The organism is Sphingomonas echinoides (genome assembly GCF_029623395.1).
Classification (GTDB): Bacteria; Pseudomonadota; Alphaproteobacteria; order Sphingomonadales; family Sphingomonadaceae; genus Sphingomonas; species Sphingomonas echinoides_A.
On sequence record NZ_JAPYKK010000003.1, the window covers coordinates 55216 to 109801 of the forward strand.

The window sequence follows — 54586 nt, forward strand, 5'->3', positions numbered from 1 at the left end:
CTTTCCCAAACCGATGGGGCATCGTGATGGATTACGGCAGCAAGTCAACGGGGAACGCTGTATCGCGGCACTCGCGGTAGGCGTGGCGCCGTCGTTATTGATCAAGGGGTAATTGGTTTCCCGAGCGGGTCGTCCCAACGCCGCAAAATCTCCTTCTCGACCCGATCGGCAGTCACAGTCGTCAGCTCAGCAAACCCTCCGACCGCGTAGTGGCCGTCCTCGTACGGCTCGGCGCGCTCAGCCTCGAGGAGCGTCAGCCCGTCTCGACGCACGTCAAAGTCTGCGGGATCCGCTTGGTTGACCGGGCGACCGAAGATCACGGTCTGCTGCTGTGGTCCAAGGGCGCCATACTGCTCCACTCGAATCAACGTATATGGAGTGTACACCGGACCGAAGATTTGCGTGCAGCTGTGGATCGCCCACAGTTGTGGTTCGTCTGCGGCGGCGTCCCATAGCGCGACCAAGAGATACAGTGGCGGCGTTGGCACACCATCACGCACGCCGACGGCTACGTTTGCTGTTGCCATTCGCTGGACGATTCCGGGCAAGGCGGACAAGATCTCGCGCTGCGTCGAGCCTGCGGCAGCTACACCCGCCTCGAGATCGTGGATCATCGCGTATCCAGACCAGGCAATCGCCATGTTTTGCCCAGGCAACTCGACAACCTTGCTGCCGATCTGACGGACGTTATGGTCAGCGTCGAAGCTGGCCCCGTCAGTGAGCAGGAACGCGCCGTGAGGCTGCACGAGACCAATCAACGCCGTCATGCAACTTTCCAGTAGTAATACGACCGCGGTGCTCCGTAGCCAGACATTCGGACAGGCGTCGGAGACTTTATGGCAGTCTCTGTGCCTTCAGGACGCGGTGGGCCGGGAGTGAAGAGATTTGTGAGGCCAGACGCGGCGAGCGACAGGCCAATCGATATGCCTGTAACCGTCCCGATGCCAGGAACGAATTGCAGGCCGATCGCGGCGCCTATCTCGAGAATTCCCACAAGGGTTTTCGACATGCTGCACTCCCTATTGTGATGGTGCCGACGCGCCCGCACCTCGCCCGGAAGAACAACGAGAGGCTAGCGCGTCGACCGTTGGGTGAACGACTCCCAACGTCTGAGAAACGAACCGACCAGTATCAGAGGCGGGAAGGGCGCAAGGGGTCGGTTCGTAAAGCATGGTTGGGACTGAAGCGCACAGGCCCGGCCTAAACTACCTCCATCAGTGCAGATGGACACCGAACCAAATATCAGGAACAAGCTGGCGCGGGGTAAATTTACAGCGGTGTTCCTGATCCAATGTCTCGAGGCTATCGGTTCATCGTCCGTGCAACTCTTGGATTGCTGAGCTGCCTACTGGCACAGCATGAGGCCTTGGCAGAAAAGCCCGCTACCGATCAAAATCAGGCCGCTAAGAGTTCGTCATCGAGTACGATAGGGAGGCTGCCAGGCACAAAGAAATACCAGCCCCGTTGTGATAGCCCCCAAGAACGTGACGAATCTGAACTCTGTGCTCAATGGGCGAGCGTGGCGGCTGCCCGTAACGCCAATGCGATCGGGATAGAGGCCAACAACGCCGCTCGGGATGCAAATGCCGTCAGTACAAGCACCCTCTTTTGGACCAGGGCTGGCTTTGCCGCCATCATTGCCACTTTGTTCGCCACTGCTTGGGCAGCTTGGGCGGCCGCCGAGGCCGCTAGAGCCGCTAAAAAGAGCCTCGATCTCTTTCAGCAGGCCGAGAAAGGTTACCTCGTCCCGGTAGTCGACTTGTTAAGTAGAGGAACGTCTGCTCAAGTGTCTTTGGTGAACAGAGGCAGAACACCAGTGATGATCTATCATGCGGACTTGGGTTTGCTCGCGAAAGCGCCCGTTAAGGCCGCACCGATCGAGGCTTTCTTCACACTAGGAAAATTTAAGAAAGACGTGCTCATCGCCGGTGAAGAGCGTTATGAATTTGGTGAATTGGAACTGAGAAGCGATACTAAGATCGTTTACCTTGTCGGAGGGGCGATATACCGCGATTTCTTTGGCCGTAGCCACGTGGCTCGTATCTCGGTTTGCATAGATCTCGCCACTGGAAGAACGTCCGTGCACCATGCTACTAATTTTGACGAGTGGGACAGGATGGCCGGACACACGAACGGCAAAAAACGCGGCTGGTGGCGGCGCAGTTAGAATTTTGGCGACACTCACCCGCACCTTTTGCTTGAAGGGCTGTGTCGAATTTTTGCAAATGGTGACGATTTCGCCTCGCGCCAACAGCACCGCAAAGGAATAGACGCGCTTTAAACCTTGATGATATCTGCTGCGGACTACCAACCGTAACGCGACAGAAGCGGGTGGTTGTGGTGACCAAATCCACCACCTGACAACGGCGGCATAGGGGCATCTCCGACCAATGCCGCCATATCGTACTCATACGGTTGGTCGACCATCAGCTCTGTCAGCGCCCATACCAACGCGTCGGCGCGATCGGGTGAGCCTTTCCCGATGTATCCCGCCGCGGTGAAGCTCGACATCTGGTCTTCTAGATCCGCCAAGCTGCCAACGTGACTGACCTTCCCCTGTTCGTAGAGCGCTGCCACCGGCTCCGCACGCGCGACCTTGCCGCGCGATGCCGTCACCTCCTTGTAAGGCGCGTTCTTGTCCGCGGTTCGAATGACCGCCTCGACCATCGCGCCACCGAAGTTGCGCTCAGCGACGATGCGATCCGCCTTGAAGGTCGCCACCGCTTCGATTGCACGACGAGCCCAGCCGTCAGGCGGCAACTGGCACGTCAGATCGGCGAGGACATAGCCACGGCCATCCTTGCCCCTGCCAGCAACCACCATGCCGATGTCGTCGCCTTTGCCGTCGCCCTTTGTCCCGCTCGGGTCGACCGCGACCACGATCCGCTCGAGGTCAACGGGCGCACCGTTGAAGATTGGTCGACAAGGATCATCGCCAGCGCTTGCCCGGCATCCGTCAAGCATCTCGAGTGTCCACAGAGCGCCAGGCGTGTCGAGCAACAGTTCTGCGTGCAATTCCTGCCGACCGAGGCGCGTGCCTTCATAGCGATCGCGCAGCCCCGCCAGCGCGGACGCGGAAAGATTGGCCGAATTGTCGAACGTGGATCCTCGGGTGATGATCGTTCCGGCGCGCTTGACCAGCGCCTTGACCAGCGGCGTTGCCTTTGGCGTGGTTGTGATGATCGCCTGCGGGTTCTCGCCCAAGCGAAGCCCGAACAGGACTTGATCCCACGTCTCGGGCCTTCCCCAGGCGGCGATCTCATCACACCAGGCGCGATGGTGCTGGGGACCGCGCAGACGCTCGGGTTCTTCCGCGCCGAACAGCTTGAACCGAGTGCCGTTCGTCAGGATCAACTCGCCAAGCGAGCGATTCCAAGTCTGGATGCAGATTTCGGGAATGACGGAAAGCAGGCCGCTTTCGCCCTCGACGCAGGTATCGCGCGCATCCGCGATCGTCGGCGCGACCACCGCTATGCGGGACTTGGCGAAGCGCTGGCCGTACCACCCGACATCTTCGGCGCCGACGCGAGTCTTTCCCCAGCCGCGGCCCGCCAATAGCAGCCAGGTCGTCCAGTCGCCCTCAGGTGCTACCTGATCCGGCCTCGCTTTCGTCAACCACTCGGTACGTGCTGCCAGCGCCGCTTGCGACTGTGGCGGCAGCGCGGTCCATGAATTCTGCAAGGCGTCCAAAGGGATTGCTGGCATCGACGTTCACCTGAATATTGGTTTGAGAATCGACCTTGGCCGGACGCTCGGCGAACGCGTTGGAAAGCTTGCCGAGATACCAGCGCTCGGCGTCGAAGGCTAAGCGACCTAGTTGAGGGTCGGTGGCGGCTTTCGCGGCTTCCACCGCGCGCTCTGCCCGATCGAAGAAACCAGCCTCGCGCGCTTCATAGATGCGTTCGGCCAGTTCTTGATCTCGCCCCTCCCATCGCCGCACCGTCTCACGGTCGGGGATGCCGTCGGTCTTGCAGATCGCGTTGAGGCTCTCGCCTTCACCAAGCCTGCGAAGGATCTCAGGGATTGCGTCGGTCATCGCGTCCGACATGGGTTTGGTTGTCCCCGCGTCCGAACGGGGACGGCGGGCCGGGGGCTTAGCCATCGCTGGCGGCGGGCCGCTCGGAGCGTGCCAATGTCAAGCCTGGCCACCGCCAGCCACCCGTGCCGTCCGCGTCCCAAGCCATATGGCCGGAAGTTGGCATGCCGACTTTCATGTCCCCGATGCGGTGCAACGTGCAGGTGCCACCGACATAGAAGTTCGTTGGAACGCCGCGACCGATTGCCTCAGCGGACTCGGTGATAGAATTGAGCCGGCAAAGCTCGTCGTTTTCGGCAATGCGTTTGGCCAGCGACGTCAGCGCGAATACGATCCTAGGGTATTCCTCCGCGATTTCGGAGGCCAGAGCGTCACGTTCCGCAATTGCTGCGATGCGGGCTGCGTCGCGAGCGGCGGACCGTTCCTCGCCTTCGAGCTCCGATACGCGGGCGCTGAGCGCCGATACCGAGGCTTCCATCCGATCTGCGTCGAACCGGCGATCCTCCGCTTCCCGGCGAAGCGTGCGGGCTTCGGTCGACGTGGCGAGCGGGCTCAGGCTGGCGACATCGGCGGCATCGGCCTGCTTCGTCAGATCGGTCAGCAGACGTTCTGCATCCTCGAGCACGGCAGCGGCGGCGGCAGACGTGCAAGCGCTGGTGAGGGCTGCAACGATCTGTTCGTCGAGGGGAATGGGCTTGGACATGGTGCGGTTTCTCCGGGTCAAATACAAACGAGTGGCAGAGTGGCGACGATGGTTCCCGCCAGAGGTGGCGGTGGTTTCAAGGACAAGAACGTGGCCGTAGCTCCACCGCCGGCGCCGGAGGTTGCCCGCACCGAGATGCTGTAGGTCGTGCCCGCGACAGGAGCCGCCGCGCCCGCGATGATGGCCGTCGCGGCGCCGGGGATGACGCCCGGCCCGACGAGCGCCAACTGTGGGGGCACTGTTCCAACCGTTGACCAAGACGTCGGCGCGTCAAGGTTCTCGAACGTTCCGAGAAAGGGATCTCCGAAGGTTGCAATCACTTGGCCCGGTTTAATCCGCGACGAGAAGTCCCAGCTGTCAGGCATCAACTGGAAAGCCAGCCCCGAGACCGCGATGCGCGTCTCACGCACGCCGACACCGCTAAGACTTTCGCGCAGGGCGACGTTGTTTGCCGGTCTGGACAGTTTCCCAAAGCTGACGCGACCGTTCACAACGTCGAGGCCAGGCGTGCAATCCGGCAGCACTTCAAGCGTCGAACCGGCGGTAAGCCCCACGATGCCAGCCGAAAAAGGGCGACCGATGGTGCCGAGGGTCCCGGTGAGCGACAATGCGTTGAGTGGCATCCCTACCTCCCCTTCCATGCGCTGCGCATCTTGTCCTTGCGAACGATCGTGGTGGCAGCGTGGACGGCTCGGGCGACCTCGAGCTGTGCAGCGCTGGAAGCAGCCGACGCGTCGGCCATCACACGAGCGCGGGCGTTTGCGGTCGTCAGGTTTCGGACAGCGTTCGCCTGCATCGCATCGTTCCACTGGCGGGCGTTCACACCTTTGTGAGCCTCGCGGGTTTCGTGCAAACGCCGGGCTGCGGCGATGTCGCGCAGACCCTCGGGACTGCCGGCGAATGCGCGTTCGTGATCGGTGAGGGTGATTGGCATAGTGTTCCCTTTCATTAGTTGGCGGGCGCGTAACGCAGGACGTCAGTGACGTAGGCGTCGACGCTCAGGCCGGCTTTTGACGCCGCTGTTTCGATTGCGTTGATGTGATCCGGGGTGAGCTTCATTTGCGAGCCGGAGGCAGCGTCGACCAGCGTGACCGGTGCACCGACGGCATCGCGCAGCACGTGCGATCTAGCGGGCGAGGCAGCGCTATCCATGAACGCCATGCTGAAAGACGACCGCTCGCCATCCTGTAGCACCGACGTTGCGGTGTAGCCGGCGCGCAGGCCGCCGAAGTCGTTAAGCGCCGTCTCGGCTGGAACGATGGCATGATCGCTTACGCGAGTGTAAATCTTCCTTGGCATGGTCTGACAGTGGCGGAAGGCGATGTGCAAAAACTACCGCCATCGGACTCGACATCGGCACAATATTCAGCCCATCCCGTGGTCATGACATGGTGGCAGCAACTCTTGGTAACGCTAGTTGGCTCCGGCGTAGGCGGCGCGATTGCGGCGTGGCTTACGATGAGGCTATCGCTTCACCGCTTCTACCGCGAACGCTGGTGGCAGCGTCGTTTCGACGGCTGTGCGATTGTCATCGAAGCTCTTCATGACCGTAAGCGACTACTGGATATGCAGCTGTATGATGAAGAGTCCGACGATAAATACGCTGATTATTTTATGGATGCTGCGAAAGACCGGGGTCGGGAGGCCATGGTAAAGTTACGACGGTACGCTGATCTTGATGTATTGGCACTCCCAGCCGAGGTGTCCGAGATTATCCAAAACTTCTTGAACGCGTCCGACGAAGCGAGTGAGCAGGACACCCTGCTTGAATACATCACCGCCCAACTTGCGTGTACTAATCAGGCGTTATCGGTTGCATCCCCTGCAGCGCTTAAGGGGCTAGGATTGCCGTCAGGCTCTATGAAATAGGGGGCTGCGGGTTCCTGGTGGGTTTACCGTTCTCTTTTGTGGCCGTATCGGTTCGAAGAGTCTCGAGAATCGGCCATTCGTGAAGACCTACCCTCTAATTGATGATTAGCGGGTTGCCTCATTCGCCCTGTCCGGCGATCGGATTGAGCGTCCGACCAAGCACGTAACGCTTGCGACGCGCGCGCCCGGCAACTGCCCGCTGCGCATCGAGATACCGCTTACGCGCCAGGATCATCTCGCTCCGGCCACATTCATCAAGCCAGCGCGAGATGGTGCGAGCGTGTGCGTTCCACTCCGCCTCAGCCCCAGTCACCTTACCCCAGCCAACCTGAGGCCACCTTTCCACGAAATCACGAGGCACGCCCCTGTATGGGCGGCGGACGGGCTCGGCTGAGGGTGCCTCTGCGGCAAAGTCCGACGCTGCCCCAAGCGCGCGCGTAGTTGCCGCGTCGATAGTGCTAATGCGAAAATCTTGGTCCTTCATTGTCCGTTTCCTTGTTCGTGTTTCAAAACAGGTTGCGGGTAGTGGCGGGTAAATGCGGGTACGTTTCCGGCCGCTTCCCCAGATTTAGCAAAGGATAAGACTGCGAAAATTCCACATGTGGCAGAGAAGTTACCCGCTTATACCCGCTTATACCCGCAAGCTGACCCGTCATGCCCGGACCACTCGCCAGTTCTTCTGCTTGGCGTGCGCGTCGTCGCCAGCCATCACTTTCAGCCCGTCAACGATGCGGCCTTGATAGCGTGACAGAAACCGGCCCAACCGTTTGGGGTCGATGCCTCCGCGTTTGTCGTCCGCCACCTCGGTCAGAGCTTCACGCAAAGCGCCGTTGATGCTTCCGTTGAAAGAGTCCCGCAGCTCTGCCGCCTCTCTGATCTCGCCGGTCGTTCGTGGCGACGGACCGACGGCGGCGTGCCATGAAGTGAGCACACCGCTGAGCGTGGCGATCACGGGATCTTCGGCGCGAGCCTTATCCATAGTCTCGACCGGATCCGCGCGACCAAGCCACACCAGCGGGGAGCGAACGAACCGGCTCCAGTCCTCGAATGAGGCAAGCGCAGGCAAAAGCCCGGGATACCCGGCCGCAACGTAAGCTCTCGCGATCGTCAGTGCCGCCGCAACGTATTTCCCGCGGTCGGCGAGCACGAGGTCGAAGGGGCTGGCGTGAAACGTCCGAAGCTCCGGTCGCTCCATGTTCGGATCTAGCGAGCAAAGGAGCGTGCGCCGCGTCATGTCCCCGACAAGTTGGATATTGTTGCCGGTGGCGAATGTCGTGGCGCGGCTCTCGACCTTGACCAGTTTGGAGACGCCAAGCGGGCGGACGGAAACGACGGGGCGCTCGATCATCTGGCACAGCGCATCGCCGCCGAGCTCGCCGTTCACGTTGTCGATCGAGACGATTGCCTGACCGTTGAGTAGGGCGGCGCCTAAGCGCTTCTCCGTTTCCTCCTCGGTCCGGCCCGCCGCAATTACAGGTGCGCGCTCCCCGGTGCTGATCGCGCTGGCGAGATCGATGATGTAGCTTTTACCGGATCCCGCTACCGGGGCGGTCGTTGCGTGAAGCGGCGCCACCGCCATCGCGCCCCGCACCACGGGTGTGATGAGTCCAGAGAGCGCTGCGGAACGGCTCGCGTCGTCGACGAAAGGAAACTCGTCCAGCAACGCGTCAAGGAACGCGAGCGCTGACAGAGCTTGTTTGCGGGATGGCTTGTCGCTGATTGGAGGCATGGGGGGCGGGTTCAGCAACAGCAGTTGCGTTGCCTCGTCATAGCCGGGGTGCGACAGGATTGTGCCATCTGGTCGAAGCGTCGGCGTCGTGATCACACCCGCCAGGCGAGGGAAACGCCATTCGCCGTCACGCGACAATATGACCGCGGCGACGTCGCGCGGGGGATCGGTCGCAACAAGCCCTTTTTTGCGCTCGTTCCACTTCGTCCAATCGGCTGCGCGAGACAAGTGATCGACAAGCATACTGCTATCGACTTGGCAAAGCCGAGCGACTTTCGTGCGACGCCCGTGAGCGGCGGGCATATCGTCGACCGCAGGCCGAACGATGCCCCCACGCACATAGAGCGGCGCTCCTGCGGCTATCAGCGCGGTTTCTGCCTCGGTGGCAATATTGTGCAACTCGCCTGCACGGACCTGGATCATCGGGCGCCGCTCGACATATTCCCACGGTCCGCTCGGTTTGACGTCGCCCTCAAGAGCCGGCGCTTCAAGGTCAGCAAAAGGATCACCAGTTGATCGTGGGGGGATCTCGCTGGTTGGGCGAAATAGGAACGGGGCCGCGTTCATCGGTGGGGACCTTCGCCTTCAACCAGACGGCGCATCATCTCAGCCGCGAGGTGGATCGCGACATCGCGCCGCGCCTTGATGCCGTTCGGAGTTGGGTCTTCCATCTCAGCTATCAGCAGCGGCAATTCAGCTGCCGCGAACGCGAGCAAGTCATACGTTCGCCACAGTGGCAGTTCGTCGAGATCCGCGAGTTCGGTTGCTGCCCGAATTTGGCTATGAAGACGCTGCACGTTCGGAGAGTTATGCGTCATCATGCCGCACCCCCGAACGCCAAGGACGCAAGCGTCCCCGCCAAGCTAGGTGCAATACCGTAGCGCTGCCGCAGATATTGAACCTGGCAGTTGTTGATGCTATCTGCAGTGTTGTCGTGGTTGACGAAGATTCTGGGAGGCCGCCCCGCCACAGGGCGGCCTTTCTGCTTATTGGCTACTGCCGATGTTAGCGGCATAGCTCACGCAGCGCTCTGCTGAGAAGTGCTGGATACTACTCGAGCGGCCATCCACTCATCGAGATCAATGGCGCGATATCGAACTGCCCGACCAAGTTTCATAAACTTTGGGCCGGTACCTGCCAGGCGAAGCTTTTTCATGGTTGAGTAGGCAAGCCCAATGCGAGCTGCCGCATCATCGGTGGTGAGGGCGTGCGACATAATACTTTCCTTCAATTCGGCCACCAAGGGGGACGGTGGGCGAACGAAGGTTTCTCAGGTTCCGCAGAGCGTTCTTACGGAAACGGAAATTTGGAATTATGTGAAGCGATTTCCATCATTTAACCGGTCGTTAGTCAGTAAATAGTGATATTCGGCTTGGAGGAACTGGCGATATCGCTCATCGGTCAATTCCTGCAGTATACCCGGCCTGTCGGGGTAGTGCTGAGAGACCCATTGTCTGAACTTGGTGCCTTTACCCAAGGCCTTGTCGCACGTCGCTTCACTCTCGTGAAACCTCGACGCCGCCTCCTCGAGGGCGCGTTCCCGTGTTGTTCGCGCAGGGCCGGTCATGCGTTCGGTTATGAAGCGGACAATCTCCATGTCACGATGAAATTTATGGCGGGACTCAGCTGATCCTCCGAGCGGTCCGGCGGTTTTCTCTACTACCTTCAAGGTGACGCGGTCTTTCGCGTTCTTACCTTCGATTGCATCCGCTAAGGCGTCTCGAACTATTCGATGAATAGGCACCTCGGACCGAAGTAACTCGGCCAAACGTCGTTCCGCATGTGCGTTGATACGGCTCATTGCTAGGTAAGCACGTAAGTTAAGTGCTTCTTCGTCGTCGCTCATGGCGCAACTCGCCGTTTGATCTGAGTGACGTTGGACTGATCTGCGACGACGATTAGGCCACTAACATGCCTGCCCCAGACGTCGAGCGCAGTCCGCTTTTCCTCTTTCCAGTCGTGCCGCTGGTACACTCCCGCAACGCCACTGCGTGCACCACTGATGTGGTTTAGTACCGCTTCTGTGACCTCGAAACGCACACCAAGACGCTGAAAGCCGGTTGCGGCGGTCCGCCGAAAATCATGAATCCGCCAATCCGGCATAGGGTGGTACTCGGTACTATCATGCTCGGCTTCTGCCTTAAGCAGCAAAGCGACGTCGCGATCAAGCCGCGACTTGCCCCGCGAATGGCCTGATACCGAGGTCTTACCGGTGGTCGTAAATACCAATCCGCGCTGCGGCCATGCAACTTCGCCGCCATCGTTTGCGGTTGCCGGAGCCAAGAGTACTGCCAAGCTATCAAGCTCGGCAATGGCCAAAGCGTTGAGGGGCACAATATGCGCCTTCCCATTTTTTGCGCGAGCGGCAGGAAGGGTCCAAGTCTCCGAATCTCGGTTCAGCTCGCGCCAGTCCAGCCCGGCAATCTCTTCCCTGCGCTGCCCGGTCACGATCAACAGGCGGTACATCGGGCCGAACGGGTATCCCATGCCAAGGGATGCACGCCAGATGGTTGCAAGCTCACTGTCTTCTAGCACCCGGTCGCGTGCTGCCGGCCCGGTCGGCGCATCCATTTCCTCGATAGGAGAGCGTTCGAGGTCGCCGCGACTGACGGCCCACTTAAGCATTTTGCGCAGCGTGGCGTGCATCAGCTTAGCAACTGCCGGCCGATCGGTCAGGCGGTCTAGGACGGCCACCACGTCGGACCGCTTAATAAGGGGCAGGGGCGTCCGCAGAAGGACGGGCACCGCCTCACGCTCCAACAGGCTCTTGCCTTGCTGCCAGTCCTTCCAATGACTTTTAAGATAGCCGTCCACGAACAACCCAACATAAGACGCGAACGCCAGGTCGACCGCTTGTCGTCGCCGCTCCTTATCCACACCCGCGGGGTCGATACCTTGGCCTACTAGCAAGGCCAGACGCTTGGCCTCCGCGCGTGCCAGGTCAGGCGTCCAGGGCGAGCCGTGCTTCCCGATCGTATAGCGCTTCTTAACCGCCTCGCGCCCGCCCATGCGGTATTGATAAACGTAAGATTTGGCGTTGTTGGACGTCATTCGCAGACCGAAGCCGGACAGTTCGTCGTCCCACAGGAACTCAGTCCGTTCACTTTTTGCCATAGCGTCGACGGAACGCTTCGTAATTTTCCCCGTTGCCATTTCGCAAATCCCTGCACCCACTGTGTACCCACAATAGATCAACCCTGAGATACCACAAGGTCCAAAGTTAGGAGGCCGCGTGGCGTGAAACGGGCTATTTGAATGATCTTGGGTACCCACGGACCCCACCAGAACCCAGTTTGTCTCTAACTACGAATCTGAGGGTCGGGCGTTCGAATCGCTCTGGGTGCACCATCTATTTCCGCGGGAGCGGGCAGGGGCCGGAACAGCAATGTTCCGGCCCTTTTTGCGTACAGGCGTAAGGGTTTGCCGTGTTCCTGCGCAGGCAGGAACTCAGAGTGGCGTATGTCATCCAAGCGTTGTTCGGCTGGACCCTGGGCTCCTGCCTTCGCAGAAGCACTGCAACGCTCAACAGCGCCGGAGACGGCCGCTTAGACGCTAGCCTTGGCAACCTCGGCCAGCACGCGCTCGGCATATTCGGGGCGGCAGATCAGCACGTCGGGCAACAGCGGATCGCGGCAGTTATAGACCAGGTCGCTGCCGTCGATGCGCGACGTGTGCAGCCCGGCGGCACGGGCGACCGCGACGGGGGCGCAATTGTCCCATTCATATTGTCCGCCCGCGTGGAGGTAGATTTCGGCGCGACCCTCGACCACCGCCATCGCTTTTGCGCCGGCGGACCCCATCGGGATCAGCTCGGCGCCGATGGCGGCGGCGACCGCGTTGACGATCGGATGTGCGCGGCTACGGCTGACGACCATCCGCGGGCGTGACGGGGCGGCGTTCCATTGCGGCGGTACGTCGTCCGACACGAAGACGCGTTCCGCCGCGGGCAAGGCGACCGCCCCGACGGCAGGAACGCTGTCGATCGACAGCCCGATATGCACCGCCCAATCGTCGCGCCGTTCGCGAAACTCGCGCGTGCCGTCGAGCGGATCGACGACCCATACGCGGCGTTGTGCGCAGCGCAGCCCGTCATCGGCGGATTCTTCGGACAGGATGAAGTCGTCGGGGCGCGCCGCGCGCAACAGATCGAGGATCAGCACATTCGCCTCGGCATCCCCGCGCGGCCCCAGATCCGCGTCCGCGCATGCGCCCGCCTTGCACAGGTCGCGCAACAACACCGCCGCGGCGAGCGCGACGCTGCGCGCAACCTGCGCGTCGGTTTGATCGGTCGGGTTCAAAGATCGGGGCTCCACACACCAAGGATATGTTCGACGATTCGCTCGGCCGCGGCTTCTGGGCTCTCGCGGGTCGTGTCGATCCGGATATTGGGATGCTCCGGCGATTCATACGGGCTGCTGATTCCCGTGAAGTTGGCGATCTCGCCGCTGCGCGCCTTGGCGTACAACCCCTTCACGTCGCGCGCTTCGGCTTCCGCAAGCGGCGTATCGACGAAGATCTCGACGAACTCGCCTGGAAGCATCGCCCGCACCATGTCGCGCTCGGCGCGGAACGGCGAGATGAACGCGGTCAGCACGATCAGCCCGGCGTCGGTCATCAACCGCGCAACCTCGCCGATCCGCCGGATATTCTCGACCCGGTCGGCATCGGTGAAGCCCAGATCCTTGTTGAGCCCGTGGCGTACATTGTCGCCGTCGAGCAGGAAGCTGTGGCGTCCGAGCGCGAACAGTTTCTTCTCGACCAGATTGGCGATCGTCGACTTGCCCGACCCCGACAGGCCGGTGAACCACAGCAGGCGAGGGGTCTGGCCTTTCTGTTGCGCGTGTGCCTCGCGCGTGATGTCGATCGCCTGCCAGTGAACGTTCTGCGCGCGGCGCAGTGAGAAGCTCAGTAGCCCGGCAGCGACGGTCGCGTTGGTGGTGCGGTCGATCAGGATGAACCCGCCGAGGTCCGCGCCCTCCTCGAACGGTTCGAACACCAGCGGGCGATCGGTATAGACTTCGGCGACGCCGATATCGTTGAGGCCGAGCGTCTTGACCGAGAGTTCGGCCATCGTGTTGACGTCGATCGCGTGGCGCGGTTCCTGCACGGTCGCGCCGACGGTCTGCGTGCCGAGCTTGAGCCAGTAGCTGCGCCCGGGCAGCAGCGCGGTTTCGTCGAGCCATACGAGCGTCGCCTGGAACTGGTCGGCGACCTGCGGCGGCGCGTCGGCGGTGGCGAGAACGTCGCCGCGCGAACAATCGACCTCGTCCGCGAGCGTCAGCGTGACCGACTGGCCTGCGACCGCTTCGGGCAGATCCCCCCCCATCGTGACGATCCGTGCGACGCGCGAGGTGCGCCCGCTCGGCAGGACCCGCACCGGATCGCCGGGGCGGACGGTGCCACTGGCGATCAGCCCGGAGAAGCCGCGAAAGTCGAGGCTCGGGCGGTTGACCCATTGCACCGGCAAGCGGAACGCGCGCTGCTGCGCGGCATCGGTGCCGACGTCGACGGTTTCGAGATGGTCGATCAGCGTGGGGCCATCGTACCATGGCATCGCGGTCGATCCGGCCGCGATATTGTCGCCGCCGAGACCCGAGATCGGGATGGCAGTAAAATCCGCGATCCCGATCGAACCGGCGAACGCGCGATAGTCGGCGACGATCTGGTCGAACACCGCCTGATCGTAGCCGACCAGATCCATCTTGTTCACCGCGAGCACGACGTGGCGCAGCTTGAGCAGGTGGACGAGGAAGCTGTGCCGGCGCGTCTGGGTCAGCACGCCCTTGCGCGCGTCGATCAGGATGACGGCGGCGTCGGCGGTCGAGGCCCCCGTGACCATGTTGCGGGTATATTGTTCGTGGCCGGGGGTGTCGGCGACGATGAACTTGCGCCGCGCGGTCGAGAAGAAGCGGTACGCGACATCGATCGTGATGCCCTGCTCGCGCTCGGCGGCGAGGCCGTCGACCAGCAGCGCGAAATCGATGTTCTGCCCCTGCGTACCGACGCGCTTGCTATCCGCTTCGAGCGCGGTGAGTTGATCCGCGAAGATTGCGCGGGTGTCATAGAGCAGGCGTCCGATCAGCGTCGACTTGCCGTCGTCGACCGACCCGCAGGTGATGAAGCGCAGCAGCGACTTGTGTTGGTGCTGCGCGAGATAGGCGTGGATGTCCTCCGCGATGAGCGCGTCGGGCCGATACTCCCTCTCCCCGCTTGCGGGGAGAGGGCCGTGGAGAGGGGCAGTATCGAGCGGTATCGCCTGCGACAGCCCCTCTCCCCGGCCCTCTCCCCGGAGGGGAGAGGGAGAAGTCATGTTCGTCCCCATCAGAAATACCCCTCCGCCTTCTTCTTTTCCATACTCGCGCTCTGGTCGTGGTCGATCGCGCGGCCCTGGCGTTCGCTCGTCGTGGTCAGGAGCATTTCCTGGATCACTTGCGTCAGGTCGGTCGCCTCGCTCTCGACCGCGCCGGTCAGCGGATAGCAACCCAGCGTGCGGAAGCGGATCGAACGATCGACCGGGACTTCGCCCGGCGCGAGCCGGAAGCGATCGTCGTCGACCATCAGCAGCATGCCGTCGCGCTCGACCGTCGGACGCGGCGCCGCGAGGTACAAGGGCACGATCTCGATCTGCTCGGCCAGAATATACTGCCATATGTCGAGCTCGGTCCAGTTGGACAGCGGGAACACGCGCATGCTTTCGCCCCGCGCCTTGCGGGCATTGTAGAGCCGCCACAGTTCGGGGCGCTGTGCCTTCGGGTCCCAGCGTTGATGCGCGTTGCGGAAGCTGAAGATCCGCTCCTTCGCGCGGCTCTTTTCCTCGTCGCGACGCGCACCGCCGAACGCAGCGTCATAGCCGCCCGCGGTCAGCGCCTGTTTCAGCCCCTCTGTCTTCCACAGATCGGTGTGGAGGCTGCCGTGATCGAACGGGTTGATTCCCTGCGCCTCGGCGTCGGAGTTCTTGTGGACGATCAGCTCCATCCCCGCGTCGGCAGCGGCGCGATCGCGCAGCGCGTACATCGCGCGGAACTTCCACGTCGTGTCGACGTGGAGCAGCGGGAAGGGGGGCGTGCCGGGAAAGAACGCCTTTTTGGCGAGATGGAGCATCACCGCCGAATCCTTGCCGACCGAATAGAGCATCACCGGGCGTTCGGCCTCGGCGACGACTTCGCGCAGGATGTGGATGCTCTCGGCTTCGAGGCGCTGCAAGTGAGTAAGCGAAACGGTCATGGCTGGTCTGAATAAGGCACAATCGGCCCAAGGCGACGAACTTCTACTGTTGGGCGCAATAGTTCGCGTCGTCGCCAATCCCCGCCGGGGAGCGCCTGGCGCCAGGGTCAGCCGTGATCCCGCTCGACCGAGTCCAAAATCCGCGCGCCGGCCATGAACACTGCGATCGGGCAGACCGCGAACAGCAACCATCCGCCGAAGCCGGGATATTGCTCAAGATAGTGCGCGCCCCGCTCGACCGCGCCGACCGCCAGGGCGTAGATCACGCCAAAGGCTTCGAACTTGTTCTTGATGATGAACAGGCTGGCGAATTTGGTCCACATACGCCGACAGCCGCAACAACCGGGCCAACCCCGGATTGCCGCGGGTCCGCCTTAACGAACGTGGTGAATCGTAAGTTAACGCGACAGGTGTGGCTTCGTCATGCCAACTCGGTCAGCTCGAGCTCCTCAAGCAGCGCCAACCGGGCCGCGCGAATCGTATCGACCAATGCGAGATCCGGCCGTTCGCCTAGGATCTGCGCCGGTACGATCGTCTCCGGCCAGCGCTGCGCGATCACCCCGGCGATCCGGTCGAGCTTCGCCGCATCGACGAGGAAGCGCGGATCGACCGTCGCGGGATCGGCCACGACCCGCAGCCGCAGGCAGGCCGGGCCGCCGCCATTCGCCATCGACTGCCGCACGTCGACCGTGGTGAACGCGCGGATCGGGCCGTTGCTCGCGGTCATCGCGGTCAGCCAGTTGGCGACCGCGGGGTCGGCGGTCGCCTCGGCGGGGATGATCAACGTGGTTCGTCCGTCCGGTGGCGTCACCAGCTGGGCGTTGAACAGATAGGACTTCACCGCCTGCGCGAGCGAGACACGGTCGGCCGGGACCTCGACGATGTCCACCCACGGTGCCGCCGCCCGGATGGCGGCATAAGCAGCAGCGGGATCGGCGAACGCCTGTTCGTGGACGAACAGCACGCGTTCGTTCGCAACCGCCACGACATCGTTGTGGAACGCGCCAGCGGCGATCGCCGCCGGGGATTGCTCGACGAACACCGTCCGCGCCGGATCGAGACCGTGCGCGCGGGCGATCGCCGCGCTGGCGTCGCGCGATTGGCGCGCGGGGAAGGCGCCACCGGCTACGCCGTAGACGAAGACCTCGACCCCGGCGTCGCCGTGTGCGGGCGCGAGGCGCATGTGGTTGGCCGCGCCTTCATCGCCGAACGGCGCGGGGACGGGCGGGTGATGCGCGAAATGCGCGGGGTCTGCGAACGCCAACGCAAGCTGGCGCGCGGTGTATGCCGCCTCGTGGCTGCGGTGCGGCATGGTGACGAGGTTTGCGGGCGTAAGGTGGCAGCGTCCGTCCGCGGCATCGGCGGCGGGGGACACCGTCGCGGCATTGGCCGCCCACATCGCCGACGCGGACATCGCCTGCGCGCGCAGCAGCGGCGGGGCGTCGGCATAGGTCGTCGCCAACGCCGCAAGCCAGCGATCGTCGGGCCGGTCGTGCGGCAGCAGGATCCCTTGCGACAGCCCGAGCGCGAGACAGGCACGCATCTTGTCGATCCCCTCGAGCGCGGCGCGGCGCGGGTAGGAGGGGGTGCCGGCATTCTGCGTCGCGGCAAGGTTCCCGTGGCTCAGCCCCGCAAAATTGTGGCTCGGGCCGACGATGCCGTCGAAGTTGATCTCGGTCGTCATCACACCCTCGCGACGTGGCAGACGGTGGCATCCTCGGCGATCTCGAGCGCGCGAGCGGATTTCGGCGAAATCACCACGCCGCCCGTGCACGACCGCACGTCGCCATAGACGCAGCGGAAATCCGCAAGCTGGCCGCTGGCGATCAGCGACGCGTCGCCGCCATCGAAATCGAGCGCGACGACAGTCGCGCGCTGCACGTCGCGGATCGTCCGGACGTCGTTCGTCCGCGCGATCATGGTCGGGCCGCCGTCGAAGATGTCGACGTAATTCTCGAACGAAAATCCTTCGTTCTCCAGCATGCGCATCGCGGCGCGGCCCGAGGGATGCGGCAGGCCGATCACCGCGCGCGCGCTCTCCGGGAGCATTGCAGTATAGATCGGGTGTTTGGGGAACAGGTCGGCGATGAACTGGTGTCCCTGGACCGCGTTGAACTGGTCGGCGTCCTGGAAATTCATCCCGAAGAAGCGCCCGGCCAGCCCGTCCCAGAACGGCGAACCGCCCGCTTCGTCGATGATCCCGCGCAGTTCGGCAAGCACCCGGTCGGCAAACCGCGCGCGATGCTGCGCGATGAACAGATAGCGGCTGCGCGCGAGCAACAGGCCGAGCCCGCCCGCGCGTTCGCCGGGATGGAGGAACAGCCCGCCGACTTCGCTGCACCCTTCGAGGTCGGTCGTCAGCCCGAGCATGTCGGCGCGGAAGGTCCGCCCGAGCTCCTTCGAATGCTGCGTCAGCGTGCCTAGGCGGTAGCTGTAGAACGGGTAGCTTTGCCCGACATGCGTAAAGATCTGGCACGTCCCGCGGACTTCGCCGGTATCGGTGTTCTCGAGTACCAGCACAAACAGGTCGTCGGCCTTATCTTCTCCCGCATCGTCCTCCGCGCGCGCGAAGGCGGCGGCGCTGCGTTCGAGTTTCGCGGCGAGCGCGGTCCGGTCGGGGGGCAGGTTGGTGAAGCCCCCGCCGGTGAGCTTGGCCATTTCGTACAGCGGCTTGAGGTCGGAATCGCGCGCGGCGCGGATACGGTAGGTCACAACTGGCCCTTTTCGGCGATACGCAAGAGAGTGAGCGCGGACAGCGCCGCACGTTCCGGGAGGGAGTCGACGATCAGATATTCGTCGGGGGAATGGATCGCGCCGCCGCGCGCGCCCATCGTGTCGACCACGGGAACGCCGCACGCCGCGATCGTGTTGCCATCGCACACCCCGCCGGTCGCGCGCCAGCCGATGTCGAGGCCGAGGTCGGCGCCGCAGGTCTTGACCAGGTCGAACAGCTTGGCCGCGCCGGGGTCGATCGGCTTGGGCGGGCGGTTGAAGCTGCCGTGCAGCGCGATGGTCACGTCATGTTGGGCCGACACCGCAGCGATGGTGGTGTCGAGCAACGCCTGCGCGCGGGCGATCGCAGCGGGGTCGGCGGGGCGGAAGTTGATGCGGAGGACGGCATGATCGGGGACGACGTTGTTGGGCCCACCGCCCTCGATCCGCGCCGGGTTGACCGCGAGGCCATCGCCTCGCGCAGCGTGGAGGCGGACCGCGAGATCCGCGGCTGCGACGATCGCGTTGCGACCGTCCTCGGGGTTGCGCCCGGCGTGCGCGCTGCGCCCGGTGACGACGATCGAGAAGTTGCCCGTGCCCCCGCGTGCGCCCGCCAGCGTGCCGTCGGGGAGCGCGGGTTCGTATGTGAGCGCGGCGATCTTGCCCTGCGCCATCCGGCGTATCAGCGCGGAGGAGGAGAAGGAGCCGGTTTCCTCGTCGGAATTGATGACGACGTCATAGCCGATCTGGTCCGCCAGCGGGCTGGTTTCGACCGCGACCAGCGCGGCGAGCATCACCGCGAGCCCGCCTTTCATGTCCGCGACGCCTGGCCCGTTGAGCGTCCCGTCGTCGCGCATCGTCAGCGCCTGGAACGGGTGATCGATCGGATAGACCGTGTCCATATGGCCGGTCAGCAGCAGTTGCACCGGGGCTTCCGGGCGTACGCTGAGATGCAGGTGACGACCATGATCGAGGACAGCAACGCTTCCGTCGGAGCCTACGCTCTCGGCGGTATCCCCTTCGATCAGCGCAACTTTTCCGGGAAGTGTGTCGAATGCCGTACGGAGCATGTCCGCAACCTCGGCCAATCCGCCAAGATTGCGCGTCCCCGAATTGACCGCCGACCATTGCTCGACCTGCTGCAGCATCGGCTGCGCCCGCGCGACCAAGATCGCCGCGGTTTCGTGTTCGTTCAATCCCCTCATCCAGGCAGCCTAGCGCTTCCTCTCGATCGGCTCCAGCCCGTTGCGAATGAAACCATCCACGGCTGCGGTGCGATGGCGGCTACGGCGTTCCTGCAGCAGCATAGCGTTTCAGCCCAGGTGCTTGGCGAACACGGCAAGGATTTCGCGGTACAGTGGCGCCTTGAACGGGACGATGATGTCGGGAAGGGTCGCGGGGTCGACCCACTGCCATTCCTTGAACTCCTCATGTTCGGTCGCGATATCGATGTCGCTGTCCAAACCCTTGAAGTGGAACAGGAACCAGTGCTGTCGCTGACCCCGCCACTTGCCCTTCCACACGCGCCCGACGAGCTCCTCGGGCAGGTCGTAGAACAGTTCGTCGGGGGATATTGCGATCAGCTCGACCTTGTCGGCGGTGATCCCGGTTTCCTCGCGCAACTCGCGCAAAGCGGCGGTTTCGGCATCCTCGCCGTCGTCGATTCCGCCCTGTGGCATTTGCCACGCTTCGACTTGGGTATCGATTCGCTGGCCAACGAAGACTTTGCCGTCCGCGTTGAGGATCATCAGCCCGGCGCACGGGCGGTAGGGGAGCTTGGTCGGATCGCTCATGCCGCGGCCTGCGCCATCACGCGCTGCGCTTCCGCTTCAGCGATCATTGCCTTTGCAGCGGTCAGCGCGCCGGCGACGTCCCCGACCGAAGACGGGATCGCCTTGCGCAGCGTGACGAAGCCATGAATGGTGCCGACGGCTTCCCGGAACACGACCGCAACGCCGGCCTCCGCCAGCGCAGCGGCATAGGCGCGGCCCTGGTCGCGGATCGGATCGAGGCTTGCCGTCACCACCACCGCGGGCGGCATCCCGGCGAGATCGCCGCGCAATGGCGACGCGCGAACATGCTCCGCCTCGGCTTGGTACGCGGCGTTGAACCAGTCCATCGTCGCGCGGGTCAGCAGATAGCCTTCGGCGAACTGATCGTAGGACGGATAGGGCTTGGTCGTATCGGTCGCGGGATAGAAGGGCAGGTGCGAGATCACCGGGGCCGCGGCAGGCGCGTCACGCAAGGCGGCCGCGACGACGATCGCGAGATTGCCACCCGCGCTGTCGCCGCACGGGACCAACGCGGTAACGCCGCGCCCGAGCTCGGCGGGCCCGCTGGCGGCCCAGCGCGCAGCCGCTTCGCAATCGTCCGGCGCGGCGGGCCAGGGGTCTTCGGGCGCGAGCCGATAATCGACCGCGAGCACGGGGAGATCGAGCGCGCGCGAAATCTCCGCGCAGAAGCTGGCGTGCGTCTCCAGATTGCCGATGACGAACCCGCCACCGTGATAGAAAAGCACGAGCGGCCCCGGCAGGCGATCTGCCTGAACGTCGAACAGCCGCGCGGGGATCGGTCCGGCGGGCCCGGGGATCGCGATGTCCTTGATCAGCCCCAGCGCGCCGACCGGTGGATCGGCGACGTCCTTCATTGCGGCATAAGCAGCGCGCGCGGCAGGGGGCTCCATCTCGTGCGTGCGGGGGCCAGGCAGATTGTTGAGAAACGCCAGGAAGCCCGCGACGTCCGGGCGGACATAGGGGGGAGGGGGCGAGGTCGGGTTCTGGGTTGGCGTGCTGCTGTCGGCCATGCGGCGCTCTCCATTGGTCTCTGCCAGTCTCGTGCCTACCTAGGCACGATGATCCCGGTCGTCCATCACCCTGCCTATGTCGCTTCCGGACAGGCGAACAACCCCAGCCAGCTCAGCAAGAACGCGGCGATCCGCAACCGGCTGGAGGCGGAAGGCGCTGGCGTAGCCTGGCATGTGCCGGAGGCGATGCCGGTGCGCTGGCTCGAGGCGGTCCATGATGCGGAATATGTCGCCGAAGTGCTCAACGCCCGCGTGCCGCGCGAAAAGGAGCGCCGGATCGGGTTTGCGGTGACCGAGTCGGTGGCGGCGCGCGCAGCGGTGGTGCCGGGCGGGACCTGGCTCGCGGGCAAGCTCGCGCTGGAAACCGGGTTTGCGGCGAATACCGCGGGCGGAAGCCATCACGCCTTGGCGGCGACCGGGGCGGGCTATTGTGTCTTCAACGATCTCGCGATCGCCGCAGTCCGCCTGTCGGAGGAGGATGGACTGCGCGTGCTGGTGGTCGACTGCGACGTGCATCAGGGCGATGGCACTGCGGCGCTGACCGCGGGCTATCCGGGGATCGCGACCTACTCGATCCATGCCGAGAAGAATTTCCCCGCGCGCAAGGCGCGCTCCACCCTGGACGTCGCCTTGCCCGACGCGACCGACGATCCGCGCTATCTGGAGACGCTCGAAGCGACGCTGGTACCGCTACTCGACGAGCTGCGCCCGCAGATCATCCTCTATCAGGCGGGGATTGACCCGCTCTTGAACGATCGGCTCGGGCGGTTGGCACTGACCGACGCGGGGCTGGTAGCGCGCGAGACGTTGGTCGCGCGGCTGGCGATCGAACGGCAAATCCCGCTGGCGAGCACGGTCGGTGGCGGCTACGGTGCCGATACGGTCGCGCTTGCCGAACGGCATGTCCGCGCGATCCTGACCTTGGGTGCCGCCTTCGCCGGCGCCGCCTGATCGGAAAGCAACAGTTGTCGCGCCCCTTACTGAAACTACCTTGGCCGTCCGCCGTTCGAGGCATAAGGGCATGACAACGATTACCCGTAGGACAAGACGCTGATGGCGACCGCCGCGCACGAAGTTACTCCCCAAGAAGCCTCCGCCCACCCCACCGCAGAGTCCGTCGTCGTCCGCTTCGCCGGCGACTCGGGCGACGGTATGCAGCTCACCGGGGGACAGTTCACGCTGTCGACCGCGCTGTCGGGCAACGATCTGGCGACCTTCCCGGATTTCCCCGCCGAGATCCGCGCGCCGCAAGGCACGCTGTTCGGTGTGTCGGCGTTCCAGATCAACTTCGGCTCGACCGCAATCGAGACCGCGGGCGACGCGCCCGACGTGCTGATCGCGATGAACCCCGCCGCGCTCAAGGTGAACGCGCCCGCGCTCAAGCCGGGTGGCCTGATCATCGCGGACGAAGGCGAGTTCGGCGAGCGTAACCTTGCGAAGGCGAAATACGCCGCCAACCCGCTGACCGACGGCAGCCTCGCCAAGTGGCAGTTGCTGAGCTTCAACATCTCGCAGCTGACGCTGGACGCGGTCAAGCCGTTCGGGCTTGGCAACAAGGAAGCGCTGCGCTGCAAGAACATGTGGACGCTGGGGCTCGCGCTCTGGATGTTCGATCGCGATCGCGCGCCGATCGTCGACTGGCTCAAGACCAAGTTCGCCAAGGCGCCCGTCCTTGCAGAGGCGAACATCGCTGCGCTCAACGCGGGCCACGCTTACGGCGAGACCGCCGAACTCGCCGGTCCGATGAAGCAGCATCACATCGGCGTCGCGCCGACCGCGCCGGGGCTCTACCGCACGGTCACCGGTGCCGAGTCGATCTCGCTCGGTCTGGTTGCCGGCGTCCAGCTCGCCAACGTGCCGATGTTCTTCGGCGGCTATCCGATCACGCCCGCCTCCGCGATCCTGCACTTCCTGTCGCGGCTCAAGGAATATGGCGTCACCACCTTCCAGGCCGAGGACGAAATCGCCGCGATCGCATCCGCGATCGGTGCGTCGTTCGCGGGCCAGCTTGGCGTGACCTCATCGTCGGGTCCGGGGATCGCGCTCAAGGGCGAGGCGATGGGGCTGGCGATCATGACCGAGCTGCCGCTCGTCATCGTCAACTCGCAGCGCGGCGGGCCCTCGACCGGCCTGCCGACCAAGACCGAGCAGTCGGATCTGTATCAGGCGGTCTATGGCCGTAACGGCGATGCACCGATGCCGGTCCTTGCCGCACGCTCGCCGTCGGACTGTTTCGACGTCGCGATCGAGGCGGTGCGGCTCGCGGTCCAGTACATGACCCCGGTGATGCTGCTGACCGACGGCTATATCGCCAATGCCGCCGAGCCGTGGCTCGTCCCCGACATGTCGAGCTACGCGCCGTTCCCGGTCGAATATCTCGAAGACGTCCCCACCGAGGGCTTCCTGCCGTACGCGCGTGACGAGAATCTCAAGCGTCCGTGGGTCAAGCCCGGGACGCCCGGCCTGCTCCACCGCATCGGCGGGATCGAGAAGGCGATCGGCACCGGCAACATCGATTACGGCGCCGAGAACCACCAGAAGATGACCGAAATCCGCCGCGACAAGGTGGCGAACATCGCGGTGCCCGACCAGACCGTCGAACTCGGCGAGACTTCGGGCAAGCTCGCGATCGTCGGCTGGGGCTCGACCTTCGGGCCGATCCACCAGGCGGTTCGCCGTGCGCGCGCCAAGGGGCGTGACGTGGCGCACATCCACATCCGCCACATCTGGCCGATGCCGGCAAATCTCGGCGATTTGCTGCGGGGTTACGACACCATCCTCGTTCCGGAGATGAACACGGGGCAGCTCAAGACGGTGCTTCGCGACCAGTTCCTGGTCGACGCCAAGCCGCTCAACAAGGTGTCGGGCCAGCCGTTCCTCATCTCCGAGATCGAGGATGCGATCGATGGCCATCTGCCAGCCGAGGGCGACTTCGTGCCGCCGAGCGAAACTCAATTGCCCAGCCCGGAGGCTGTGAACCCATGAACGACATGACCCCCATCGTGAAGACCACGCCGAAGGACTGGGAAACCGACCAGGAAGTCCGCTGGTGCCCCGGCTGCGGCGACTATGCCGTGCTCAAGGCAGTGCAGCGCACCATGCCCGAAATCGGTGCGCGGCCGGAGAACACCGTCTTCGTCAGCGGCATCGGCTGCTCGTCGCGCTTCGTCTATTATATGGAAACCTACGGCTTCCACACGATCCACGGCCGTGCGCCAGCGGTGGCGACCGGCGTCAAGCTCGCCAACCCCGATCTCGACGTGTGGATCATCACCGGCGACGGTGATGCGCTGTCGATCGGCGGCAATCACACGATGCACCTGATCCGGCGCAATCTCGATTGCCAGGTGCTGTTGTTCAACAACGAGATCTACGGCCTGACCAAGGGGCAATATTCCCCGACGTCGCGCGTCGGCACGCGCACGCCGTCGACCCCGTTCGGGTCGGTCGACACCCCCGCCAACCCATGCGCGTTTGCGCTTGGTGCCGGCGGCCGGTTCATCGCGCGCGCGATCGACGTTCACAAGAACCTCGTCGGCGTCCTGAAGGCAGCGCATGCGCATAAGGGCACCGGCTTCGTCGAGATCTTCCAGAACTGCATCGTCTATAACGACGACGTCTTCGCGCCCTTCACCGAGAAGAAGAACGCGGCGGCGAACCAGATGTGGGTCGAGCATGGCAAGCCGTTGGTGTTCGAGAACGGCACTCGCGGCCTGGCGATGGACCTGGAGCGGTTGGTGCTCAAGGTCGTCGACGTCATCGACGGGGATTGGCAGGCGGCGGGCGTGATCGTGCACGACCAGACCAACCGGGGCCTCGCGCACATGCTGGTCGAGATGCCGTTCGGGACGTTCCCGATGGCGCTTGGCGTGCTGTTCGACGATCCCCGGCCGACGTTCGAGAGCGCTGTAGTGACGCAGAATGCCGAAGCGGCGAAGGGCAAGACGCCCGACCTGCAGAAGCTGCTGTCGCAGGGGCAGACGTGGCAGGTGGAGAAAGAGCCGCATTCGATGTGATCGTTCTGCCTTCAGAGGCAGAAGGGTTTGATCACGCAAAGGCGCAAAGACGCTAAAAGAGAAGAGGCGGTTGAGCGAAGCTCTGGAAACCCTGGCGCGGCATGCAGTGGACTGTGGGTTCAAGCTGCATGCGGCGCTTGGGCCTGGGTTGCTTGAGTCCGTTTATGAAGTCTGCCTGTTTGAAAGCCTCGCCAAGCGAGGCTTTTTTGTTGAGCGGCAGAAGCCGATCCCGATCCGGTTTGACGGACTGGTCATCTCCGAAGGGTTCCGGGCCGATCTGCTGATCGAACGCCAACTGCTTCTGGAACTCAAATCCACCGAGAGCTTTGCGCCGGTGCATGCCAAGCAGGTGCTGACCTATTTGCGTCTGATGGACCTGCCGCTCGGCTTGCTGATGAATTTTGGTGCCAGCACCTTCAAAGAGGGCGTCCGGCGCGTTGTAAACAACTATGCCGGTTGATCCGGCGCCTTCGCGCCTTTGCGCCTTTGCGTGAGTAAAGCTTCTTGACCACCCCAACCCTCCTCTGGCTCCGCCGTGACCTCCGCCTGGCCGATCAGCCCGCGCTCCTTGCCGCGATCAACAAGGGCGCGGTGATCCCTGTGTACATCCTCGACGACGACACCCCCCAGAAATACGCGATGGGCGGCGCCTCGCGCTGGTGGCTGCACCATAGCCTCGAGAGCCTCGATGGCGACCTGCGCGAGAAGGGATCGCGTCTGATCCTTCGCCGCGGCTCTTGCGACACTGTGCTGAAGGATCTCGCCGAGGAAACCGGCGCGACGCAAGTTCACTGCATTCGGCATTTCGAACCGTGGTGGCGCAACGCCGAACGTGCGGTCGCCAAGCATCTGGACCTCGTCTGCCACGACGGCAATTACCTTGCGCCGCCCGGATCGATCACGACCGGCAGCGGCGGGCAATATAAGATCTACACCCCGTTCTGGCGTGTATTGAAGCAGCACATGCCGCCCCCTGAACCGATCCACAAACCCGCCAAGATCCCGTCCCCGTCGAAGTGGCCCAAGAGCGACACGCTTGAGGACTGGAAGCTGTTGCCTACCAAACCCGACTGGTCGGCCGGTTTCTCCGACGACTGGACACCGGGCGAGGATGCTGCGCACCACCGGTTGTCGGCCTTCAAGAAGCAGGCGGACGACTATGACGACACGCGGAACTTCCCCTCGCAGGAGGGCAGTTCCCGCCTGTCGCCGCACCTGCATTTCGGCGAGCTGTCGGCGGCGCAGGTATGGCATGCCGTTGCCGACGTCGGCGGATCAGTCGATGTCTTCCTGAGCGAGATCGGCTGGCGCGACTATGCGCAAAACGTCATCCTGCAATATCCCGAATATGGCGCGAAGAACGCCCGCGAGAAGTATGACGCGATGCCGTGGCGTAGCGGCAAGCAGGCCGACGCCGATCTCAAGGCATGGCAGCAGGGCCGCACCGGTTATCCAATCGTCGACGCCGGGATGCGGCAGCTCTGGAAGACCGGCTGGATGCACAACCGCGTCCGCATGATCACCGCGAGCTTCCTGATCAAGCACCTCCTGATCGACTGGCGCGAAGGCGAGCGCTGGTTCTGGGATTGCCTGGTCGATGGCGATTACGGCTCCAACTCGGTCAACTGGCAATGGACCGCGGGCACCGGAATCGATTCGAACATGTTCGTCCGCATCATGGCGCCTCTTACCCAATCCCCCAAGTTCGATGCGGGGGACTATATCCGCGAGTGGGTGCCCGAGCTCGCCGACGTGAAGGGTGACGCGATCCACGACCCCGAGGAGGCCGGCTGCCGTCCCAAGGATTATCCGGCCAAGATCGTCGGCCACCGCGAGGCGCGCGAGCGCGCGTTGCAGGCGGTAAAACAGGTGCGCTGAGCGGCTTGGCAACCACGCCCCGGAATGCGAGGGGGGCGCGATGTTTGGGGTATTTGTAAAACCGTTCGACGCCGTGCTCGACCGTATCGATTCCGGTCTGGTCGAAGGGTCGCTTGCCGCGACCTTGCCGGGGGGACGCAAGCGGCTGCTCGGCGGGCGGGCGCCCGGGCCGGCGGCGGTGGTCGATCTGGTCAGTTGGCGCGCGCTGTTGCGGCTGGTCACGGGGGGCTCGGCGGGCTGGTATGTCGCTTGGTCGAAGGGGGAGTGGGCCAGCCCCGATCCGACCGTGCTGTTCGAGCTGTTCATGCGCAACCGCGTCAGTCTGGGCGGGACGGCGCGGTCTGGCGGGGTGATCCGTACGGTGCGCGGATGGCGCAACGGTCTGCGCCGTAATTCGCGCGCGGGGTCGCGGCGGAATATCCATTTCCACTACGATCTGGGCAACGATTTCTACAGTCTGTGGCTCGATCCAAGCATGATGTATTCGGCCGCTTTGTTCGACGACGCGGCGATGACGACCGAAGATCTGACCGCGGCGCAGGCACGGAAGAATGCGGCGATCCTCGATCGGCTGGAACTGGCACCCGGGCAGACCGTGCTCGAGATCGGCTGCGGCTGGGGTGGCTTTGCCGAGGCGGCGGCGCGGCGTGGGTTGCGGGTCGATGCGATCACGCTGTCGAGCGAACAGGAACGCGCGGTCAACGACCGGATCGCGGATGCCGGCCTGTCGGGTGTGACCGTCGCGCGGACAGACTACCGCGACGTCACCGGCCAGTATGACGGGATCGCGAGCATCGAGATGGTCGAGGCGGTCGGGCAGGATTATTGGGGCACGTATCTCGCCGCCATCTCGCGCACTCTCAAACCCGGCGGGGGAGCGGCGATCCAGTATATCACGATCGATGACGCGATCTTCGAGGCCTATGCCGCGAACGTCGATTTCATTCAGCGGTTCGTCTTTCCGGGCGGGATGCTGTTGTCGGAAAGCCGCTTCCGCGCGCTGGCAGCGGAGCATGGGCTTGAGTGGCGCGACAATCATCGCTTCGGATTGCATTATGCCGAGACGCTGCGGCGCTGGCGCGTTGCGTTCGACGCGGCGGTCGCGGCGGGGCGGTTGCCCGCGAAGTTCGACCGCAAGTTCGTCGAGTTATGGCGCTATTATCTGATGTACTGCGAAGGCGGGTTTCGCGGGCAGGGGATCGATGTGGCGCAGGTGACGCTGGTAAAAGCGGGGGGCTGAGGGCTGTCAGCTTCGCGACCATTTGTCGTCATACCGGCAAGGGAGAGAGGTCTGCAAAACCGCCCGTCATCCTGAACTTGTTTCAGGATCCAGCCCTCCGCGAATCCGGACTATGCCTGTTGCGCGGTGGATGCTGAAACGAGTTCAGCATGACGGCAGCTTTTGGGGGCGGTCGACTAGCAAACCTCCGATTGCCTTTATGCAGAGGCCTTGCCTTCGCGGGAATGACGTACGGGGGGAGGGGATCTATCCCTCCCACTCGAAAACTCTCACCCGACCCGTTCGAAATGTCCCGTAACGAAATCCTCGGTCAGCAGTGCGACAATCCGGTCCGCGACCACGCTCGGTTCCTTGACCGACTTGGGGTCCTCGCCTGGATAGGCGCGGCGGCGCATGTCGGTGCGGGTTGCGCCGGGATCGACGATCGCGGTGCGAATCGCGCTGATCTGCTCCATCTCGTCGCCGTACGCCGAGACGATCGTCTCGAACGCCGCCTTCGACGCCCCGTATAGCCCCCAATACGCCCGCGGCTTGCGCCCGACGCTGGACGTCATGGCGATGACGCGCGCGCGCTTGGACTTGCGCAGCATCGGGTCGAACGCTGCGATCAGCGCGGCTTGCGCGCTGATGTTGAGCGTGAGAACCGCCGCCATTTCCGTGGGGTCGATCGCCGGGACGGGGGCCAGCGTCCCCAACATCGCCGCGTTGAGCACGAGGATATCGAGCGCTGGCCACCGCTCGCCGATCGCGCTGCCGAGCCGTGCAATCGCATCCGCCTGGGTCAGATCGAGTGGGGCGATCGTCGCCGAACCGCCCGCATCGAAGATCGCATTCTCGACCGCCTCGAGCGACGCGGCGGTCCGTGCGGTCAGCACGACATGCGCGCCCGCTGCCGCCAGCGCGATCGCCGTTGCGGCGCCGATCCCCTTGCTGGCGCCGGTAACGAGCGCAACTTGCCCCGACAGCGGACGATCGACCGCGGCTGCGGCAGCGTTGATATCGGTCATCGCAGAGAGTCCTTAACTGACGCGTTCGGCCAATAGCGCGAACTGGTCGACCGACGAGACATCGTCCTGGTCGGTCAACGTCGTCGGGTAATCGCCGGTGAAGCAGGCATCGCAATGGCTCGGCCGGATCGCGTTGCGCTGCGGCTCGCCGAGAGCCTTGTACAGGCCGTCGATCGACACGAACGCGAGGCTGTCGGCCTTGATATACTCGGCCATCTGCTCGAGGTTCTTGGTCGCGGCGAGAAGCTTGGCGCGCTCGGGCGTGTCGACGCCGTAGAAGCAAGAATGCCGCGTCGGCGGGCTTGCGATCCGCATGTGGACCTCGGCCGCGCCCGCTTCGCGCATCATCTCGACGATCTTGAGGCTGGTCGTCCCGCGCACGATCGAATCATCGATCAGCACGATCTTCTTGCCCGCGATCAGCGCGCGATTGGCGTTGTGCTTCAATTTCACGCCAAGGTGACGAACCTTGTCGCCCGGCTGGATGAAGGTGCGGCCCACATAATGCGAGCGGATGATCCCGAGTTCGAACGGGATCCCCGACTCCTGCGCATAGCCCAGCGCCGCCGGGGTGCCCGAATCGGGGACGGGGATGACGAGGTCGGCATCGACCGGGCTCTCGATCGCGAGCTGTGCGCCGATCGCCTTGCGGACGGTGTAGACGCTGCGGTCCTCCGAGATCGAATCGGGGCGCGAGAAATAGACGAATTCGAAGATGCACGGACGCGCCGAGACAGGCGCGAACGGGCGATGCGAGGTGATCTCGCTACCCTTGACCATCACCAGCTCGCCCGGTTCGATCGAGCGGACGAAGGTGGCACCGACCACGTCGAGCGCGACGGTCTCGGACGCGAAGATGACCGCTTCGCTACCATCTGACTGTTCGATCTTGCCCATGACCAGCGGGCGGATGCCGAGCGGGTCGCGACACGCAATCATGCCCTCGGGGGTCATTACGATCAGCGAATAGGCACCTTCGACGCGCTTGAGCGCATCGATGAACTTGTCGACGACGGTGCGGTAGTTGGACGTCGCGACGAGATGGATGATCGTCTCGGTGTCGCTGGTCGACTGGAAGATCGAGCCGCGCCGGACGAGATCACGACGGAGCCGCAATGCGTTGGAAATATTGCCGTTATGCGCAATGGCGAACCCGCCCGAGGCGAGGTCGGCGTAGAGCGGCTGGACGTTGCGGAGTGCCGTCTCGCCGGTGGTGGAATAGCGCACGTGCCCGCAGGCGACGGTGCCGCGCAGCGGGACCATGATGTCTTCGCGGTCGAAATTGCCCGCGACGTGACCCATCGCGCGATGGGTATGGAATTCGGCACCGTCGAAGCTGGTGATCCCAGCCGCTTCCTGCCCGCGATGCTGGAGCGCGTGGAGCCCCAGCGCGACCAGTCGGGCGGCATCGGCCGCACCGGAGATACCAAAGACACCGCATTCTTCATGCAGTTTGTCCCCGTTTTCGGGGGCTTCGAACGGATTGGTTGTGAGCATTGGTGCCCTTCGGGGGAGGGTAGAGCTTCGAGGGGCCATATAGGGACCGACTTCGCGTTTGTCGCGCTTTTGTCACATCCCCTGGAGCGATTGGTCGCATTGGTCGTTTCCGGGGGCGCGCAGGATGGAATATTGCTCACCACGGGAGGATGAGGATGGCGAAGGATCACGGCCCGAGCGTCAAGGACGACAGGCTGTACGAAAAATTGCGGGCAGACGGCGCTTCGCCCCAGAAGGCCGCGCGAATCGCCAACGCCAAGGCAGCGGGCACGATCGACCATCGCGGCGGTGGCAAGCTGGAGGATCGGACCAAGGATGATCTGCTCGACGAAGCGGGCAAGATCGGGATCGATGGCCGGTCGACGATGACCAAGGAAGAGTTGGTGAAGGCGATCCGCAAGGGGTGACGCGCGCTGGCAACCGCGGTAGGTCGGCCGCATGGCAGACCTTCGCGAAACCGGGCTGGAGCTCGACCCAAAATATGACGCCGCCGGGCTGATTACCGCAGTCGCGACCAATCGCACCACCGGCGAGATGCTGATGCTCGCGCATATGAATGCCGAGGCGCTGCGGTTGACGGTCGAGACCGGCGACGCGCACTTCTGGTCGCGCAGCCGCAATTCTTTGTGGCGCAAGGGCGAAACGTCCGGGCACGTGCTGCGCGTCCACGACATTCGGATCGATTGCGATCAGGATGCGGTGTGGCTGATCGTCGACCCGGCGGGCCCCGCCTGCCACACCGGCGCGCGCAGTTGCTTCTACCGCCGGATCGAGGGCAATCGGCTCGTCCGGGTCGCGTGAAGTTCGGGCTGCTCGCGGCGCTGGTGGTGCTTGCGGGATGTCGGCAGGCGCAACCCTTCGGTCAGCCTGCGACACCGGCACCTATCGGGCTCGAGGCGGCCGCGATCCAGGCGGGGATCATCCCCGACCCGGCGAGCACCGACATCACGGGGCTCTATGCTCGCGAAACCGACCGGGTGTGCATTGTCCCCAGCGCGATCGCGTATCGGATCGGCGTGACGGTCGATTATGACGACAGCGAACATTGCAGCGGGAGCGGGGTCGTGACGCGTGTAGGCGAAACGCTCCACGTGACGTTGGACACGGCGCGGACCGCCGCCGGATGCCGCTTCGACGCGCGCTTCGAGGGCGACCGGATCGTCTTCCCCGGGCGTTTGCCCGCCGGGTGCCAAGCCGTCTGTCAGGATCGCGCCTCGATCGCGGGGCTCGCGCTCGATCGACTCAGCGACGCTGCGTCCGAGGCGTCTACGCTGCGCGATCCACGAGGAAAGCTGTTGTGCGGGGATGACGGGCGCTCATGATCGTTCGGCGTATTGACGTTCACGTAAAGGGCAACTAAATCGGTGGCATGAGCACCGGTGCCGCCTACGCCATCATCGATCGCCATCCGACGCGCGATCATTTCTCCATTTCCGACCTGTCGGCGGAATTCGACGTCACCGCGCGTGCGTTGCGCTTCTACGAGGATGAAGGCCTGATCGCGCCCGAGCGGCGGGGTACGACTCGCATCTATTCGCAGCGTGATCGCGCTCGGCTCGCGTGGATCCTGCGCGGCAAGCGCGTCGGCTTCTCGCTCGGCGAGATCCGCGAGATGATCGACCTGTACGACATCGGCGACGGCCGGAAGATCCAGCGCCAGACGACGATCGAGCGCTGCCGCGACCGGATCGCGCTGCTGACCGCGCAGAAACGCGACATCGACGCGGCGATCCACGAACTCGACGATTTCGTCACCCTGCTCGAAACCCATGGCTCATCCGGCCAGATGAAGGACTGAACCCATGCCCCAGTATACGCCCCCCGTCCGCGACACGCGCTTCATCCTCGATCATGTGATCGGCCTGCAAAGCCACGCCAACCTCCCCGGATTCCAGAACGCGACCCCCGACGTGGTCGATGCGGTGCTCGAAGAGGGCGGCAAGTTCGTCGCCGAGGTGCTGTTCCCGCTCAATTATTCGGGCGATCAGGAAGGCTGCGTCCGCCACGACGACGGTTCGGTCACGACGCCCAAGGGCTTCAAGGAAGCCTATCAGGCGTTCGTCGAATCGGGCTGGGGTACGCTCAGCGCGCCGGAGGAATTCGGCGGGCAGGGGATGCCGCATGTCGTCTCGACCGCGTTCCAGGAATATATGATCTCCGCGAACATGGCGTTCGCCATGTATCCCGGCCTCTCGCACGGGGCGATCGCGGCACTGCTGGTCAAGGGCTCGGACGAGCAGAAGGCCAAGTACGTCCCCAAGATGGTCAGCGGCGAATGGGGCGGGACGATGAACCTGACCGAGCCGCAGTGCGGCACCGACCTCGGCCTGATCCGCACCCGCGCCGAGCCGCAGGCCGACGGCTCCTATGCGATCACCGGCACCAAGATCTTCATCTCGTCGGGCGAGCATGACCTGACCAGCAACATCATCCACCTCGTGCTGGCGAAGACGCCGGGTGCGCCCGAAAGTTCGAAGGGCATTTCGCTGTTCGTGGTCCCGAAGTTCATGGTCGGCGATGACGGGGCGATCGGCGCGCGCAACGCGGTCAGCTGCGGCTCGATCGAGCACAAGATGGGGATCCACGCCAATTCGACCTGCGTGATGAACTATGACGGCGCGATCGGCTGGCTTGTCGGCGAGGAAATGAAGGGTCTCGCCGCCATGTTCATCATGATGAACGCCGCGCGCCTGGGCGTCGGCTTGCAGGGCCTTGGCGTTGCCGAAGTCGCGTACCAGAACGCGGTCCAGTACGCGCAGGACCGCCGCCAGGGCCGCTCGCTCACCGGCGCGAAGGAGCCGGGCGAGAAGGCGGACACGCTGTTCGTCCACCCCGACGTCCGCCGCATGCTGATGGAGTCGAAGGCGCTGACCGAAGGCCTTCGCGCCCTCTGCCTCTGGGGCGCGCTCCAGGCCGATCTGGAGCATGCCGCGGTCAGCGACGAAGAGAAGCAGCTCGCGGGCGATCTGCTCGGGCTGCTGACGCCGGTCATCAAGGGCTATGGCACCGACAAGGGCTATGACATCGCGACCAACGCGCAGCAGGTTTACGGCGGCCACGGCTACATCGCCGAATGGGGCATGGAGCAATACGTCCGCGATGCGCGGATCGCGATGATCTACGAAGGCACCAACGGCGTGCAGGCGATGGACCTGGTCGGCCGCAAGCTCGCGCAGAACGGCGGACGCGCGGTGCAGGCGTTGTTCAAGGTCGTCGCCGAGGAAGTCGCTGCCGCCAAGGCCGATCCCGCAACCGCCGTGTTCGCGGGCGCGCTGGAAAAGGCGAATGGCGATCTCCAGCAGGCGACCGTCTGGTTCATGCAAAACGGCATGCAGAACCCCGACAATGTCGGCGCGGGCGCGCACAGCTACATGCACCTGATGGGCATCGTCGCGGTCGGGCTGATGTGGCTGCGGATGGCGGTCGCGGCGACCAAGCTGAAGGCAGCGGGCGAGGGGGACCGGAAGTTTCTCGACGCCAAGCTTGTGACGGCGCGCTACTTCGCGGAGCGCGTGATGCCTGAGGCTGGCGCGCTGCGCCGCAAGATCGAGGGCGGGTCCGAGTCGCTGATGGCGCTTCCGCCGGAGATGTTTGAGGCGGCTTGAGGGTCGCGCTGACCTTGAACTAGGCGTCACCCCGGGCTTGGCCCGGGGAGCACCGAGGTATTGTCTCGCCATGCGCCGAAGCGTACCGCAGTGGATCGCGGCCGTCACGGGGATGACGGTGGGGCGGGGCTGAACAGCGGCCGCGCAGCCGAGGTTTAACGCGCACTATGCAAGATGACGCCCTGTCGATAGGCGAGCTTCGCATCGCCGTGAACGCGCGTTCCGCGCCGCGTAACCTCGATCCCTATGGGACGATCGATTCGCGTCATCAACACCCCGAGGCAGTCATACTTTTCCATGCTGACCTCCCGGTCAGTTTCCACATGAATAGCAATACGTTCAGGGTCTCTGCTGATATTGCGCAGTACAATGTCTTCGCCGAAGAACCGCCGGATCGTCTCGCTGATGAATCTCGCGTCTTCACCGAGCAAAGGAACCGGCGTGGTGGGTAAGGACTGAGGGCGGGCGGCGGGCATGCGAACAGCGTAGTCGGTTTCTCAATGTCCGCAATTGGGAACGTCATCGCGATTTATGAACGTCTACACATGGGTGCTAGCCGAACGGCCGTTTCCGAAAGATAGCTGTCGTCTGCTACAGTAGGATCAATCAATCAGTTCCCAGTCGGATTGGTCGCGGTTCATGCGAGAACGCTTCCTGTTTCCAGGAAACAGCCTCCATGCACTCGCGAAAGACAGCGATTGCGTCACTCTTATTAGCGACAGCGTCGGGGTCTTTCGCCGCGATGTGCTCAAACAGGGCAAAGGCGACGGATGTGTCGCCAGCAGCAGCAGCTTGCAGCCGCATATCGGGATCGAGCATGTTCAGCCTTGTTGTTGTGTATGGCCCACGGTGACTTCGCGCTACGGAATGCGCAAGCTGATCGATAGCGGGGAAACTCGACCGATCGTTGGTTTCCGAAGGCTGGGAGCAGCGCGTGCACTTGCCTTCGACTCCGCTTGCCGAGTCAAGACCGCGTTGATGGGGATGTTCATCCATTATTGCGCGGAACCGGAACCGCTGCATTTTTGGCAGAGACCGGTTATCGTACGATCCCTGCAACGAAAGGCCCCCAATGCCCGCCACTCTCTACGGCATCCCCGCCTGCGACACCGTCAAGAAAGCCCGCACCTGGCTCGACGCCAACGGCATCCCCTACACTTTCCACAACTACAAGACCGCTGGCGTAGACCCCGCGCTGCTGCGCGATTGGATCGACCAGCTCGGCTGGGAAACCGTCCTCAACCGCGCCGGCACCACCTTCCGCAAGCTCCCCGACGCAGACAAGACCGACCTCGACGCCGACAAGGCGCTCGCGCTCCTGCTCGCCAACCCCTCCGCCATCAAACGTCCGATCCTCGTCAAGGACGACGTCCTGCTGGCAGGCTTCAAGCCCGATACCTATGTTGAGGCCCTCAAGCCCTGATCTGAAGGACCAAACCCATGCCGACTGCACGCTGGAACGGAGCCGTGATCGCCCAGTCGGACGAGACCGTGATCGTCGAGGGCAACCATTATTTCCCCGCCGACAGCATCGTCGCTGACCTGTTCGAACCGAGCGCGACGCACTCGCATTGTCCGTGGAAGGGCGACGCGAGCTACAAGACGGTCGTCGTCGACGGCAAGCGCAACGTCGACGCGGCATGGTATTACCCCGACCCCAAGCCCAAGGCCGCCGAGATCAAGGACCGCTTCGCCTTCTGGAAGGGCGTCACGGTCGACTGAACGGGGCCGCCCGCCGCGCCCGACTGGCGCGCGGGCGCACAAGCCGCTATTCGGGCGGGCATGTCCACGACCTTCACGATCGACACCGCGACCAGTCGCGCCAACCCGACGCCCGCGCCGATGAAGCGTCTCACCGTGCCCGCGATCCGCGCGAGTAAGGGTAAGGGCGGCGACCCGCTGGTGATGCTCACCGCTTATACCGTGCGCACCGCGCAACTGCTCGATCCGCATTGCGACATGCTGCTGGTCGGCGACAGTCTGGGGCAGGTTATCTATGGGCTCCCGTCGACCGTCCCCGTCACGCTAGAGATGATGGCGGCGCACGGCGCGGCGGTGGTGCGCGGCAGCTATCATGCGGTGGTCGTCATCGACATGCCGTTTGGCAGCTACGAAGCCTCCCCCGAGAAGGCGTTCGAAAGCGCCGCATACCTCTTGAAGCAAACCGGCGCGGCGGCGGTGAAGCTCGAAGGCGGTACCGCGATGGCGCCAACCGTCCGCTTCCTCAGCGAACGCGGGATTCCGGTGGTGGGGCATGTCGGTCTCACCCCGCAGGCCGTCAACGCCTTGGGCGGCTATGGCGCGCGCGGGCGCAGCGCCGCCGAAGCCGAGAAGATCGTCGCGGATGGCTGCGCGATCGCCAAGGCGGGCGCGTTCGCGCTCGTCATCGAAGGCGTGGTCGAGCCGATCGCGATCGAACTGACCCGGATGGTCGCGTGCCCGACGATCGGGATCGGCGCGTCGGCACAGTGTGATGGACAGGTGCTCGTTACGGAGGACATGCTCGGCCTGTTCGAACGCACCGCGCGGTTCGTGAAGAAATACGACGATCTGGGTGGCCGCATTTCCGCCGCAGCCGCGACCTATGCGGCGGAGGTCCGTTCGCGCGCCTTTCCCGGTGCCGAACAGGTTTACGCGCCGAAGGATTGAGTCCCGACTGTTTCCCTATCGTACCGCAGCGTAACGATTGCCCGCTTTTGTTTGGGCAAGCGGAAGGCTAAGGTCCGCAGCTTCCCGCCCCGATCGATGGAGTTTCCCCAAGTGGCCGTGCCACCCAACACCGATGCCGCATTCCTCCGGGAAGTCGACGAGGAACTCCGCCGCGACCAGATGGCGACCGCCTGGCGCCGTTACGGCATCGCCGCGATCGCGATCGTCGTGCTGATCGTCCTCGGCTTCGGCGGATGGCAGATCTATCGCGCGCACCAGCAATCGGTCGCGGGCGAAGAGGGTGAGGCGCTGAGCAAGGCGTATGAGGACAGCGCCGCGCGCCGTCCGGCTGCAACGACCGAGTTTGCGGCGCTGACGGATTCGAACGTCGAGGGGTATCGCGCGCTGGCGCTGATGAGCCAGGCGGATGCGTTGCTCCAGAAGAACGATCTGCGCGGCGCCGCGGCGAAGTTCGCGACGATCGCCAACGACGGCTCGATCGGGCAGCCGTTCCGCGATCTCGCGCTGATCCGTCAGACCAGTGCGGAACTGGATACGATCAAGCCCGACGTCGTCGTCGCGCGGCTGCGCGGGCTCGCGGTCAAGGGCAATCCGTGGTTCGGCAGCGCGGGCGAGATGGTCGCCGTGTCGTATCTCAAGATGGGCCGTCGCGATCTCGCGGGCACGCTCTACGGCCAGATCGCGCGCGAGCCCGACGTGGCCGAGTCGGTTCGGCAACGTGCCGTTCAGATGGCGGGCGTATTGGGCGTTGATGCTGTGAACCAGCCGAAGGAACAGAAGTCGCAATGAAGATGACCAATCGAGTTCTCCTGGTCGCGGTCTCCGCCATCGCGTTGAGCAGCTGCGCGACGTTCAAGGGGAAGAAGAAGACCCCGGTGCTTGGCAATCGCATCGCGATTCTGCAGGGCGAGAACGACGTGATCGCGGACAAGACGATCGCCGAGGTCCAGATCCTGGTGCCGCCGGCGACGACCAACGACAGCTGGGCGCAGCCTGGCGGGAGCGCGTCGAAGTCGCTCGGGCAGTTGACGTTGGGTACCTCGCTCAATCGTGCGTGGAGCGTGACGATCGACGGGGGCAGCAACCGCCAGCGGCTCGGTGCGGCGCCAGTGATCGCGGGCGGCAAGCTGTACGCGATCGACGTCAACGCGATGGTCCACGCCTATTCGGCGAGCACCGGCGCCTCCGTTTGGGAAGCCAATATCGCGACGGCCGACAAGAAGGCGCGCAGCGCGCGCTTCGGCGGCGGCGTCAGCGTCGACGAGGGCAAAGTCTTCGCGACCGACGGCCTTGGCGACGTGGTCGCGCTCGATGCGGGGACCGGCAAGGAATTGTGGCGCGCCAAGCCCGGTGCGCCGCTGCGCGGTGCGCCCTCGGTCGCCAACGGCCAGGTCTATGTGCTGAGTCAGGACAACCAGTTGTACGTACTGTCGCAGGCCGACGGCACGGTGGTGTGGACCGCCTCGGGCTCGATCGAGACGCAGGGCGTGTTCGGCGTCGCAGCACCCGCGGTCAGCCAGGGTACGGTCGTTGCGGGCTTCTCTTCGGGTGAACTCAACGCCTATCGTTACGAGAACGGCCGCACCTTGTGGCAGGACGCGCTGTCGCGCTCGTCGATCTCGACCTCGGTGTCATCGCTTGCCGACATCGATGCGGATCCGGTGATCGACCGCGGGATCGTCTTCGCGGTCGGGCAGGGCGGCCGCATGGTCGCGCTCGAAATCGTCTCGGGCCAGCGCCTGTGGGAACAGAACTTCGCGGGCATCTCGACCCCATGGGTCGCGGGCGAATGGGTGTTCATCGTCACCGACGATGCGCGTCTCGTCTGTCTAGCACGCGCGACCGGCAAGGTGCGGTGGATCAGCCAGCTGCGTCATTTCGAGAGCGAGAAGATCCAGAAGGACGGCACGATCAAGGACAAGAAGAAGTCGAATGCGATCACCTGGTATGGCCCGGTGCTCGCAGGCGGTCGTCTGATCCTGACCAACTCGCTCGGCGAGATTGTCTCCGCGTCGGTCGAGGACGGCAAACTTGGCACCGTGATCGAAGCGAAGGCGCCTTTCACTCTGCCGCCGGTCGTCGCCAATTCAACGCTCTACGTGCTCGACCAGAAGGGTCGTCTGGCTGCATATAAGTAACCGCACCACGGCGGGGTGACGTGGACGTGCGCTTCCCCTAAGGGGAGCGCATGTCCAGTCTCCCTGTGGTCGCTATTATCGGCCGGCCGAACGTCGGCAAATCGACGCTCTTCAATCGTCTCGTCGGAAAGAAACTCGCGCTCGTCGACGATCGCCCCGGCGTGACTCGCGATCGGCGCGAAGGCGCGGCGACGCTCGTCGGCCTCGATTTCCGCGTCATCGACACCGCCGGTTACGAGGACAAGGACGCCGCGTCCTTGCCCGGCCGGATGCGCGCGCAGACCGAGGCCGCGGTCGCGCAGGCCGACGTCGCGCTGTTCCTGTTCGATTCGCGCGCGGGCATCGTCCCGCTCGACGAAGAAATCGCGCGCTGGCTGCGCGGGTCGACCACCCCGGTCATCCTCGTCGCCAACAAGGCCGAGGGCAAGGCCGGGGCAGACGGAATCCTCGAGTCGCTCTCGCTCGGTTTCGGCGATCCGGTCGAACTGTCGGCGGAGCATGGCGAGGGGCTGGTCGAACTGTTCGACGCGCTGCTCCCCTTCATCGAACCCGAGAAGGACGCCGCGGGCGACGACATTCCCAACGCCGACGTCGATGAGGAATATGCCCCCGACGCGCCGCTCAAGCTCGCGATTATCGGACGCCCGAACGCGGGCAAATCGACGCTGATCAACCGCATTCTGGGCGAAGACCGTCTGATCACCGGTCCGGAAGCGGGCATCACGCGCGATTCGATCGCGGTCGACTGGATCTGGCACGACCCCGAGCGCGAGCCCGGCGAGGATGCGCGCAAGGTCCGGCTGATCGACACGGCGGGTATGCGCAAGCGCGCCAACGTGCAGGACAAGCTCGAGAAGCTGTCAGTCGCCGATGCGCTCCACGCGATCGATTTCGCCGAAGTCGTCGTGCTGTTGCTCGATGCGACACGCGGCCTCGAATCGCAGGATCTCCGCATCGCCGATGCCGCGCTTCAGGAAGGCCGCGCGCTGATCGTCGCGATCAACAAATGGGACGTGGCGGAGAATGCCTCCAGCCTGTTCAACGGCATCCGCACTGCGCTCGAGGACGGCCTTAGCCAGATCAAGGGCATGCCGGTGCTGACTGTCTCGGCGGCGACCGGCAAGGGGCTCGATACGCTGCTCAAGGTCGCGTTCGACACGCGCGATGCGTGGTCGCGCCGTGTCGGCACGGGCGAACTCAACCGCTGGTTCGAGCGCGCGGTCGAGGCCAACCCGCCGCCCGCGCCTGGCGGCAAGCGGATCAAGCTGCGCTATCTGACGCAGGCGAAGACGCGTCCGCCCGGCTTCGTGCTGTTCGGCACGCGAGTCGATCAGTTGCCGACGAGCTATCAGCGGTATCTGATCAACGGCATCCGGCGCGATCTCGGGTTCGGTGCGGTTCCAGTGCGGCTGACGTTGCGGGCGCCGAAGAACCCGTTCGACCGGTAAGCAGGAGCAAAGACGCGCAACGGGTAGCGGTTTCTGATTGCGCGTTCCCTTTAGACGAACGCCGCCATTGCGGCGCGGAGTACCCTGAAATCAGTTCAGGGTGGCGCCGGGTGGGGGCACGCCGGAATTCTCATATCACCCGTCATGCTGAGCTTGTTTCAGCATCCACCGTGCAGCGTGCGTGGACCGTCATGGTGGCGCGGTGGACCATGAAACGAGTTCAAGGTGACGCCGGTGTGGGAACGCCGGAAGGCGCAGACATCACGTTCCCGGTTGCCCGCCCAGCACTTGATACGCCATCACCGCGGTCGCGACGGCGGCGTTGAGGCTGTCCGCCTTGCCGAGCATCGGGATCTTGACCAGTGTGTCGCATTCCGCGGCGTAAGCGTTGGGCATCCCTTGCGCCTCATTACCAGTCAACAGGAAGGTCGGCGCCCGATACGTCGCCGCACGGTAATCGGTCATTGTGTCGAGGCTCAGACCCACCAATTGCCCAGCGCCGCCGCGCAGCCACGGCACGAACGCTTCCCATTCGCACTGCACCACCGGCACGGTGAACAGCGCCCCCATGCTCGCGCGCACCGCCTCGACCGAGAAGGGGTCGACGCACTCCCCGATCAGGATGAGCCCGCCCGCACCGACCGCATCACCGGTGCGCAGGATCGTGCCAAGATTACCCGGGTCACGCATCCGCTCGGCCACCAGCCAGATCGCTGCGGAGTCGCGGTCAAGGCTGTCGAGCGTCCGGGTGAACTCCGCGAACACGCCGACCACCGCCTGCGGATTGTCCTTGCCCGACAGTTTGGAAAGAATGTCGGGAATGGTCTCGATCGCTTCGCCGCCGGCCGCCTCGACCGCGTCGACCAGCGCCAGCACCAACGGGTGCGCCGCGCTGTCGCGCGCGAAAAACAGGAACTGCGGGATGCGTCCGGCCTCGCGCGCTTCGGTCAGGATGCGCAGCCCCTCGGCAAGGAACAGACCTTCCTCGCGCCGGTGTCGCTTTTCGCGCAGCGATCGCATCCGCTTGATCAGCGGGTTGGAATAAGCGGTAATTTCACGGGGCATTGCGGCAATCAATCCTCGCCGAACTTGGCCTCGACCAGCTCGCATAGCGCACTGACGGCGGACTCGGCATGGTCACCCTCGGCGGAAATGACGATCGTGTCGCCCATTGCGGCACCCAGCATCATCAACCCCATGATCGACGTGCCCGTCACCGATCCGGCACCTTCTTTTTCAACGTGGAGTTCGCACGGCTGGGTTGCCGCGAGGGTGACGAACTTGGCACTGGCGCGCGCGTGGAGGCCACGGCGGTTGGTGATGAGAACGCTGCGACTGACCGACATCAGGCGGCGGCCTCGCCCAGAACCTCGGATGCGACCGAGATGTATTTGCGCCCAGCCTCGCGCGCGGCGGCGACCGCATCGACGACCTTCATCGTCTTGCGCGCCGATTCGAGCCGGATCAGCATCGGCAGGTTGATCCCCGCGATCACTTCGATCCGCCCGCGTTCGAGCAGAGAGATTGCAAGGTTGGATGGAGTCCCGCCGAACAGGTCGGTCAACAGAATGACGCCACGTCCGGCGTCGACCTGGCCGATCGCGGTGGCGATGTCGTTGCGGCGTTCTTCCATGTCGTCTTCGGGGCCGATGCAGACCGTCGCCACGCGCTCCTGCTTGCCGACGACATGCTCCATCGCTGTCACGAATTCGTCGGCCAACCGGCCATGCGTCACGAGAACCAGCCCGATCATCGTACCGCCCCAATCATGCAACCGACCATTTCACGCTTCCGCCGTTCCGTCTTGCTGGCGATCATCGGGCACCCCTTCGAGCGAGTCCTGGGGGGCGGCGGCGAGATCGCGGTGTGTAACCGTGGGCGAAAATCCAGCGTCGCGCAACCGCGCCGCAACGCGTTCGGTGACGTGGACCGAGCGGTGTCTCCCTCCGGTACAGCCGAAGGCGATCGTCAGATACGACTTGCCTTCGGCGCGGTAGCGCGGGAGCAAGAGCAGGAGCAGGTCTTCGATCCGGCTGACCGCGGCTTCGTACGCCGGGTCCTGCGCGACATAGGCGGAGACGTCGGCGTCGAGTCCCGTACCGGGACGCAATTCGGGCACCCAGTGCGGATTGCGGAGGAACCGCATGTCGAACATTAGGTCGGCCCCGCGCGGAACGCCGCGCGCGAAACCGAACGACGTCACCGTCAAGGTTGGGCCGGCCTGGTGCTCCCGCGAGAAGGTATCGCGGACCTGTTCCGCAAGCTGGTTGCCGGTCATGTCGGTCGTGTCGATCAGGCGGTTCGCCCAGCGCCGCAATGGCGCGAGCAAGTCGCGTTCACGCGCGATTCCGTCGGCGGCGGGGCGGTCGACCGCAAGCGGATGGCGGCGGCGGGTTTCCGAATACCGCCGCTCGAGTTCGCCGCCTGCGCAATCGAGGAACAAGGTGCCGACGTCATGGCCATAGGTTTCGCGGAGATGCTTGATCCGGTCGACGATCCCGTCCGAGTCGAAATCGCGCGTCCGCACGCCGATGCCGATCGCGAGCGGCTGGCTCGATTGCTCCGCGCCCTGGGGCAAGGGCGAACTGAGAAGGCGGTCTAGCAGCGCTAGAGGGAAATTGTCGACGACCTCCCAGCCGAGATCCTCGAGCGTGCGGAGCACGGTCGACTTGCCCGCGCCGGACAGGCCGGTGACGAGCAGGATTTCCTTGGGGTCTAGCGTCATGACGCCTCTGTAGCGTGGCGGACCGCCATTTCCACCTTGATCGGCGCAGACGCCTCGAAAGGTGCGATCGCAACCTGCGGAATCGCGACCCCGTGATACGTTGCCTGCGTTTCGAGCGGCAGGCGTTCGACCGGCTGGTCCAGCCGCACCGCGAGCCTTATCGGAACGTCATCAATCGTATCGATGAGCATGATCCCGACCCCGCGAACCTCGATCTTCCCGCGGATCGTATCCGGCGCGGTTGCGCGGAGCGCGCCGTCGTGGACAGTTACGACGGTGTAATCGTCCGCGACCAGCACCGCACCGCGGTCGATGAGCCGGAGCGCGAGATCCGATTTCCCCGAACCGGACGGCCCGAGCAACAGCACCGCTACACCATCGATCGCGACCGTGGTGGCGTGGATCGGTGCAGGGCTCACCGCGGTTCCCCGACGGGCAAACACACCATGAACCGCGCACCGGAGACCCCGGTATGGCGGGCCTCGGCGGTGATCCGTCCCTGGTGCGCATCGACGATCGTGCGTGCGATGGCGAGGCCGAGGCCGGAATGCTTGCCGAACGCCTCGTCCGCCGGGCGCAGCGACTGGAACCGCTGGAACACTTTCTCGCGCGCGTCCGCAGGAACGCCGGGGCCCTCATCCTCGACTGCGATGACGACCTCCTCCGGCGTGCGGGACAAAGTGATGTCGATCCGTCCGGCTTCGGGTGAGAAGGACACGGCATTGTCGATCAGATTGTCGATCACACGTTCCAGCCGCCCGCCTTCGCCCAGTACCACGAACCCCGCACCGCCGTCGTCATGCAGGTGTAGCCGAAGACCGATCCCCCGCTCGATCCCACGTTCCTCGCGACCCGCGATCAGCGCGGCGATCATCGCGCCCAGATCGACTTCCTCGAACTTCGCGCGGCTAAGCTGCGCATCCAGCCGCGACGCTTCGGCGATGTCGGTGATGAGTCGGTCGAGCCGATGGACATCGTCGCGGACGATTGCGAGCAGCCGCTCCTGGAGCTCGGCATCCTTGACCAGCGTCAGCCCCTCGACCGCCGAGCGCAGCGATGCGAGCGGGTTCTTCATCTCATGCGTCACGTCCGCCGCGAACGCCTCGATCGCGTCGATCCGCGCGCGCAGCGCAAGGCTCATGTCCGACAGCGCGCGCGCGAGCATCCCGATCTCGTCACGGCGATAGGGCAGGCGGGGGACGACGACTTCGCGCGCGCGCCCCATCCGTACGCGCACCGCGGCATAGGCGAGCCTGCGCAACGGCCGGACGATCGTGCGCGCGAGGAACAGCGACAGCAGGATCGAGACGATCGAGACGATCATCAGCACGATCCCGAGCCGGAACCGCTCGACTCGAACGGTCTGTGTGATGTCGCGGACGTTGTTGGTCGTCATCACGACCCCCCCGTGCGCGAGTTGCGCGGCGGCGGTGATTACCGGGGTACGGTCGGGGGCGCGCCACACCGTCGCGGAGACGGTCGGGGTTGCGCGGACGGTCCGCACGTCCGGCCAGTTGAGCCCCGAGAGATGTTCGCGATACAGCGGCGCGCGCGGCGTGCCGACGACGGTGTCGATGATCGCGTCGAGGACACGCGCGGAGGCCTGGCTCCAGTCCTGCTTGTCCGGGTCCTGCAGCACGAAATTGCGAAGCCCGAGCTTGCGGGTATCGATGATCGGCAGGTCGCGTCCGTCGTAGATCCGCAACCGCACGCCCGTCGCGCGCGCAAGCCTGAGCGCCAGTTCGGGGCGTTGCTGCTCGGGGACCGAGACGATCGACTCGGCGACGAGCCGCGCTTCGCGGATCGACTGCCGCACGCGTTCGTCGACGATCCGGCTACGGTACGAATCGAGGTAGAAGAACCCGCCCGCCAGCATCGCCAGCGCGAAGACGTTAACGAACAGGATCCGCGGCGTGAGCGACACCCGCGCGGACCAGCGGAGCGACAGCGCGCGAGCATCCTCGTCGCGCGCGGGCTCGTCATTCCTCGGAGAATCGATAGCCCGCTCCATAGAGAGTTTCGATCGCGTCGAAGGTCGGGTCGACTTGCCGGAACTTGCGGCGGACGCGCTTGATGTGGCTGTCGATCGTGCGGTCGTCGACATAGATGTCGTCGTGATACGCCGCGTCCATCAACTGGTTGCGGGTCTTCACGATGCCGGGGCGCTGCGCCAGCGTTTCGAGGATCAGGAATTCGGTGACGGTCAGCGTGACCGGCGCACCCGCCCAGGACACGCGGTGGCGCGCGGTATCCATCGCCAGCCGTCCGCGGATCAGGCTGGTTTCGGCGGTGGGTTCCTCGCTGCCCGATCCGCCTTGCGATCCTTCCGCGCGCCGCAGGATCGCGCGGATCCGCGCGATCAGCAGGCGCTGCGAGAAGGGCTTGGAGATGTAATCGTCCGCGCCCATCGCCAGTCCGAGCGCCTCGTCCAGCTCATCGTCCTTCGAGGTCAGGAAGATGACCGGGACCATGCTTTTCTCGCGCAGGCGGCGCAGCAGTTCGAGCCCGTCCATCCGCGGCATCTTGATGTCGAGGATCGCGATGTCGGGCGGATTGTCGATCAACGCCTTGAGCGCGGTTTCTCCATCCGAATACAGCCGGGTCACGAAGCCTTCGGCCTGCAGGGTGATCGACACCGACGTCAGGATATTGCGGTCGTCGTCGACCAGCGCGATCGTTGCCGTCATCGGCGAAGGGCCTCGTGTCGTTAAAGGGCGGACCTAATCCATTACGGCCCGCGCCTCAATGCAAGCTGAACGGACACTGTCCCACCTTGTGATCGCACCGCCAATCGCTTGTTTGACCCTGCCTGTCCTCAGCGATATGCGCCAAGGATCGAAGCATAACGATGCCGACCCTCGATGGTCGGCACGGTAGGAGAGTGATATCGTGAGCGACCGCATCCCGGTTTCCGGGCTGGACACGCAGGGCATCGAGACCCGCGCCAGCCTCCATTGGAACCTCGTAACCGCCCGCCTGATCCAAGCCGCGATCTCTCGCGGCGAGGGCAAATTGTCCGCCGACGGTCCGTTGGTCGTCGAGACCGGCGCGCATACCGGCCGATCCGCGCAGGACAAGTTCATCGTGCGCGACGCCGAGACCGAGTCCACCGTGTGGTGGGGCAAGAGCAACAAAGCGATGAGTCCGGAGCATTTCGCCGCGCTCAAGACCGACTTCCTCGCGGCCTTGCGCCACAAGGAGGATCTGTTCGTCCAGGATCTGTTCGGCGGCTCGCAGCCCGAGCACCGCGTCAAGGTCCGCGTCGTCAACGAACTCGCGTGGCACAACAGCTTCATCCGCACGATGCTGGTCCGCCCGGCGGAGTCCGAACTCCGCGATTTCGTGCCCGATTACACGATCATCGACTTGCCGAGCTTCCGCGCCTCGCCCGAGCGGCACGGCTGCCGCAGCGAGACGGTGATCGCGGTCAACTTCACCGAGAAACTGATCCTGATCGGCGGCACGCGCTATGCCGGCGAGATGAAGAAGTCGGTGTTCAGCCTGCTCAACTATCTCCTTCCCCCGACCGGGGTGATGCCGATGCATTGCTCGGCCAACATGGGGCCGGACGGCGACACAGCGGTGTTCTTCGGCCTGTCGGGCACGGGCAAGACCACTTTGAGCGCAGACGCGAGCCGCACGTTGATCGGCGACGACGAGCATGGCTGGTCCGACACCGCGGTCTTCAATTTCGAGGGTGGCTGCTACGCCAAGATGATCCGCCTCTCCGCGGACGCCGAGCCCGAGATTTTCGCGACGACCAAGCGCTTCGGGACGATCCTCGAGAACGTCGTGATGGACCCGGTGACGCGCCAACTCGACCTCGACGACGCGAGTCTCGCCGAGAACAGCCGGGGCGCCTATCCGATCGACTTCATCCCCAATGCGTCCGAAAACAACATGGGTCCGGTGCCGCGCAACATCGTGATGTTGACCGCGGACGCCTATGGCATCCTCCCGCCGATCGCGAAGCTGACGCCCGAACAGGCGATGTATCACTTCCTCTCGGGCTACACCGCACGCGTCGCGGGGACCGAGATCGGCGTCACCGAGCCCGATGCGACCTTCTCGACCTGCTTCGGCGCGCCGTTCATGGCGCGGCACCCGTCGGTCTACGGCAATCTGCTCAAGGAGCGGATCGCCAAGGGCGGGGTCGACTGCTGGCTGGTCAACACCGGCTGGACCGGCGGCAAGTACGGCGTCGGCAGCCGCATGCCGATCAAGGCGACGCGCGCGCTGCTCAACGCCGCGCTCGACGGTTCCTTGAACGATGCGGAGTTCCGCACTGATCCGAACTTCGGGTTCAAGGTGCCCGTTGCAGTGCCGGGGGTCGACAGCGCGATCCTCGATCCGCGTGCGACCTGGGCCGACAAGGACGCTTATGACGCCACCGCGGCGAAGCTGGTCGATCTGTTCGTTGAAAACTTCGCGCAGTTCGCAGAGCATGTCGACGAAGGCGTGCGCCAATCCGCGCCGAAGGTCCACGCGCCGGCCTGATCCGCCCGGGAACCGGCACCGGGCCTCTTGCGGAGGTTCCGATGCCGATTGCCGACCCAGTGCCAAGACCGTTCCCCGATGACGCCGCGATCCGGCGCGTCGGGGAGGGGGTGTTGGCCTGCACGCTGCCTAAGGACGACTGGACGCACGAAGCGCATATCGCCGCGACGTGCTGGCTGCTGCGCGATCGGCCCGACGTAAACGTCGATGCGGAGATCGCGACCATCATCTGCCGCTACAACGAGTCGGTCGGCGGGGTGAATGACGACACCAGCGGCTATCACGCCACGATCACGCAGAGCTTCGTCTCAGGGATTCGGTCCTATCTTGCGCATGCGGCCCCCGAGGCGTCGCTGGTGGTAACCGTCAATACGCTGCTGCTGCGCGCGGAAGGGCGGCGCGATTGGCCGCTTCGTTTCTACTCCCGCGATCAATTGTTCTCGGTGGCTGCACGACGCGATTTCGTCGCACCCGATCTCGCGCCGTTGCCGGGTGCGTGATAGGCGCGCGGTCGGAGTTAAGCAGCGTAAGAGGGTGGATCGATGGGAATGCTCGACGGCGTGCTGGGACAGGTGCTGCAGAATGTCGACGTGACGACGCTCGCTGCCAAGGTCGGGCTGACCCCGCGACAGGTCGAGGCCGCGTTGCAGGCGCTGGGGCAGGCGCACGCCGCGCCCGGGGATACGGTCGGCACCGCGGCGGCAAACACCGGGCTTTCGCCAGAGACGCTGCAACGGCTCCTCCAAATGATCGGTGGCGAGGAAACGCTCGCCAAGGTCGCGGCGATGCTCGGCGCGCAGGGCGGCGTGCTCGGCCAGCTCGGCACACTCGCTTCGGGGTTCTTCGCCAAGCGGTGAGGCGGAATGCGGGCTACGGTCTGGCGCTTTGCAGGGTCGGCGGTTACATGGACCGCCACGACTCGCTTATTTCTTCCCGCGCAGGACCGGCACCCATGGACATTCGCCTCGGACTCACTTTCGACGATGTCCTCTTGGTGCCCGCTGAATCGGACATCGTCCCGAGCCAGACCAACACCGCGACGCGCGTGACGCGCGGCATCTCGCTCGACATCCCGATCCTGTCGTCCGCGATGGACACCGTGACCGAAGCCGACATGGCGATCGTCATGGCGCAATTGGGCGGGATCGGCGTGCTCCACCGCAACATGGAAGTCGACGAGCAGGTTGCCGCGGTGCGCGCGGTCAAGCGGTTCGAAAGCGGCATGGTCGTCAACCCGATCACGATCGAGCCGCACGCGACGCTCGCCGATGCGCAGGCGTTGATGAAGCATCACCGGATCAGCGGCATTCCGGTCGTCCGCGCGGATGGTGTGCTCGTCGGCATCCTCACCAACCGCGACGTCCGCTTCGCCGAGAACCCGCGCCAGCCGGTCTCCGAGCTGATGACGCACGAGAATCTCGCGACCGTCTCCCCTGGCGTCACGCAGGAGGAAGCGCGTCGCCTGCTCCACCAGCGCCGGATCGAGAAACTGCTGGTGGTGGACGAGGCGTATCGCTGCATCGGCCTGATCACCGTCAAGGATATCGAAAAGGCCGTCACCTACCCGAACGCGACCAAGGACGCCGCCGGGCGGCTCCGCGTCGCGGCGGCGACGACGGTCGGCGACAAGGGGTTCGATCGTACAGCCGCGCTGGTCGATGCCGAACTCGATCTCGTCGTCATCGACACCGCGCACGGCCATAACCGCGACGTCGCGCGCGCGGTCGAGCGGGTCAAGAAGCTCAGCAATTCGGTCCAGGTGATCGCGGGCAACGTCGCGACCGCCGAGGCCACGCGCGCGCTGATCGATGCGGGCGCGGACGGGATCAAGGTCGGGATCGGCCCGGGCTCGATCTGCACCACGCGCGTCGTCGCAGGCGTCGGTGTGCCGCAGCTGACCGCCGTCATGGATTGCGCCGAAGTCGGCCAGAAGCTGGGCGTGCCGGTGATTGCGGACGGTGGCCTGCGCACCTCCGGCGATCTCGCGAAGGCGCTCGCGGCGGGCGCATCGGCGTGCATGATCGGCTCGCTGCTCGCGGGCACCGAGGAAGCCCCGGGCGATACGTTCCTGTTCCAGGGCCGCGCCTACAAGTCGTATCGCGGCATGGGCTCGGTCGGCGCGATGGGGCGCGGCTCGGCGGATCGCTATTTCCAGGGTGATATCAAGGACCAGATGAAGCTCGTTCCCGAAGGGATCGAAGGCCAGGTCGCATTCAAGGGTCCGGCGCGCGACGTGATCCACCAGCTCGTCGGGGGCATTCGCGCGGCGATGGGCTATACCGGATCCTCCAGCATCGCCGCGCTGCAGGAGCGTGCGCGCTTCGTCCAGATCACGGGCGCTGGCCTCAAGGAAAGCCACGTCCACGACGTCGACATCACGCGTGAGGCCCCCAACTACCCGACGCGGTAAACGCTCGGGGATAGCTGCAGATCGGGGGAAGACCGGGCCATTTTCCGGCACCCCCCTCCGCCGCATTTGATCCGTCACCACAAGCCAAGCCAAGGCATGGCAGGAAGCAGAGTGACTGCTTCCTGCCATGCCTTCGTTGCGCTCTGGTCTCGTTCCGGGACATAGGGTAGGGGGTATCCCTATGGGACATCTCAGCGAAAAGAAGGGCGACTTGCTCGCCCGCGTGAAGCGGATCGCCGGACAGGTGGCGGCGGTCGAGCGAAGCCTGGAGCGCGATGCCGAGTGCGCTGACGTCCTTCACCTCGTCGCGGCGGTGCGCGGTGCGGTCAACGGGCTGCTCGACGAGATCGTCGTCGACCATCTGCACGAGCATGTCGCCAAACCAGGCCTGTCGGATGTGGCGCGCTCGAAAGGTGCCGAAGAGCTGGTGACGGTGATCCGTCGGTACGTGAAATAGGACGTTCCATGGCGACCCACTCCGCAGTCGATGCCGTCCCGCACGACCACGTCTTTCTCGGCGCATCGCACGATGAGAACGCCCGGCGCACCCGCTGGGTCGTCGCGCTCACCGCCGTGATGATGGTCGGGGAGATCATCGCCGGCTATATTACGGGATCGATGGCGCTGCTGGCGGACGGGTTCCACATGGCGACGCACGCCGGAGCGCTCAGCGTCGCGGCAGCCGCCTATGCGTACGCGAAACGCAACGCCACGGATCGTCGCTTCAGCTTCGGCACGGGCAAGGTCGGGGACCTCGCCGGTTTCGCCTCTGCGCTCGTGCTCGGGCTGGTCGCCTTCGGGATCGGCGTCGAGTCGCTGTTGCGCCTGTATCGGCCGATCCACGTCGCGTTCGTCGAGGCGACGTGGATCGCGGTGGTCGGGCTGGGGGTCAACATCGTGAGTGCGTTCCTGCTCTCCGGCAGCCATGCGCACGGTCATGGCCACGATCATCATGGTCACGGCCATAGGCACGCGCATGGCGACCAGCATGGGCATGACCACGGACCGGCTGTGAAGAGCCAGGACAACAATCTCCGCTCCGCCTATGTCCACGTCCTCGCCGATGCGCTGACGTCGGTGCTCGCGATCGCCGCGCTTCTGGCCGGCCGCTACCTCGGCTGGATCTGGCTGGATCCCGTGATGGGGATCGTCGGGGCGATCGTCATCGCACGCTGGTCGTGGACGCTGATGCGCGACACGGCCGCCGTCCTGCTGGACGCGACCGACGACCCTGTGGCCGACGAAGTCCGCGACCTTCTGGGCGATGCGGATGGCGCCGACATCCTGGACCTGCACGTCTGGCGGATCGGACCCGAAGCCCATGCCGGTATCGTCAGCGTGGCAGCGGGGCCCGGGATCGACCAGCAGATGATCCGCCAACGTCTGCGTCCGGTCCACGAACTCGCCCATCTGACGGTGGAAATTCGATGAAGTCCCCGTGCGTCGAAATCTGCGCCTTCGACGGACGAACCGGTTGGTGCCGGGCCTGCGGGCGGACCAAGCCGGAGTGCCGCAGCTGGAAGAAGGCACAGCCGCATCAGCAGAGGAAAATTGCCGCCGACCTGCCGCGGCGGCTGTCGAAGCTGGCTGCCGCCAAACCCGAGTAGCGGCGGCGCCCGCTGACGGTCGACAAATGGGTGCTGAGCGACCACGAGCAGCTGTCCTGACCCGCACCATCGTTTCCCGAAGTCGCGAAACTGATCTAGGGGCAACCCTCAGACCCGCCAATACCCCGGAAAGACCGCCAATGACCCCCGCCGCAAGAACCCAGGCCGCGATCGAGCTGCTCGACGAGATCATCGTCGCCGCGCGCGATTCCGGCGCCGCGGCGGATACGCTGGTTGCCCGCTACTTCGCCAACCGGCGCTATGCCGGGAGCAAGGACCGTCGCGCCGTCCGCGAGCTGGTCTACGCCGCGATCCGCACGTTAGGCGAACGCCCGCGCTCTGGCCGGGCGGCAATGCTCGCGCTCGCCGCCGAGGACCCGGATCTCGCCTCGACCTTCGATGGCGTCGGCCATGGCCCTGCCGCGATCGGCGTCAGCGAAAGCAAGGCGTGGCCCGGGGTTGCGCCCAACTGGTTGCTGGAACGCCTCCGCGGGTCCGCGCTCGACGATAGCGAATTCCCCGCGTTGATCGACCGCGCGCCGCTCGACGTGCGCGTCAACCGGGACAAGGCGGCCGACCTCGCGATCGACGGCGCCGAACCGATCGCTGGCCTGCCGGACGGGTTGCGGCTGCCGACCGGCACCGATGTCGACCGGATCGAAGGCGTCCCCGAGGGCGCGCTCGAAGTCCAGGACGCGGGCAGCCAGTTCGTCACGCTCGCCGCACAGGCCAAGCCGGGCCAGCGGATCGTCGATCTCTGCGCGGGCGCGGGCGGCAAGACGCTCGCGCTCGCCGCGGCGATGGGCGGGGAGGGGACGATCCTTGCGACGGATACCGATCGCAACCGGCTGTCGCGGCTAACCCCGCGTGCCGAGCGTGCGGGCGTCACGAACGTCGAAACGCGGTTGCTCAACCCGGGACGCGAAGCGGAGATGCTGGCCGACTGGGGCGGCAGCGCGGATTGCGTGCTGATCGACGCGCCGTGCTCGGGCACCGGCACGTGGCGCCGCAATCCCGAGGCACGCTGGCGGCTGAGCCCCGAGCGGCTCGATCGTCTGGTCGCGACGCAGCAGCATGTCCTGTCGATCGGCGCGGCGCTGGTACGGCCGGGCGGGGCGCTGGTCTACATCGTCTGCTCGCTGCTCGACGAGGAAGGGGCCGCACAGGTCTCGGCGTTTCTCGCGGATCACGCGGGCTGGCATGCCGAGCGGCTGTCCTTGCCCGCTGGTCGCTCGCACGGACCGGGAGTCCGGCTGACGCCTACGCACGATGCGACCGACGGGTTTTTTGTCGCACGATTGACGCGTGGGTGATACCGCTGTGCGCGTGACGAAGCTGGAGTATCTCATGCGCTACACCCCCGTTGCGATCGCCGCCGCGATGACGCTGCTGACGATCGGAACCGCCGTTCAGGGCCAGCGCGCCGAAGATGCGATCGACGCGCGCTCGCTCGCGCTGCTCGCCAAGGGGCGGGCGTTGCAGAGCGCGGGGAATCTCGATGGGGCGACCGACATGCTTGAAAGCGCGGTCACGGTCGATCCGCGCAATCGCGATGCCTTCGTCGCGCTCGGACAGGTCGCGCAATCGAGGGCATTGCCCGGCAAGGCGATCCGACTGTACCGCGAGGCGCTATCGCTCGATCCGAACGACATCGCTGCATTGCGCGGGCAGGGCGAAGCGCTCGTCGCGCGCGGGGCGGTGCAACGGGCGCGCGAGAATCTTGCCAAGATCCGGACGGTCTGCGCCAAGCGCGCCTGCCCGGAGATCGCGGCGCTGACTGCATCGATCGCCAAGGGGCCCCCGATCGTGACGGCGGCTGCGGCGACCGTCGTGCCGCCACCCGCGGGGACGCCGACCGCCAAGGACTGAGGCGGGTCGTCTAGTTTACGGCCTGACCTTCCGGCCAGGGACGCGCGCCTAATCCAGCGCGCGCGCGACCGCGACGAACTCGGCGACGCTGATCGTTTCCGCGCGGCGGGTCGAATCGATGCCCACCGCCTCCAAGGCATCGAGCGCGCCGGGCACGCCCTTGAGACTCTGCCGCAGCATCTTGCGGCGCTGCCCGAACGCGGCGCCGGTCAGCCGTTCGAGCGTCGCGAAGCGAACGGCGTCGGGTGCGGCTTCGGGCACGATATGCACCACCGCAGACATCACCTTGGGCGGCGGCGTAAAGGCCGAGCGGTGGACCGGCATCGCCAGCGTCGCCTTGCTCCGCCACTGCGCCAGCACTGCTAGCCGCCCGTAAGCGTCGTCATCGGTCCTGGCGACGATCCGGTCGGCGACTTCGCGCTGGAACATCAGCGTCAGGCTTTGCCACCACGGTGCCCAGTCTGCCGACAGCCACCGCACCAGCAGGGCGGTGCCGATATTATAGGGAAGGTTGGAGGCGATGTGCGGTTTGCCCTCAAACAAGGGCACCGCGTCGATCTCGAGCGCATCGCCTTCGATCACCCGCAACTGACCCGGAAAGGCTTCGCTCAGTTCGGCCAGCGCCGGGATACAGCGCCGGTCACGCTCGATCGCGGTTACCCGCGCCCCTGCGGCGAGCAGCGCGCGGGTCAGGCCACCCGGACCAGGTCCGATCTCCAACACGTCCGCGCCCTGCAAATCCCCCGGAATGCGCGCGATCCGCGCGAGCAGTTGCGCATCGAGCAGGAAATTCTGTCCCAACGCCTTGCTGGCGGCGAGCCCGTGGCGGGCGATGACGTCGCGCAATGGCGGCAGATCGGGGCGCGCGGGTGCCCCCTCGGGCGAACTCACGCGCCGATCGCG

Annotated in this window: 63 protein-coding genes (1 of these 63 cut by a window edge); 29 read left to right on the forward strand and 34 right to left on the reverse strand. The window is 64.8% G+C overall.

The genetic code is table 11. The features are described 5' to 3' along the window. Nucleotides 1-101 precede the first annotated feature (101 nt). Nucleotides 102-767, reverse strand: coding sequence for a hypothetical protein (locus QBJ92_RS02970; protein WP_277968198.1), 666 nt, complete (start codon nt 765-767; stop codon nt 102-104). Between the two features lie 456 nt (nt 768-1223). Here QBJ92_RS02970 and QBJ92_RS20620 point away from each other — a divergent pair, with 456 nt between their 5' ends. Together QBJ92_RS20620 and QBJ92_RS02975 are read left to right on the forward strand one after the other, a co-directional pair. Then, on the forward strand, nt 1224-1340 hold the full coding sequence (locus QBJ92_RS20620) for a DUF6471 domain-containing protein (RefSeq protein ID WP_431358357.1): 117 nt from the start codon (nt 1224-1226) through the stop codon (nt 1338-1340). Nucleotides 1341-1519: 179 nt separating this feature from the next. Next, on the forward strand, nt 1520-2167 hold the full coding sequence (locus QBJ92_RS02975) for a hypothetical protein (RefSeq protein WP_277968199.1): 648 nt from the start codon (nt 1520-1522) through the stop codon (nt 2165-2167). Nucleotides 2168-2304: 137 nt separating this feature from the next. On the opposite strand, the gene QBJ92_RS02980 is transcribed toward QBJ92_RS02975, so the two are convergent. Genes QBJ92_RS02980 through QBJ92_RS03005 form a run of 6 tightly spaced genes read right to left on the reverse strand, consistent with a single transcriptional unit; the run spans nt 2305 to nt 6068 of the window. Further along, nucleotides 2305-3615, reverse strand: a complete 1311-nt coding sequence (locus QBJ92_RS02980) for a DNA-packaging protein (protein WP_277968200.1) — start codon at nt 3613-3615, stop codon at nt 2305-2307. After that, on the reverse strand, nt 3581-4048 hold the full coding sequence (locus QBJ92_RS02985) for a hypothetical protein (RefSeq protein WP_277968201.1): 468 nt from the start codon (nt 4046-4048) through the stop codon (nt 3581-3583). Before QBJ92_RS02985 ends, QBJ92_RS02980 begins: the two co-directional genes overlap by 35 nt. Nucleotides 4049-4094: 46 nt before the next feature. Then, a complete protein-coding gene (locus QBJ92_RS02990; protein ID WP_277968202.1) occupies nt 4095-4739 on the reverse strand; it encodes a hypothetical protein in 645 nt (214 codons plus the stop codon). Between the two features lie 17 nt (nt 4740-4756). After that, nucleotides 4757-5362 carry a hypothetical protein gene (locus tag QBJ92_RS02995; RefSeq protein ID WP_277968203.1) on the reverse strand — a complete coding sequence of 202 codons (606 nt, stop codon included), beginning with the start codon at nt 5360-5362 and terminating at the stop codon, nt 4757-4759. 2 nt (nt 5363-5364) lie between these two features. Beyond that, nucleotides 5365-5673 carry a hypothetical protein gene (locus tag QBJ92_RS03000; RefSeq protein ID WP_277968204.1) on the reverse strand — a complete coding sequence of 103 codons (309 nt, stop codon included), beginning with the start codon at nt 5671-5673 and terminating at the stop codon, nt 5365-5367. 14 nt (nt 5674-5687) lie between these two features. Then, complete coding sequence (locus QBJ92_RS03005; RefSeq protein ID WP_277968205.1) at nt 5688-6068, reverse strand: hypothetical protein; 381 nt, start codon at nt 6066-6068, stop codon at nt 5688-5690. Between QBJ92_RS03005 and QBJ92_RS03010 the strand changes: the two genes are divergently transcribed. Continuing rightward, a complete protein-coding gene (locus QBJ92_RS03010) occupies nt 6048-6608 on the forward strand; it encodes a hypothetical protein (protein WP_277968206.1) in 561 nt (186 codons plus the stop codon). The genes QBJ92_RS03005 and QBJ92_RS03010 overlap by 21 nt on opposite strands. A gap of 652 nt (nt 6609-7260) precedes the next feature. On the opposite strand, the gene QBJ92_RS03015 is transcribed toward QBJ92_RS03010, so the two are convergent. The 14 genes from QBJ92_RS03015 to QBJ92_RS03080 all read right to left on the reverse strand — a co-directional run bounded on the left by QBJ92_RS03015 (nt 7261) and on the right by QBJ92_RS03080 (nt 21076). Next, nucleotides 7261-8904, reverse strand: a complete 1644-nt coding sequence (locus QBJ92_RS03015; RefSeq protein ID WP_277968207.1) for a hypothetical protein — start codon at nt 8902-8904, stop codon at nt 7261-7263. Continuing rightward, the gene (locus tag QBJ92_RS03020; protein ID WP_277968208.1) at nt 8901-9158 is read right to left on the reverse strand and encodes a hypothetical protein; all 258 of its coding nucleotides are present in this window, start codon (nt 9156-9158) and stop codon (nt 8901-8903) included. The genes QBJ92_RS03015 and QBJ92_RS03020 overlap by 4 nt, the downstream gene beginning before the upstream one ends. Before the next feature lie 197 nt (nt 9159-9355). After that, nucleotides 9356-9553 carry a helix-turn-helix transcriptional regulator gene (locus QBJ92_RS03025; protein WP_277968209.1) on the reverse strand — a complete coding sequence of 66 codons (198 nt, stop codon included), beginning with the start codon at nt 9551-9553 and terminating at the stop codon, nt 9356-9358. Nucleotides 9554-9649: 96 nt separating this feature from the next. Continuing rightward, nucleotides 9650-10183 (reverse strand): hypothetical protein, encoded by a 534-nt coding sequence (locus QBJ92_RS03030; RefSeq protein ID WP_277968210.1) that lies wholly within the window; start codon nt 10181-10183, stop codon nt 9650-9652. Further along, nucleotides 10180-11490, reverse strand: coding sequence for a tyrosine-type recombinase/integrase (locus QBJ92_RS03035; RefSeq protein WP_277968211.1), 1311 nt, complete (start codon nt 11488-11490; stop codon nt 10180-10182). The genes QBJ92_RS03030 and QBJ92_RS03035 overlap by 4 nt, the downstream gene beginning before the upstream one ends. A 392-nt stretch (nt 11491-11882) precedes the next feature. After that, a complete protein-coding gene (locus QBJ92_RS03040) occupies nt 11883-12635 on the reverse strand; it encodes a 3'(2'),5'-bisphosphate nucleotidase CysQ (protein ID WP_277968212.1) in 753 nt (250 codons plus the stop codon). Then, complete coding sequence (gene cysN, locus QBJ92_RS03045; protein ID WP_277968213.1) at nt 12632-14647, reverse strand: sulfate adenylyltransferase subunit CysN; 2016 nt, start codon at nt 14645-14647, stop codon at nt 12632-12634. Before cysN ends, QBJ92_RS03040 begins: the two co-directional genes overlap by 4 nt. Before the next feature lie 11 nt (nt 14648-14658). Continuing rightward, the gene (cysD, locus tag QBJ92_RS03050; protein ID WP_277968214.1) at nt 14659-15561 is read right to left on the reverse strand and encodes a sulfate adenylyltransferase subunit CysD; all 903 of its coding nucleotides are present in this window, start codon (nt 15559-15561) and stop codon (nt 14659-14661) included. A gap of 107 nt (nt 15562-15668) precedes the next feature. Continuing rightward, nucleotides 15669-15884, reverse strand: a complete 216-nt coding sequence (locus QBJ92_RS03055; protein WP_277968215.1) for a hypothetical protein — start codon at nt 15882-15884, stop codon at nt 15669-15671. Between the two features lie 98 nt (nt 15885-15982). Further along, a complete protein-coding gene (locus QBJ92_RS03060; RefSeq protein WP_277968216.1) occupies nt 15983-17245 on the reverse strand; it encodes an N-succinylarginine dihydrolase in 1263 nt (420 codons plus the stop codon). Beyond that, nucleotides 17245-18273, reverse strand: coding sequence for an arginine N-succinyltransferase (locus QBJ92_RS03065; RefSeq protein WP_277968217.1), 1029 nt, complete (start codon nt 18271-18273; stop codon nt 17245-17247). Before QBJ92_RS03065 ends, QBJ92_RS03060 begins: the two co-directional genes overlap by 1 nt. Next, nucleotides 18270-19478 (reverse strand): hydrolase, encoded by a 1209-nt coding sequence (locus QBJ92_RS03070; protein WP_277968218.1) that lies wholly within the window; start codon nt 19476-19478, stop codon nt 18270-18272. Before QBJ92_RS03070 ends, QBJ92_RS03065 begins: the two co-directional genes overlap by 4 nt. A 108-nt stretch (nt 19479-19586) precedes the next feature. Next, nucleotides 19587-20066, reverse strand: a complete 480-nt coding sequence (locus QBJ92_RS03075; protein WP_277968219.1) for an RNA pyrophosphohydrolase — start codon at nt 20064-20066, stop codon at nt 19587-19589. Further along, nucleotides 20063-21076 carry an alpha/beta hydrolase gene (locus tag QBJ92_RS03080; RefSeq protein WP_277968220.1) on the reverse strand — a complete coding sequence of 338 codons (1014 nt, stop codon included), beginning with the start codon at nt 21074-21076 and terminating at the stop codon, nt 20063-20065. Before QBJ92_RS03080 ends, QBJ92_RS03075 begins: the two co-directional genes overlap by 4 nt. A gap of 48 nt (nt 21077-21124) precedes the next feature. Here QBJ92_RS03080 and QBJ92_RS03085 point away from each other — a divergent pair, with 48 nt between their 5' ends. The 6 genes from QBJ92_RS03085 to QBJ92_RS03110 all read left to right on the forward strand — a co-directional run bounded on the left by QBJ92_RS03085 (nt 21125) and on the right by QBJ92_RS03110 (nt 28210). After that, complete coding sequence (locus QBJ92_RS03085) at nt 21125-22027, forward strand: histone deacetylase family protein (protein WP_277968221.1); 903 nt, start codon at nt 21125-21127, stop codon at nt 22025-22027. Between the two features lie 102 nt (nt 22028-22129). Beyond that, nucleotides 22130-24061, forward strand: coding sequence for a 2-oxoacid:acceptor oxidoreductase subunit alpha (locus QBJ92_RS03090; RefSeq protein ID WP_277968222.1), 1932 nt, complete (start codon nt 22130-22132; stop codon nt 24059-24061). Next, nucleotides 24058-25092 (forward strand): 2-oxoacid:ferredoxin oxidoreductase subunit beta, encoded by a 1035-nt coding sequence (locus tag QBJ92_RS03095; protein WP_277968223.1) that lies wholly within the window; start codon nt 24058-24060, stop codon nt 25090-25092. The genes QBJ92_RS03090 and QBJ92_RS03095 overlap by 4 nt, the downstream gene beginning before the upstream one ends. Before the next feature lie 70 nt (nt 25093-25162). After that, nucleotides 25163-25552, forward strand: coding sequence for a GxxExxY protein (locus tag QBJ92_RS03100; protein ID WP_277968224.1), 390 nt, complete (start codon nt 25163-25165; stop codon nt 25550-25552). 44 nt (nt 25553-25596) lie between these two features. Continuing rightward, nucleotides 25597-26970 carry a cryptochrome/photolyase family protein gene (locus QBJ92_RS03105; protein WP_277968225.1) on the forward strand — a complete coding sequence of 458 codons (1374 nt, stop codon included), beginning with the start codon at nt 25597-25599 and terminating at the stop codon, nt 26968-26970. Nucleotides 26971-27010: 40 nt separating this feature from the next. Then, a complete protein-coding gene (locus tag QBJ92_RS03110; RefSeq protein ID WP_277968226.1) occupies nt 27011-28210 on the forward strand; it encodes an SAM-dependent methyltransferase in 1200 nt (399 codons plus the stop codon). A gap of 269 nt (nt 28211-28479) precedes the next feature. Here the strand turns inward: QBJ92_RS03110 and QBJ92_RS03115 are convergent, their stop codons facing one another. Then, on the reverse strand, nt 28480-29217 hold the full coding sequence (locus tag QBJ92_RS03115; RefSeq protein WP_277968227.1) for an SDR family NAD(P)-dependent oxidoreductase: 738 nt from the start codon (nt 29215-29217) through the stop codon (nt 28480-28482). Nucleotides 29218-29229: 12 nt separating this feature from the next. Next, nucleotides 29230-30714, reverse strand: a complete 1485-nt coding sequence (gene purF, locus QBJ92_RS03120; RefSeq protein ID WP_277968228.1) for an amidophosphoribosyltransferase — start codon at nt 30712-30714, stop codon at nt 29230-29232. 155 nt (nt 30715-30869) lie between these two features. On the opposite strand from purF, the gene QBJ92_RS03125 reads away from it, so the two are divergent. Genes QBJ92_RS03125 through QBJ92_RS03145 form a run of 5 tightly spaced genes read left to right on the forward strand, consistent with a single transcriptional unit; the run spans nt 30870 to nt 34319 of the window. Continuing rightward, on the forward strand, nt 30870-31121 hold the full coding sequence (locus QBJ92_RS03125; RefSeq protein WP_277968229.1) for a Rho termination factor N-terminal domain-containing protein: 252 nt from the start codon (nt 30870-30872) through the stop codon (nt 31119-31121). 31 nt (nt 31122-31152) lie between these two features. After that, nucleotides 31153-31515 carry a phosphoribosyl-AMP cyclohydrolase gene (hisI, locus tag QBJ92_RS03130; protein WP_277968230.1) on the forward strand — a complete coding sequence of 121 codons (363 nt, stop codon included), beginning with the start codon at nt 31153-31155 and terminating at the stop codon, nt 31513-31515. Beyond that, a complete protein-coding gene (locus tag QBJ92_RS03135; RefSeq protein WP_277968231.1) occupies nt 31512-32036 on the forward strand; it encodes a hypothetical protein in 525 nt (174 codons plus the stop codon). The genes hisI and QBJ92_RS03135 overlap by 4 nt, the downstream gene beginning before the upstream one ends. A 47-nt stretch (nt 32037-32083) precedes the next feature. Next, nucleotides 32084-32512: a MerR family transcriptional regulator gene (locus QBJ92_RS03140; protein ID WP_277968232.1), complete on the forward strand. Its 429-nt coding sequence runs from the start codon at nt 32084-32086 to the stop codon at nt 32510-32512. Between the two features lie 4 nt (nt 32513-32516). Further along, nucleotides 32517-34319, forward strand: coding sequence for an acyl-CoA dehydrogenase C-terminal domain-containing protein (locus QBJ92_RS03145; RefSeq protein WP_277968233.1), 1803 nt, complete (start codon nt 32517-32519; stop codon nt 34317-34319). A gap of 155 nt (nt 34320-34474) precedes the next feature. Here the strand turns inward: QBJ92_RS03145 and QBJ92_RS03150 are convergent, their stop codons facing one another. Then, a complete protein-coding gene (locus tag QBJ92_RS03150) occupies nt 34475-34795 on the reverse strand; it encodes a hypothetical protein (protein WP_277968234.1) in 321 nt (106 codons plus the stop codon). 130 nt (nt 34796-34925) lie between these two features. Further along, a complete protein-coding gene (locus QBJ92_RS03155; protein WP_277968235.1) occupies nt 34926-35138 on the reverse strand; it encodes a hypothetical protein in 213 nt (70 codons plus the stop codon). Nucleotides 35139-35391: 253 nt separating this feature from the next. On the opposite strand from QBJ92_RS03155, the gene QBJ92_RS03160 reads away from it, so the two are divergent. From QBJ92_RS03160 to der, 6 genes are all read left to right on the forward strand, one after another. Further along, nucleotides 35392-35742 (forward strand): ArsC family reductase, encoded by a 351-nt coding sequence (locus QBJ92_RS03160; RefSeq protein WP_277968236.1) that lies wholly within the window; start codon nt 35392-35394, stop codon nt 35740-35742. Between the two features lie 17 nt (nt 35743-35759). Then, nucleotides 35760-36041 (forward strand): DUF427 domain-containing protein, encoded by a 282-nt coding sequence (locus QBJ92_RS03165; protein ID WP_277968237.1) that lies wholly within the window; start codon nt 35760-35762, stop codon nt 36039-36041. Between the two features lie 60 nt (nt 36042-36101). Continuing rightward, nucleotides 36102-36968: a 3-methyl-2-oxobutanoate hydroxymethyltransferase gene (gene panB, locus QBJ92_RS03170; protein WP_277968238.1), complete on the forward strand. Its 867-nt coding sequence runs from the start codon at nt 36102-36104 to the stop codon at nt 36966-36968. A 111-nt stretch (nt 36969-37079) separates the two neighbouring features. Continuing rightward, complete coding sequence (locus tag QBJ92_RS03175) at nt 37080-37778, forward strand: tetratricopeptide repeat protein (RefSeq protein WP_277968239.1); 699 nt, start codon at nt 37080-37082, stop codon at nt 37776-37778. Further along, nucleotides 37775-39127, forward strand: coding sequence for a PQQ-binding-like beta-propeller repeat protein (locus QBJ92_RS03180; protein WP_277968240.1), 1353 nt, complete (start codon nt 37775-37777; stop codon nt 39125-39127). The genes QBJ92_RS03175 and QBJ92_RS03180 overlap by 4 nt, the downstream gene beginning before the upstream one ends. Before the next feature lie 50 nt (nt 39128-39177). Further along, on the forward strand, nt 39178-40575 hold the full coding sequence (gene der, locus QBJ92_RS03185; RefSeq protein ID WP_242186904.1) for a ribosome biogenesis GTPase Der: 1398 nt from the start codon (nt 39178-39180) through the stop codon (nt 40573-40575). Nucleotides 40576-40836: 261 nt separating this feature from the next. On the opposite strand, the gene QBJ92_RS03190 is transcribed toward der, so the two are convergent. The 7 genes from QBJ92_RS03190 to QBJ92_RS03220 are packed head-to-tail and all read right to left on the reverse strand — an operon-like array spanning nt 40837 to nt 45987. After that, a complete protein-coding gene (locus tag QBJ92_RS03190) occupies nt 40837-41640 on the reverse strand; it encodes a TrmH family RNA methyltransferase (RefSeq protein ID WP_277968241.1) in 804 nt (267 codons plus the stop codon). Nucleotides 41641-41648: 8 nt separating this feature from the next. Continuing rightward, nucleotides 41649-41921: an HPr family phosphocarrier protein gene (locus QBJ92_RS03195; RefSeq protein ID WP_277968242.1), complete on the reverse strand. Its 273-nt coding sequence runs from the start codon at nt 41919-41921 to the stop codon at nt 41649-41651. Next, nucleotides 41921-42328 (reverse strand): PTS sugar transporter subunit IIA, encoded by a 408-nt coding sequence (locus QBJ92_RS03200; protein WP_277968243.1) that lies wholly within the window; start codon nt 42326-42328, stop codon nt 41921-41923. The genes QBJ92_RS03195 and QBJ92_RS03200 overlap by 1 nt, the downstream gene beginning before the upstream one ends. A 30-nt stretch (nt 42329-42358) precedes the next feature. Next, nucleotides 42359-43300 (reverse strand): RNase adapter RapZ, encoded by a 942-nt coding sequence (gene rapZ / locus QBJ92_RS03205; RefSeq protein WP_277968244.1) that lies wholly within the window; start codon nt 43298-43300, stop codon nt 42359-42361. Continuing rightward, entirely contained in the window at nt 43297-43719 is a 423-nt protein-coding gene (locus QBJ92_RS03210; protein WP_277968245.1) for an HPr kinase/phosphorylase, read from the reverse strand. The genes rapZ and QBJ92_RS03210 overlap by 4 nt, the downstream gene beginning before the upstream one ends. Then, on the reverse strand, nt 43716-45311 hold the full coding sequence (locus QBJ92_RS03215) for a sensor histidine kinase (RefSeq protein WP_277968246.1): 1596 nt from the start codon (nt 45309-45311) through the stop codon (nt 43716-43718). Before QBJ92_RS03215 ends, QBJ92_RS03210 begins: the two co-directional genes overlap by 4 nt. Continuing rightward, nucleotides 45280-45987: a response regulator transcription factor gene (locus QBJ92_RS03220; protein WP_277968247.1), complete on the reverse strand. Its 708-nt coding sequence runs from the start codon at nt 45985-45987 to the stop codon at nt 45280-45282. Before QBJ92_RS03220 ends, QBJ92_RS03215 begins: the two co-directional genes overlap by 32 nt. Before the next feature lie 202 nt (nt 45988-46189). Between QBJ92_RS03220 and QBJ92_RS03225 the strand changes: the two genes are divergently transcribed. The 9 genes from QBJ92_RS03225 to QBJ92_RS03265 all read left to right on the forward strand — a co-directional run bounded on the left by QBJ92_RS03225 (nt 46190) and on the right by QBJ92_RS03265 (nt 53683). Next, nucleotides 46190-47797, forward strand: a complete 1608-nt coding sequence (locus QBJ92_RS03225; protein ID WP_277968248.1) for a phosphoenolpyruvate carboxykinase — start codon at nt 46190-46192, stop codon at nt 47795-47797. 41 nt (nt 47798-47838) lie between these two features. Continuing rightward, complete coding sequence (locus QBJ92_RS03230; RefSeq protein ID WP_277968249.1) at nt 47839-48297, forward strand: hypothetical protein; 459 nt, start codon at nt 47839-47841, stop codon at nt 48295-48297. A 42-nt stretch (nt 48298-48339) separates the two neighbouring features. After that, nucleotides 48340-48654, forward strand: coding sequence for a hypothetical protein (locus QBJ92_RS03235; protein WP_277968250.1), 315 nt, complete (start codon nt 48340-48342; stop codon nt 48652-48654). 95 nt (nt 48655-48749) lie between these two features. After that, entirely contained in the window at nt 48750-50207 is a 1458-nt protein-coding gene (gene guaB, locus QBJ92_RS03240) for an IMP dehydrogenase (protein WP_277968251.1), read from the forward strand. A 181-nt stretch (nt 50208-50388) separates the two neighbouring features. After that, nucleotides 50389-50664: a metal/formaldehyde-sensitive transcriptional repressor gene (locus tag QBJ92_RS03245; RefSeq protein ID WP_277968252.1), complete on the forward strand. Its 276-nt coding sequence runs from the start codon at nt 50389-50391 to the stop codon at nt 50662-50664. 8 nt (nt 50665-50672) lie between these two features. Next, nucleotides 50673-51638 (forward strand): CDF family Co(II)/Ni(II) efflux transporter DmeF, encoded by a 966-nt coding sequence (dmeF, locus tag QBJ92_RS03250; RefSeq protein WP_277968253.1) that lies wholly within the window; start codon nt 50673-50675, stop codon nt 51636-51638. After that, nucleotides 51635-51814, forward strand: a complete 180-nt coding sequence (locus tag QBJ92_RS03255) for a DUF1289 domain-containing protein (RefSeq protein ID WP_277968254.1) — start codon at nt 51635-51637, stop codon at nt 51812-51814. The genes dmeF and QBJ92_RS03255 overlap by 4 nt, the downstream gene beginning before the upstream one ends. Nucleotides 51815-51954: 140 nt before the next feature. Next, on the forward strand, nt 51955-53127 hold the full coding sequence (locus QBJ92_RS03260; RefSeq protein WP_277968255.1) for an RsmB/NOP family class I SAM-dependent RNA methyltransferase: 1173 nt from the start codon (nt 51955-51957) through the stop codon (nt 53125-53127). 34 nt (nt 53128-53161) lie between these two features. After that, complete coding sequence (locus tag QBJ92_RS03265) at nt 53162-53683, forward strand: tetratricopeptide repeat protein (RefSeq protein WP_277968320.1); 522 nt, start codon at nt 53162-53164, stop codon at nt 53681-53683. 48 nt (nt 53684-53731) lie between these two features. On the opposite strand, the gene rsmA is transcribed toward QBJ92_RS03265, so the two are convergent. Together rsmA and pdxA are read right to left on the reverse strand one after the other, a co-directional pair. After that, complete coding sequence (gene rsmA, locus QBJ92_RS03270; protein ID WP_277968256.1) at nt 53732-54574, reverse strand: 16S rRNA (adenine(1518)-N(6)/adenine(1519)-N(6))-dimethyltransferase RsmA; 843 nt, start codon at nt 54572-54574, stop codon at nt 53732-53734. Then, on the reverse strand, nt 54571-54586 hold the end of the coding sequence (gene pdxA / locus QBJ92_RS03275; protein WP_431358361.1) for a 4-hydroxythreonine-4-phosphate dehydrogenase PdxA. It continues 956 nt past the right edge of the window; only the last 16 of its 972 coding nucleotides appear in the window; its start codon lies beyond the right edge, outside the window; the stop codon is at nt 54571-54573. Before pdxA ends, rsmA begins: the two co-directional genes overlap by 4 nt.

Excerpts from the sequence above, each read along its gene's own strand:
- QBJ92_RS03055 (WP_277968215.1), bottom strand. The coding sequence starts at position 15,884 with ATGTGGACCAAATTCGCCAGCCTGTTCATCATCAAGAACAAGTTCGAA.
- QBJ92_RS03075 (WP_277968219.1), bottom strand. The coding sequence starts at position 20,066 with ATGAGCGATCCGACCAAGCTCCCCTACCGCCCGTGCGCCGGGCTGATG.
- QBJ92_RS02990 (WP_277968202.1), bottom strand. The coding sequence starts at position 4,739 with ATGTCCAAGCCCATTCCCCTCGACGAACAGATCGTTGCAGCCCTCACC.
- QBJ92_RS03190 (WP_277968241.1), bottom strand. The coding sequence starts at position 41,640 with ATGCCCCGTGAAATTACCGCTTATTCCAACCCGCTGATCAAGCGGATG.
- QBJ92_RS03255 (WP_277968254.1), top strand. The coding sequence starts at position 51,635 with ATGAAGTCCCCGTGCGTCGAAATCTGCGCCTTCGACGGACGAACCGGT.
- QBJ92_RS03220 (WP_277968247.1), bottom strand. The coding sequence starts at position 45,987 with ATGACGGCAACGATCGCGCTGGTCGACGACGACCGCAATATCCTGACG.
- QBJ92_RS02970 (WP_277968198.1), bottom strand. The coding sequence starts at position 767 with ATGACGGCGTTGATTGGTCTCGTGCAGCCTCACGGCGCGTTCCTGCTC.
- QBJ92_RS03020 (WP_277968208.1), bottom strand. The coding sequence starts at position 9,158 with ATGATGACGCATAACTCTCCGAACGTGCAGCGTCTTCATAGCCAAATT.
- rapZ (WP_277968244.1), bottom strand. The coding sequence starts at position 43,300 with ATGACGCTAGACCCCAAGGAAATCCTGCTCGTCACCGGCCTGTCCGGC.
- QBJ92_RS03260 (WP_277968255.1), top strand. The coding sequence starts at position 51,955 with ATGACCCCCGCCGCAAGAACCCAGGCCGCGATCGAGCTGCTCGACGAG.
- QBJ92_RS03090 (WP_277968222.1), top strand. The coding sequence starts at position 22,130 with ATGGCGACCGCCGCGCACGAAGTTACTCCCCAAGAAGCCTCCGCCCAC.
- der (WP_242186904.1), top strand. The coding sequence starts at position 39,178 with ATGTCCAGTCTCCCTGTGGTCGCTATTATCGGCCGGCCGAACGTCGGC.
- QBJ92_RS03080 (WP_277968220.1), bottom strand. The coding sequence starts at position 21,076 with ATGGCCGACAGCAGCACGCCAACCCAGAACCCGACCTCGCCCCCTCCC.
- QBJ92_RS03095 (WP_277968223.1), top strand. The coding sequence starts at position 24,058 with ATGAACGACATGACCCCCATCGTGAAGACCACGCCGAAGGACTGGGAA.
- QBJ92_RS03140 (WP_277968232.1), top strand. The coding sequence starts at position 32,084 with ATGAGCACCGGTGCCGCCTACGCCATCATCGATCGCCATCCGACGCGC.
- QBJ92_RS03070 (WP_277968218.1), bottom strand. The coding sequence starts at position 19,478 with ATGAGGGGATTGAACGAACACGAAACCGCGGCGATCTTGGTCGCGCGG.
- QBJ92_RS03085 (WP_277968221.1), top strand. The coding sequence starts at position 21,125 with ATGATCCCGGTCGTCCATCACCCTGCCTATGTCGCTTCCGGACAGGCG.
- QBJ92_RS03150 (WP_277968234.1), bottom strand. The coding sequence starts at position 34,795 with ATGCCCGCCGCCCGCCCTCAGTCCTTACCCACCACGCCGGTTCCTTTG.
- QBJ92_RS03060 (WP_277968216.1), bottom strand. The coding sequence starts at position 17,245 with ATGACGACCGAGATCAACTTCGACGGCATCGTCGGCCCGAGCCACAAT.
- QBJ92_RS03125 (WP_277968229.1), top strand. The coding sequence starts at position 30,870 with ATGGCGAAGGATCACGGCCCGAGCGTCAAGGACGACAGGCTGTACGAA.
- QBJ92_RS03030 (WP_277968210.1), bottom strand. The coding sequence starts at position 10,183 with ATGAGCGACGACGAAGAAGCACTTAACTTACGTGCTTACCTAGCAATG.
- QBJ92_RS03155 (WP_277968235.1), bottom strand. The coding sequence starts at position 35,138 with ATGCTCGATCCCGATATGCGGCTGCAAGCTGCTGCTGCTGGCGACACA.
- QBJ92_RS03015 (WP_277968207.1), bottom strand. The coding sequence starts at position 8,904 with ATGAACGCGGCCCCGTTCCTATTTCGCCCAACCAGCGAGATCCCCCCA.
- cysD (WP_277968214.1), bottom strand. The coding sequence starts at position 15,561 with ATGACCGTTTCGCTTACTCACTTGCAGCGCCTCGAAGCCGAGAGCATC.
- QBJ92_RS02995 (WP_277968203.1), bottom strand. The coding sequence starts at position 5,362 with ATGCCACTCAACGCATTGTCGCTCACCGGGACCCTCGGCACCATCGGT.
- QBJ92_RS20620 (WP_431358357.1), top strand. The coding sequence starts at position 1,224 with ATGGACACCGAACCAAATATCAGGAACAAGCTGGCGCGGGGTAAATTT.
- QBJ92_RS03160 (WP_277968236.1), top strand. The coding sequence starts at position 35,392 with ATGCCCGCCACTCTCTACGGCATCCCCGCCTGCGACACCGTCAAGAAA.
- QBJ92_RS03035 (WP_277968211.1), bottom strand. The coding sequence starts at position 11,490 with ATGGCAACGGGGAAAATTACGAAGCGTTCCGTCGACGCTATGGCAAAA.
- dmeF (WP_277968253.1), top strand. The coding sequence starts at position 50,673 with ATGGCGACCCACTCCGCAGTCGATGCCGTCCCGCACGACCACGTCTTT.
- QBJ92_RS03265 (WP_277968320.1), top strand. The coding sequence starts at position 53,162 with ATGCGCTACACCCCCGTTGCGATCGCCGCCGCGATGACGCTGCTGACG.
- QBJ92_RS03245 (WP_277968252.1), top strand. The coding sequence starts at position 50,389 with ATGGGACATCTCAGCGAAAAGAAGGGCGACTTGCTCGCCCGCGTGAAG.
- cysN (WP_277968213.1), bottom strand. The coding sequence starts at position 14,647 with ATGACTTCTCCCTCTCCCCTCCGGGGAGAGGGCCGGGGAGAGGGGCTG.
- QBJ92_RS03235 (WP_277968250.1), top strand. The coding sequence starts at position 48,340 with ATGGGAATGCTCGACGGCGTGCTGGGACAGGTGCTGCAGAATGTCGAC.
- guaB (WP_277968251.1), top strand. The coding sequence starts at position 48,750 with ATGGACATTCGCCTCGGACTCACTTTCGACGATGTCCTCTTGGTGCCC.
- QBJ92_RS03110 (WP_277968226.1), top strand. The coding sequence starts at position 27,011 with ATGTTTGGGGTATTTGTAAAACCGTTCGACGCCGTGCTCGACCGTATC.
- QBJ92_RS03200 (WP_277968243.1), bottom strand. The coding sequence starts at position 42,328 with ATGATCGGGCTGGTTCTCGTGACGCATGGCCGGTTGGCCGACGAATTC.
- QBJ92_RS03115 (WP_277968227.1), bottom strand. The coding sequence starts at position 29,217 with ATGACCGATATCAACGCTGCCGCAGCCGCGGTCGATCGTCCGCTGTCG.
- QBJ92_RS03215 (WP_277968246.1), bottom strand. The coding sequence starts at position 45,311 with ATGGAGCGGGCTATCGATTCTCCGAGGAATGACGAGCCCGCGCGCGAC.
- QBJ92_RS03195 (WP_277968242.1), bottom strand. The coding sequence starts at position 41,921 with ATGTCGGTCAGTCGCAGCGTTCTCATCACCAACCGCCGTGGCCTCCAC.
- QBJ92_RS03025 (WP_277968209.1), bottom strand. The coding sequence starts at position 9,553 with ATGTCGCACGCCCTCACCACCGATGATGCGGCAGCTCGCATTGGGCTT.
- hisI (WP_277968230.1), top strand. The coding sequence starts at position 31,153 with ATGGCAGACCTTCGCGAAACCGGGCTGGAGCTCGACCCAAAATATGAC.
- QBJ92_RS03180 (WP_277968240.1), top strand. The coding sequence starts at position 37,775 with ATGAAGATGACCAATCGAGTTCTCCTGGTCGCGGTCTCCGCCATCGCG.
- QBJ92_RS03000 (WP_277968204.1), bottom strand. The coding sequence starts at position 5,673 with ATGCCAATCACCCTCACCGATCACGAACGCGCATTCGCCGGCAGTCCC.
- QBJ92_RS03145 (WP_277968233.1), top strand. The coding sequence starts at position 32,517 with ATGCCCCAGTATACGCCCCCCGTCCGCGACACGCGCTTCATCCTCGAT.
- QBJ92_RS02985 (WP_277968201.1), bottom strand. The coding sequence starts at position 4,048 with ATGTCGGACGCGATGACCGACGCAATCCCTGAGATCCTTCGCAGGCTT.
- panB (WP_277968238.1), top strand. The coding sequence starts at position 36,102 with ATGTCCACGACCTTCACGATCGACACCGCGACCAGTCGCGCCAACCCG.
- QBJ92_RS03230 (WP_277968249.1), top strand. The coding sequence starts at position 47,839 with ATGCCGATTGCCGACCCAGTGCCAAGACCGTTCCCCGATGACGCCGCG.
- QBJ92_RS03165 (WP_277968237.1), top strand. The coding sequence starts at position 35,760 with ATGCCGACTGCACGCTGGAACGGAGCCGTGATCGCCCAGTCGGACGAG.
- purF (WP_277968228.1), bottom strand. The coding sequence starts at position 30,714 with ATGCTCACAACCAATCCGTTCGAAGCCCCCGAAAACGGGGACAAACTG.